The organism is Streptomyces sp. NPDC023157, assembly GCF_055560575.1.
The window spans coordinates 57672-112899 of record NZ_JBVHIL010000014.1; the positions used below are offsets into that span (position 1 = coordinate 57672).

49 protein-coding genes, 1 tRNA gene and 7 pseudogenes (2 of these 57 only partly in view) are annotated in these 55228 nt (G+C 71.2%); 27 read left to right on the forward strand and 30 right to left on the reverse strand.

Going from position 1 to position 55228, the window contains the following annotated elements; genetic code table 11:
* The 3 genes from ACZ3ZE_RS35300 to ACZ3ZE_RS35310 all read right to left on the reverse strand — a co-directional run.
* Positions 1 to 187, reverse strand: partial view of a discoidin domain-containing protein gene (locus ACZ3ZE_RS35300; RefSeq protein ID WP_467261912.1) — the 5' portion only. 3044 nt of this gene lie to the left of the window's left edge; 187 of the gene's 3231 nt are visible here — the first part of the coding sequence; it begins with the start codon at positions 185 to 187; its stop codon lies beyond the left edge, outside the window.
* Between the two features lie 158 nt (positions 188 to 345).
* Positions 346 to 777: a hypothetical protein gene (locus ACZ3ZE_RS35305; RefSeq protein WP_363293184.1), complete on the reverse strand. Its 432-nt coding sequence runs from the start codon at positions 775 to 777 to the stop codon at positions 346 to 348.
* A gap of 247 nt (positions 778 to 1024) precedes the next feature.
* A complete protein-coding gene (locus tag ACZ3ZE_RS35310; RefSeq protein WP_363293183.1) occupies positions 1025 to 1705 on the reverse strand; it encodes a class I SAM-dependent methyltransferase in 681 nt (226 codons plus the stop codon).
* Between the two features lie 907 nt (positions 1706 to 2612).
* Here ACZ3ZE_RS35310 and cseB point away from each other — a divergent pair.
* The 4 genes from cseB (at position 2613) to ACZ3ZE_RS35330 (ending at position 6992) form a co-directional block, all read left to right on the forward strand.
* Complete coding sequence (cseB, locus tag ACZ3ZE_RS35315) at positions 2613 to 3329, forward strand: two-component system response regulator CseB (protein ID WP_442306161.1); 717 nt, start codon at positions 2613 to 2615, stop codon at positions 3327 to 3329.
* A 14-nt stretch (positions 3330 to 3343) separates the two neighbouring features.
* The gene (locus ACZ3ZE_RS35320; RefSeq protein WP_467261914.1) at positions 3344 to 4573 is read left to right on the forward strand and encodes a sensor histidine kinase; all 1230 of its coding nucleotides are present in this window, start codon (positions 3344 to 3346) and stop codon (positions 4571 to 4573) included.
* Positions 4574 to 4967: 394 nt separating this feature from the next.
* The gene (locus ACZ3ZE_RS35325) at positions 4968 to 5915 is read left to right on the forward strand and encodes a D-alanyl-D-alanine carboxypeptidase family protein (RefSeq protein WP_361176323.1); all 948 of its coding nucleotides are present in this window, start codon (positions 4968 to 4970) and stop codon (positions 5913 to 5915) included.
* A gap of 3 nt (positions 5916 to 5918) precedes the next feature.
* A complete protein-coding gene (locus tag ACZ3ZE_RS35330; RefSeq protein WP_467261916.1) occupies positions 5919 to 6992 on the forward strand; it encodes an endonuclease/exonuclease/phosphatase family protein in 1074 nt (357 codons plus the stop codon).
* 564 nt (positions 6993 to 7556) lie between these two features.
* Here the strand turns inward: ACZ3ZE_RS35330 and ACZ3ZE_RS35335 are convergent.
* The 8 genes and pseudogenes from ACZ3ZE_RS35335 to ACZ3ZE_RS35370 form a co-directional block, all read right to left on the reverse strand.
* A complete protein-coding gene (locus tag ACZ3ZE_RS35335) occupies positions 7557 to 8363 on the reverse strand; it encodes a restriction endonuclease (RefSeq protein WP_467261917.1) in 807 nt (268 codons plus the stop codon).
* A gap of 97 nt (positions 8364 to 8460) precedes the next feature.
* Positions 8461 to 8634: a CsbD family protein gene (locus ACZ3ZE_RS35340; protein WP_361630461.1), complete on the reverse strand. Its 174-nt coding sequence runs from the start codon at positions 8632 to 8634 to the stop codon at positions 8461 to 8463.
* 379 nt (positions 8635 to 9013) lie between these two features.
* Positions 9014 to 9340, reverse strand: a pseudogene (locus ACZ3ZE_RS35345) (NHLP bacteriocin export ABC transporter permease/ATPase subunit); the annotation flags it as partial.
* Between the two features lie 277 nt (positions 9341 to 9617).
* The gene (locus ACZ3ZE_RS35350; protein ID WP_467261919.1) at positions 9618 to 9887 is read right to left on the reverse strand and encodes a hypothetical protein; all 270 of its coding nucleotides are present in this window, start codon (positions 9885 to 9887) and stop codon (positions 9618 to 9620) included.
* 55 nt (positions 9888 to 9942) lie between these two features.
* Entirely contained in the window at positions 9943 to 10131 is a 189-nt protein-coding gene (locus tag ACZ3ZE_RS35355; protein WP_467261921.1) for a hypothetical protein, read from the reverse strand.
* A gap of 69 nt (positions 10132 to 10200) precedes the next feature.
* A complete protein-coding gene (locus tag ACZ3ZE_RS35360) occupies positions 10201 to 10572 on the reverse strand; it encodes a carboxylate-amine ligase (RefSeq protein ID WP_467261923.1) in 372 nt (123 codons plus the stop codon).
* Positions 10573 to 10861: 289 nt separating this feature from the next.
* Positions 10862 to 11701 carry a class II glutamine amidotransferase gene (locus ACZ3ZE_RS35365; RefSeq protein ID WP_361630480.1) on the reverse strand — a complete coding sequence of 280 codons (840 nt, stop codon included), beginning with the start codon at positions 11699 to 11701 and terminating at the stop codon, positions 10862 to 10864.
* A gap of 539 nt (positions 11702 to 12240) precedes the next feature.
* The gene (locus ACZ3ZE_RS35370) at positions 12241 to 12945 is read right to left on the reverse strand and encodes a VanZ family protein (protein WP_467261925.1); all 705 of its coding nucleotides are present in this window, start codon (positions 12943 to 12945) and stop codon (positions 12241 to 12243) included.
* Between the two features lie 194 nt (positions 12946 to 13139).
* On the opposite strand from ACZ3ZE_RS35370, the gene ACZ3ZE_RS35375 reads away from it, so the two are divergent.
* Both ACZ3ZE_RS35375 and ACZ3ZE_RS35380 read left to right on the forward strand, forming a co-directional pair.
* Entirely contained in the window at positions 13140 to 13826 is a 687-nt protein-coding gene (locus ACZ3ZE_RS35375) for a DUF4230 domain-containing protein (protein ID WP_467261927.1), read from the forward strand.
* A 734-nt stretch (positions 13827 to 14560) separates the two neighbouring features.
* Positions 14561 to 14696: pseudogene (locus tag ACZ3ZE_RS35380) on the forward strand (transposase); the annotation flags it as partial.
* A 25-nt stretch (positions 14697 to 14721) separates the two neighbouring features.
* Here ACZ3ZE_RS35380 and ACZ3ZE_RS35385 read toward each other — a convergent pair.
* Entirely contained in the window at positions 14722 to 15072 is a 351-nt protein-coding gene (locus ACZ3ZE_RS35385; protein ID WP_361176307.1) for a hypothetical protein, read from the reverse strand.
* A gap of 557 nt (positions 15073 to 15629) precedes the next feature.
* On the opposite strand from ACZ3ZE_RS35385, the gene ACZ3ZE_RS35390 reads away from it, so the two are divergent.
* Positions 15630 to 15717 (forward strand) — tRNA-OTHER (locus tag ACZ3ZE_RS35390).
* Positions 15718 to 16035: 318 nt separating this feature from the next.
* Positions 16036 to 16443 (forward strand): DUF5958 family protein, encoded by a 408-nt coding sequence (locus ACZ3ZE_RS35395; protein ID WP_361176305.1) that lies wholly within the window; start codon positions 16036 to 16038, stop codon positions 16441 to 16443.
* A gap of 69 nt (positions 16444 to 16512) precedes the next feature.
* Here the strand turns inward: ACZ3ZE_RS35395 and ACZ3ZE_RS35400 are convergent, their stop codons facing one another.
* Together ACZ3ZE_RS35400 and ACZ3ZE_RS35405 are read right to left on the reverse strand one after the other, a co-directional pair.
* Complete coding sequence (locus ACZ3ZE_RS35400) at positions 16513 to 16974, reverse strand: hypothetical protein (RefSeq protein ID WP_361176303.1); 462 nt, start codon at positions 16972 to 16974, stop codon at positions 16513 to 16515.
* On the reverse strand, positions 16961 to 17197 hold the full coding sequence (locus ACZ3ZE_RS35405) for a hypothetical protein (protein ID WP_467261929.1): 237 nt from the start codon (positions 17195 to 17197) through the stop codon (positions 16961 to 16963). The genes ACZ3ZE_RS35400 and ACZ3ZE_RS35405 overlap by 14 nt, the downstream gene beginning before the upstream one ends.
* Before the next feature lie 130 nt (positions 17198 to 17327).
* Between ACZ3ZE_RS35405 and ACZ3ZE_RS35410 the strand changes: the two genes are divergently transcribed.
* Positions 17328 to 18569 carry a tyrosine-type recombinase/integrase gene (locus tag ACZ3ZE_RS35410; protein WP_361176551.1) on the forward strand — a complete coding sequence of 414 codons (1242 nt, stop codon included), beginning with the start codon at positions 17328 to 17330 and terminating at the stop codon, positions 18567 to 18569.
* On the forward strand, positions 18566 to 21061 hold the full coding sequence (locus ACZ3ZE_RS35415) for a site-specific integrase (protein ID WP_361176299.1): 2496 nt from the start codon (positions 18566 to 18568) through the stop codon (positions 21059 to 21061). The genes ACZ3ZE_RS35410 and ACZ3ZE_RS35415 overlap by 4 nt, the downstream gene beginning before the upstream one ends.
* Here ACZ3ZE_RS35415 and ACZ3ZE_RS35420 read toward each other — a convergent pair.
* The 3 genes from ACZ3ZE_RS35420 to ACZ3ZE_RS35430 form a co-directional block, all read right to left on the reverse strand.
* The gene (locus ACZ3ZE_RS35420) at positions 21058 to 21969 is read right to left on the reverse strand and encodes a hypothetical protein (protein ID WP_361176297.1); all 912 of its coding nucleotides are present in this window, start codon (positions 21967 to 21969) and stop codon (positions 21058 to 21060) included. The two genes, ACZ3ZE_RS35415 and ACZ3ZE_RS35420, sit on opposite strands and share 4 nt — an antisense overlap.
* The gene (locus ACZ3ZE_RS35425) at positions 21970 to 24135 is read right to left on the reverse strand and encodes a tyrosine-type recombinase/integrase (RefSeq protein ID WP_467261931.1); all 2166 of its coding nucleotides are present in this window, start codon (positions 24133 to 24135) and stop codon (positions 21970 to 21972) included.
* A gap of 295 nt (positions 24136 to 24430) precedes the next feature.
* On the reverse strand, positions 24431 to 25528 hold the full coding sequence (locus ACZ3ZE_RS35430) for a tyrosine-type recombinase/integrase (protein WP_467261933.1): 1098 nt from the start codon (positions 25526 to 25528) through the stop codon (positions 24431 to 24433).
* Positions 25529 to 25602: 74 nt separating this feature from the next.
* Between ACZ3ZE_RS35430 and ACZ3ZE_RS35435 the strand changes: the two are divergent.
* The 4 genes and pseudogenes from ACZ3ZE_RS35435 to ACZ3ZE_RS35450 form a co-directional block, all read left to right on the forward strand.
* Positions 25603 to 25839, forward strand: a pseudogene (locus ACZ3ZE_RS35435) (Ku protein); the annotation flags it as partial.
* Positions 25840 to 25906: 67 nt separating this feature from the next.
* Positions 25907 to 26464, forward strand: coding sequence for a Ku protein (locus ACZ3ZE_RS35440; protein ID WP_361176291.1), 558 nt, complete (start codon positions 25907 to 25909; stop codon positions 26462 to 26464).
* Positions 26465 to 26573: 109 nt separating this feature from the next.
* Positions 26574 to 27176 carry a PH domain-containing protein gene (locus ACZ3ZE_RS35445; RefSeq protein WP_467261979.1) on the forward strand — a complete coding sequence of 201 codons (603 nt, stop codon included), beginning with the start codon at positions 26574 to 26576 and terminating at the stop codon, positions 27174 to 27176.
* 931 nt (positions 27177 to 28107) lie between these two features.
* Complete coding sequence (locus tag ACZ3ZE_RS35450; RefSeq protein ID WP_361176287.1) at positions 28108 to 28539, forward strand: hypothetical protein; 432 nt, start codon at positions 28108 to 28110, stop codon at positions 28537 to 28539.
* 124 nt (positions 28540 to 28663) lie between these two features.
* On the opposite strand, the gene ACZ3ZE_RS35455 is transcribed toward ACZ3ZE_RS35450, so the two are convergent.
* The 5 genes from ACZ3ZE_RS35455 to ACZ3ZE_RS35475 all read right to left on the reverse strand — a co-directional run bounded on the left by ACZ3ZE_RS35455 (position 28664) and on the right by ACZ3ZE_RS35475 (position 34419).
* Positions 28664 to 30061, reverse strand: coding sequence for an FtsW/RodA/SpoVE family cell cycle protein (locus tag ACZ3ZE_RS35455; RefSeq protein ID WP_361630436.1), 1398 nt, complete (start codon positions 30059 to 30061; stop codon positions 28664 to 28666).
* Positions 30049 to 31398, reverse strand: coding sequence for an LCP family protein (locus tag ACZ3ZE_RS35460; protein ID WP_467261935.1), 1350 nt, complete (start codon positions 31396 to 31398; stop codon positions 30049 to 30051). Before ACZ3ZE_RS35460 ends, ACZ3ZE_RS35455 begins: the two co-directional genes overlap by 13 nt.
* Positions 31399 to 31455: 57 nt before the next feature.
* Positions 31456 to 32802 (reverse strand): sensor histidine kinase, encoded by a 1347-nt coding sequence (locus ACZ3ZE_RS35465; protein ID WP_467261936.1) that lies wholly within the window; start codon positions 32800 to 32802, stop codon positions 31456 to 31458.
* 46 nt (positions 32803 to 32848) lie between these two features.
* A complete protein-coding gene (locus tag ACZ3ZE_RS35470) occupies positions 32849 to 33526 on the reverse strand; it encodes a response regulator transcription factor (protein WP_361176279.1) in 678 nt (225 codons plus the stop codon).
* Between the two features lie 449 nt (positions 33527 to 33975).
* The gene (locus tag ACZ3ZE_RS35475; protein ID WP_467261937.1) at positions 33976 to 34419 is read right to left on the reverse strand and encodes a hypothetical protein; all 444 of its coding nucleotides are present in this window, start codon (positions 34417 to 34419) and stop codon (positions 33976 to 33978) included.
* A 172-nt stretch (positions 34420 to 34591) separates the two neighbouring features.
* Between ACZ3ZE_RS35475 and ACZ3ZE_RS35480 the strand changes: the two are divergent.
* From ACZ3ZE_RS35480 to ACZ3ZE_RS35490, 3 genes and pseudogenes are all read left to right on the forward strand, one after another.
* A pseudogene (locus tag ACZ3ZE_RS35480) lies at positions 34592 to 35302 on the forward strand (ABC transporter ATP-binding protein).
* A gap of 62 nt (positions 35303 to 35364) precedes the next feature.
* The gene (locus tag ACZ3ZE_RS35485) at positions 35365 to 35976 is read left to right on the forward strand and encodes a TetR/AcrR family transcriptional regulator (RefSeq protein WP_467261939.1); all 612 of its coding nucleotides are present in this window, start codon (positions 35365 to 35367) and stop codon (positions 35974 to 35976) included.
* Between the two features lie 324 nt (positions 35977 to 36300).
* A complete protein-coding gene (locus ACZ3ZE_RS35490; protein WP_361176273.1) occupies positions 36301 to 36690 on the forward strand; it encodes a hypothetical protein in 390 nt (129 codons plus the stop codon).
* Between the two features lie 612 nt (positions 36691 to 37302).
* Here the strand turns inward: ACZ3ZE_RS35490 and ACZ3ZE_RS35495 are convergent.
* Positions 37303 to 37626, reverse strand: a pseudogene (locus tag ACZ3ZE_RS35495) (SpoIIE family protein phosphatase); the annotation flags it as partial.
* A 1042-nt stretch (positions 37627 to 38668) separates the two neighbouring features.
* Here ACZ3ZE_RS35495 and ACZ3ZE_RS35500 point away from each other — a divergent pair.
* On the forward strand, positions 38669 to 39418 hold the full coding sequence (locus tag ACZ3ZE_RS35500; protein WP_363293164.1) for a hypothetical protein: 750 nt from the start codon (positions 38669 to 38671) through the stop codon (positions 39416 to 39418).
* Positions 39419 to 39830: 412 nt separating this feature from the next.
* Here the strand turns inward: ACZ3ZE_RS35500 and ACZ3ZE_RS35505 are convergent, their stop codons facing one another.
* The 3 genes and pseudogenes from ACZ3ZE_RS35505 to ACZ3ZE_RS35515 form a co-directional block, all read right to left on the reverse strand.
* Positions 39831 to 40271 (reverse strand): WapI family immunity protein, encoded by a 441-nt coding sequence (locus ACZ3ZE_RS35505; RefSeq protein WP_467261975.1) that lies wholly within the window; start codon positions 40269 to 40271, stop codon positions 39831 to 39833.
* A gap of 96 nt (positions 40272 to 40367) precedes the next feature.
* Positions 40368 to 41993 carry an ISL3 family transposase gene (locus tag ACZ3ZE_RS35510; RefSeq protein WP_467261941.1) on the reverse strand — a complete coding sequence of 542 codons (1626 nt, stop codon included), beginning with the start codon at positions 41991 to 41993 and terminating at the stop codon, positions 40368 to 40370.
* Positions 41994 to 42323: 330 nt separating this feature from the next.
* A pseudogene (locus ACZ3ZE_RS35515) lies at positions 42324 to 42686 on the reverse strand (ATP-binding protein); the annotation flags it as partial.
* Between the two features lie 904 nt (positions 42687 to 43590).
* On the opposite strand from ACZ3ZE_RS35515, the gene ACZ3ZE_RS35520 reads away from it, so the two are divergent.
* From ACZ3ZE_RS35520 to ACZ3ZE_RS35530, 3 genes and pseudogenes are all read left to right on the forward strand, one after another.
* Positions 43591 to 43941, forward strand: coding sequence for a helix-turn-helix domain-containing protein (locus tag ACZ3ZE_RS35520; RefSeq protein ID WP_467261943.1), 351 nt, complete (start codon positions 43591 to 43593; stop codon positions 43939 to 43941).
* 243 nt (positions 43942 to 44184) lie between these two features.
* The gene (locus ACZ3ZE_RS35525) at positions 44185 to 44388 is read left to right on the forward strand and encodes a cold-shock protein (RefSeq protein WP_055603386.1); all 204 of its coding nucleotides are present in this window, start codon (positions 44185 to 44187) and stop codon (positions 44386 to 44388) included.
* 473 nt (positions 44389 to 44861) lie between these two features.
* Positions 44862 to 45070, forward strand: a pseudogene (locus ACZ3ZE_RS35530) (fasciclin domain-containing protein); the annotation flags it as partial.
* Positions 45071 to 45137: 67 nt separating this feature from the next.
* Here the strand turns inward: ACZ3ZE_RS35530 and ACZ3ZE_RS35535 are convergent.
* Positions 45138 to 46637 (reverse strand): cryptochrome/photolyase family protein, encoded by a 1500-nt coding sequence (locus ACZ3ZE_RS35535; RefSeq protein WP_467261945.1) that lies wholly within the window; start codon positions 46635 to 46637, stop codon positions 45138 to 45140.
* 270 nt (positions 46638 to 46907) lie between these two features.
* Between ACZ3ZE_RS35535 and ACZ3ZE_RS35540 the strand changes: the two genes are divergently transcribed.
* Entirely contained in the window at positions 46908 to 47825 is a 918-nt protein-coding gene (locus tag ACZ3ZE_RS35540; protein ID WP_361176259.1) for an SDR family oxidoreductase, read from the forward strand.
* Between the two features lie 67 nt (positions 47826 to 47892).
* On the opposite strand, the gene ACZ3ZE_RS35545 is transcribed toward ACZ3ZE_RS35540, so the two are convergent.
* The gene (locus ACZ3ZE_RS35545; protein WP_467261947.1) at positions 47893 to 48780 is read right to left on the reverse strand and encodes an anti-sigma factor; all 888 of its coding nucleotides are present in this window, start codon (positions 48778 to 48780) and stop codon (positions 47893 to 47895) included.
* Positions 48777 to 49301 carry an ECF RNA polymerase sigma factor SigK gene (gene sigK / locus ACZ3ZE_RS35550; protein ID WP_467261949.1) on the reverse strand — a complete coding sequence of 175 codons (525 nt, stop codon included), beginning with the start codon at positions 49299 to 49301 and terminating at the stop codon, positions 48777 to 48779. Before sigK ends, ACZ3ZE_RS35545 begins: the two co-directional genes overlap by 4 nt.
* A gap of 474 nt (positions 49302 to 49775) precedes the next feature.
* Here sigK and ACZ3ZE_RS35555 point away from each other — a divergent pair, with 474 nt between their 5' ends.
* From ACZ3ZE_RS35555 to ACZ3ZE_RS35575, 5 genes are all read left to right on the forward strand, one after another.
* Positions 49776 to 50435 (forward strand): RNA polymerase sigma factor, encoded by a 660-nt coding sequence (locus ACZ3ZE_RS35555; RefSeq protein WP_467261951.1) that lies wholly within the window; start codon positions 49776 to 49778, stop codon positions 50433 to 50435.
* Positions 50436 to 50698: 263 nt separating this feature from the next.
* The gene (locus ACZ3ZE_RS35560) at positions 50699 to 51955 is read left to right on the forward strand and encodes an NAD(P)/FAD-dependent oxidoreductase (RefSeq protein ID WP_361630839.1); all 1257 of its coding nucleotides are present in this window, start codon (positions 50699 to 50701) and stop codon (positions 51953 to 51955) included.
* Positions 51952 to 52707, forward strand: a complete 756-nt coding sequence (locus tag ACZ3ZE_RS35565; RefSeq protein WP_361176251.1) for a DUF1365 domain-containing protein — start codon at positions 51952 to 51954, stop codon at positions 52705 to 52707. Before ACZ3ZE_RS35560 ends, ACZ3ZE_RS35565 begins: the two co-directional genes overlap by 4 nt.
* Complete coding sequence (locus ACZ3ZE_RS35570) at positions 52704 to 54065, forward strand: cyclopropane-fatty-acyl-phospholipid synthase family protein (protein ID WP_363293424.1); 1362 nt, start codon at positions 52704 to 52706, stop codon at positions 54063 to 54065. Before ACZ3ZE_RS35565 ends, ACZ3ZE_RS35570 begins: the two co-directional genes overlap by 4 nt.
* Positions 54062 to 54901: a DUF1295 domain-containing protein gene (locus ACZ3ZE_RS35575; RefSeq protein WP_467261953.1), complete on the forward strand. Its 840-nt coding sequence runs from the start codon at positions 54062 to 54064 to the stop codon at positions 54899 to 54901. Before ACZ3ZE_RS35570 ends, ACZ3ZE_RS35575 begins: the two co-directional genes overlap by 4 nt.
* A 37-nt stretch (positions 54902 to 54938) precedes the next feature.
* Here the strand turns inward: ACZ3ZE_RS35575 and ACZ3ZE_RS35580 are convergent, their stop codons facing one another.
* On the reverse strand, positions 54939 to 55228 hold the 3' end of the coding sequence (locus ACZ3ZE_RS35580; RefSeq protein WP_467261955.1) for a MerR family transcriptional regulator. It continues 817 nt past the right edge of the window; 290 of the gene's 1107 nt are visible here — the last part of the coding sequence; the start codon falls outside the window, past its right edge; the stop codon is at positions 54939 to 54941.

Below are 55228 nucleotides of genomic sequence, written 5' to 3' on the forward strand. Positions count from 1 at the left end.
CCGCGAACAGCGTGACCGCGTTCGTCGGCCGTTGAGGGGCGGGCGACGACGAGAAGACGTGGTCGGCCCCGCTCGCGACCCAAACGGACGGCTGTGTCGCGGCGGCGGCCTGCGTTGGGGCGACGACGGACGTGAGCAGCAGGCAGGCGACTGCCGTGACTGATGCTCTTATGGATATCTGTCTCACAATGTCCTTTTGGGAATTCATCCTGATCTGCGCACGGCGGATCCGTGGCACGGCCAGTCATACCTCACGGCGGCATGAGCATGGCAACTGGCTCGGCGAGTGGGCAGACAGGGATGCCAGACGACACCTGACGTACAGCCAGGCCGTCGGTCAGCAGGTCATTCGTCGAGAGTCGTGGAATCCGACAGGTGTGGCACGACCACGACCTGTACGTCGTCCTCGTAGACGATCCGCCCTGGATCCGCGGAACGCAGCACCCGGCAGTCGACGCCGTGAGCGGCCAGAATCTCCAGATAGCCGGGGACCCGAGCGAGGAGATGTGCGGCCGACGGCTTGAACCAGGCCGCGGCGCCAGGGTTGATCGCGTCGTCGTAGACGGTGGGGTCAACGGTCGAGGGGGCGGTGTAGGCCGCGTCGTACCAGCTGTTGTTGGTGCGGCGGAAGGATTCCTGTCGGTCCGAGAGCCTGCCCTCCCGCGCCAGGTTGTTCACGAGCCCGAAGACGCCGGTGAAGTGGCCCCTGCTGTTCCGGTGAGGCGACTGGAACCGTACGTACTGGACGGTCTCGCCGTCGCTGCCGATCGTCCCCATCGGGCCATCCTCCCACTCTCCCCATGCCGAGATCAGGGGCGCCGTGCCGCGTCCGGCGGCGCGCCGAGCCACTCGCCGACGCCCTCGCCCGTCGCCCGCTCACGGGCCGCCGAGCTGGACATCCCGTCGATCGGTGTGGTCGCCCGCCTCAGCGCCCTGCCCGTTCCAAGGCCGCCCCCGCAGCCCGTTTTCGGTGGCTCGGTCATCCAGTCTTGCCAGATGCCGGACCTGCTGTGAGCGGAGGGGCTCAGCTCAGCCGTCGCGCACGCAGCACCAGGTCGTCGGTATGGTGCGCGCCGGCGCCGCCGTCGGGTGCCACGCGTGGTCGCTGCTCGTTCACCTCCACCTTCCAGTCGGCGGTGAGCAGGGCGGTGACCATCGAGGGCCAGACGTAGTCAGCCGGGTCGAAGCCGCTGTCGTGCGCCGGCTGGGTGTCCATCCCCGCGTGGTGTACGAGCAGCAATACACCGCCGGGCGCGACGGCCGCGAGCAGCGCTCGCTCGGCTGCGGCGTCGGGGGTGCGCAGCAGGGCGGGATACTGCGCGGAGACCAGGTCGAAGGAGGCCGGCGGGAGCGCCGCCTCCGTCAGCGCGGCGTGTACCCAGCGAACGCCGACGCCTGCGTCCCGCGCGTGCCCGGCCGCCCGCTCCAGTGCCACGCCCGAGACCTCGAGCGCGGTCACGTCCCAGCCGCCGCGCGCGAGCCAGACGGCGTCCGCGCCCTCGCCGCAGCCGACGTCGAGCACCCGCCCGGGCGTGAGCCCGGCGACCTCGGCCACGAGCGCACCGTTGGGCTGGCCGCTCCACAGCTGCTGTCGGTCGGCGTATCGGTTGTCCCACTCCGCCCGGACCGCGGGGTCTCCGAGGTATTCGTCACCGGGCAAGGAAGTGTCAGACGCGGGCGATCCCGGCGTGATGTTGTCGGTCATGGCCCCAACGTCACCCGTCATGGCCCGGTCACGCCACTCCTGTTGCCGCTCCGGCAAAACGGCCGTCCAAGGGGCCAAGCAACAGCTGCCCCTTCCCAACGAAGTTTCACGAGACTCAGCGAAGTTTGACCGCAGGCGGATCCGCCGTCAGCGGCGCAGCGTTCGCTGATCGGGCCACGTGCGAGGGTGGCGGCCATGCCACAGCTTGGTCACGGCCTCCGATCCTTCAGATTCGCGTTCTGGCTCGCTCCAACGAGCTTCGCGGCATGCCTGGAAACAGGTGGCTCGGCACTGGAGCACGCTCTGGCGGATGAGGCGACGCTCTGCGGCATTCCTCGACGCCAGGTGAGGGTCTACCGGCATCTGTTCGACGCGAAGAGGTCCGGGACGTGCTCGGACTGCCGGGCGAGAGCAGTCGAGGCCTCGCCCGGGGCCTGAGCTAGGGCTTTCCTGGCGAGCGGAACGAGTGGGACCGGTCCGCAAGGACGACATCGGGTCGCGTTCGTGGACGTCCGCCTGGGCGAGCACGGTTCGGAGGATCCGTTGCCAGGTAGCGTCCACGGCCCACCTGATCAGGCGTTTGTGAGCGGTCTGGAACGAGCCGAGCTCGTCCGGCAGCCCCGGGCGGCGAGAGCGAGCCGGAGAAGCCGGTCGACGTGCGGATGCCCGTGGCGTCCTTCGAGGCCGACGACGGCCAGCGGGTCACCCACTGGGCGGGCACCGAGGATCTGGCGGTGCGTCCGGAGACCCAGTCCTGACGCGTCTGAGGGCGCCCGGGCGCGGGGAACGGCGGGGTCGGGTCCGGTTTGACGCGGACCAGCCCCCCCCGCAGGTGGGGAGGCTCTGGCGTCCGCCGGAGGTGGGGCATGATGGGAGGCCCGCCGATCACCCCCGATGGATGCGACGCATGCTCCTGCCTGAATCCGAGCCCACCCCCGTGACGATCCTGCTCGTCGAGGACGACGAGGTGATCCGTAAGTCCGTCGCGATGGCGCTGGAACGTTACGGCTACCGCATGACCGTCGCCGGCGACGGACTGACCGGACTCGAACTCTTCCGCGAGGGACAGCACGACCTGCTGCTGCTCGACGTCATGCTGCCGGCCCTGGACGGCATCGGGCTCTGCCGCCGGATCAGGGAGACCAGCACCGCCCCGATCCTCATGATGTCCGCGCGCGGCGACGCCCTCGACGTGGTCTCCGGGCTGGAGGCGGGGGCCGACGACTACGTGGTCAAGCCCGTCGACACCGCCGTCCTGGTCGCCCGCATCCGCTCCCTGCTCCGCCGGGCCTCGGCCGCCGCCCCGCCGCCCGCCGGCTCCGGCGCTCCGGACCCGGCCGGACTGCTCGCCTTCGGAGACCTGACCATCGACCCCGCCGCCCTCGAAGTGCGCCGGGACGGGCAGGAGATCGCCCTGGCCCCGACCGAACTGCGGCTGCTCCTGGAGTTCTCCGCCCACCCCGGGATCGTGCTCGACCGCCAGAGCCTGCTGCGCAACGTCTGGGACTACGGCTGGGACGGCGACACGCGGGTCGTCGACCTCTGTGTCCAGCGGCTGCGCCGGAAGATCGGAGCCGACCGCATCGAGACGGTCCGGGGCTTCGGCTACAAGCTGCGGCGCTGAGGGAGGAGCTCCGGATGACCCCCGTACGCGCGCTGCTCAACCTCCGGTCCCTGCGCTGGAAGATCGTTCTCCTCGTCAGCCTCGCCTGCACCGCCATGGCCCTCACGGTCGGCGTGCTCGTCCACGAGTCGACCCTGCGGCGGTCGATGCACGAGGGCGCGGGCAAGGCGCTGGCCGCCCTCGAGCCCGTCGTACGGGAGGGCACCACGACCCAGCCCGGCGCACTCCCCGACGCCCTGCTGCGGCAGGTCGAACGCGACGGCACCGCCACCCTGTACGAGAACCGGCCCCCGGCCCCCGTCTTCTGGGCCGCGCGGACGCAGGACGGGCAGCTCTACGCGACCAAGGTCGACATGACCGCCGACCTGCTCACCCGGCAGGCCCTGGACCGGCACATGTGGAAGTACTCGCTGCTCACCCTCGGCATCGTCGTCCCCGTCACGGCCCTCGCCACCGAACTGCCGGCACGACGGCTGCGCCGGGTGGCCCGCACGGCACGCCGCATCACCGCGGGCGATCTGGACGCCCGTACCGAGACGAGCCGTGGCGGCGTCGACGAGATCGGGGAGATCGGGGCCGTCGTCGACTCCATGGCCGACAGCCTGCAGCAGCGCATCGCGACCGAACAGCGCTTCACCGCAGACGTCGCCCACGAACTGCGCACCCCGCTGATGGGCCTGGTCACCTCGGCCGGACTGTTGCCCGAGGGCGAGGTCACCGACATGGTCAGGAACCGGATCGGGGTGCTGCGGGACCTGATCGAGGACCTGCTGGAGATCTCCCGGCTCGACGCCGGGGCCGAGGAGCCCCGGTTCCGGCCGGTGGTCCTCGCCGAGCTCGTCCGGGAGTCGGTGGCGCGGACCGGGACGACGGCCCGGGTGACCGCCGACGACTCGGCGGTGGCCGCCACCGATCCGCGGCGGCTGGACCGGATCATCGCCAACCTCGCCGTCAACGCCCACCGCCACGGCGCGGGCCCCGTGGAGATCACCGTTTCCGGCCGGACGATCACGGTCCGGGACCACGGCCCAGGCTTCCCGGCGGACCTCCTGGCCGACGGTCCCCAGCGGTTCCGGACGGGCAGCGCCGAACGTGGCCGCGGGCACGGCCTGGGCCTGACGATCGCGAGCGGCCAGGCGGCCGTGATCGGCGCGGCGCTGTCCTTCGCGAACCATCCCGAGGACGGGGGAGCGGTGGCGACGCTGCGCCTGCCGGCGGAAGGCACCGGCACGTCCGGCACGTAGGCGTCGTGCGGGGAGCCCGGCCGGCCCGTTGCCGTGGCGGGTGGCGGCGGCTGGTGACCGGAGACGGGTGGTCTGCAGGGCCATGGCCGCGAGGAGCCCGCCACCGAAGCACCGGTCGAGGAGCCGACCGCCGCGGCCCAGGGCCCCGCCCGAGCTGCGCCCGAGCCCCGAGCCCCGACCCGGGGCCCGACCCGGGCCCCGACCCGGGCCCTGGCCCCCGCCCGCGGCCCCGGCCCTGGCCCCGAGCCTCTGGCCTCGCCCACCGATACACGCTCGATACACGACCGACGCGTTCCCGAGCCCCCGTGAAGGCCTCGCCTCCGCCGTCCGGACACACCGGACCCGCAGCCTGACTGCCATACCGATTCCGTACGGCAGCCCCGGAGGTAGCCCGATGTCCCTTACCCCCTCGCACCGCAACCGCGTCGCGGGCGGCGCGCTGGCCCTGCTCCTCCTGACCGGCCTGGGCGTCGCCGTGGCCGGGACGGGGGACGGTTCGGCCACGGTGCCGTACCCAGACGGCGGGCGGGCCCGGGTCGTCGTCGACGACGGGGCGCTCCCGTGGCCGAAGGGCGGGCAGACCGCGGTCGCCCTCGAAGGGTCCGGCCCGGTCGGCACCCGGGGCGACGGGCGACCCGTGCCCATCGCGAGCCTGACGAAGGTGATGACCGCGCACGTCATCCTGGAGGGGCACCCGCTGAAGCCGGGCGAGTCGGGACCGATGATCGAGGTGGACCGCCAGGCCGCGTACGAGGTGGGCGTCGGCGGCGAGTCCACGGTGCCGCTCCAGGCCGGCCGACGGTACTCCCAACGCCAGCTGCTGGAGATGCTGTTGATCCCGTCGGGGAACAACGTCGCGCGGCTGCTGGCCCGGTGGGACTCCGGGACCCAGGAGGCCTTCGCGGAGAAGATGCAGCGCGCCGCCGGCAGGCTGGGCATGAAGGACTCGACGTACACCGGGGCGAGCGGCATCGAGGTCACCACCACGAGCACCGCGGCGGACCAGCTCGCCCTGGCCCGGAAGGCGATGAGGAACGCCGTCTTCCGGGAGATCGTGGGCACCCGGTCCGTGACCGTTCCCGGCGTCGGCCCGATCACCAACACCAACCCGCTCCTGGACACCCCGGGCGTCGTCGGTATCAAGACCGGCTCCAGCACCCCGGCGGGCGGCAATCTGCTGTGGGCCTGCGAGGTGCGCGTCGGCGGCGCGACCCGCCTGCTCGTCGGCGCGGTGCTGCACCAGCGGGCGGACACCACGCCCGCCGAGGGCCTCCGGGAGGCCGTCGACGGCAGCCGCCGCCTGATCACGGGGCTCCGCGACAGCCTGACCCGGGAGGGCTGAACCATGACGGCCACCATCCGTCCGGCGGACGCCCCGGAAGCAGCGAGGGACCAGGAGGCGCCGCGGGACGCGGAGACTCGCCCGCCACGCACGGCACAGGAAGGACACCGGGGGCACCGGGGACGCCGGGGCAGGGGCCCCGCGCTCTCCGCCGCCCTGCTCGCCCTCGGCATCGCACTCGCCGGCCACGGGGGTCTGCCCGACCTCCCCGGCCATCTCAGCAGCCTGGCCGAGACCGTGTTGCCGTGGTCGGCTCTCGCGATCCCCGTGCTCGCGGCCCCGGCGCTGCTGCGCCGATCACGGACGGCGACGGCGGCCCTGATCCTGCCGGTGGGCGCCTGGCTGACGGTCTTCGCGGGCACCCTCGCCGACAAGTCGGCGCCCGGCGGGGACCTCACCGTCGTCAGCCACAACGTCAACCAGGACAACCCGGACCCGCAAGGCACCGCGCGGAGCCTGATCGCCTCCGGGGCCGACATCGTCGCGCTCCAGGAACTCTCCCCGGACACCGCGCCCGCCTACGAACGTGCGCTGGCCGCCTCGTACCCCCACCATTTCTACGAGGGCACGGTCGGTCTGTGGAGCACCCGCCCGCTGCGGGACGCGCGGGCCGTGCCGATCATGCCGTGGACCCGGGCCCTGCGCGCCACGGCCGACACCCCCGGGGGCCCGGTGGCCGTGTATGTCGCCCACCTCCCGTCCGTCCGGGTCGGAGCGACCGGTTTCACCTCGGGCACGCGTGATGAGGCCGCCGGGCTCCTGGCGGGATTCCTGCGGGCCGAGCGCTCCCCGCGCGTCCTCGTCATGGGCGATTTCAACGGTTCCACCGACGACCGGGGCCTGCGCCCGCTCACCGCCGGCATGGCGTCGGCCCAGTCGACGTCCGGCGAGGGCTTCGGCCTCACCTGGCCGGCGGGCCTCCCGCTCGTGCGGATCGACCAGATCCTCCTCAAGGGAGCGCGGGCCACCGGGTCGTGGATCCTGCCCGCGACGGCGAGCGACCACCTCCCCGTCGCGGCCCGAGTCGACCTCGGGCCCGGCCCGGCCGATCCGCAAGGCTCCGGCCCTGCCGGCTGACCGGGCCGGGTGCCGCGCGGCTGGCGCGGAAAGTGCTACGGCGAGGGGACGGCGACCGACGGCTTCCCGGCGGCCGCCTCGGCCTTCGGGGCCCGTTGCCGCTGGTGTCGGGCAGCTCGCGCCGGACGATGTCCTCGCCGGAGGGCTTGTCGACATCACTGTCGAGCTCGGCGTCGGGCCGGTGCTCGCCATCGAGTACGACGGCGCTTACTGGCATGCGGACAGGCATGAGGTCGACGTCGAGAAGTCCCAGGACCTGCTCGCCGCCGGATACATCGTTGCCGCCTGCGTGAACACCCCCTGGCCGGACTGCCGATCGATGATCGGCCTATGCGGAGTTCACCGTCCACGCGATAGCCCCCACGCCCGACGCGACGATCGGGCGCGCGTCAGGCAGTGGGCCATGAGTCGCCTGTTCGACGCTCCGTGAGCCGGCTCCGTTGCGGTGCACAACCGCCCATGACGGCCACTGATCCGGCTGTCCTACTGCCGCCCCTCGCCTCCGTCACGGTGCGACCTGGCTCGCCTCCTTGCTGCCTTGGGGCGCACTCGCCGCGGCCGACGTCACCCGGTGGCTGCTTCCGTCTCCGGCTCTGCTCGCTCTCCCGGCTCGGGGGAGAGGGCGTACCAGGGGGCTGGCGCCTCGGATGCGGTCCACGCGGACAGGGCGGGCCCGTCGACGCAGAGGATCCCGCTCGAGGCCGCGTAGTCGAGGGCGGGTTCGGTGAACGAACTGGTCGTCACCAGGACCGCCACATCCGCCTCGTGCACGCTCCAGCAGGTGCCGCCGAAGCGCTGGAGGTCCGGCGAACCGACGCGGTGGTCCGGCGCGTACCGCTTGCACTGGATCACGACCCGCAGGCCGTCGGCCGTGGTCGCCAACACGTCGGCACCCAGATCGCCCGCACCGCCGACCACCTTCACCGATGCGCAGCCGTCCCGGGCGCAGAGCGCCGCCACGGTGTGCTCGAACTCGTACGGGTCGGCGGCGGCGTGGTCCAACGCCTCCTCGTCCACGACGGGTGCTGCGGCCGGTGCGCCTTTCGCGACCGGCTCGAGAACCTCCACGCCCATGGCCCCCGTGGCCGCCGCGTGCCTGCGGCCCCGGCCCCGCAGACCGGGGCCTCGCCGCGACCCGCCCCGCACGGGCGTGATGCCCCACCGGGCCATCGCCACCCCGGCACCGAGCACCAGGAGCAGCACGATCAGCATGACGGGCGGGTGGACACCCGCGGCCCGCACCGTTCTGAGGAACAGTGCCGCCCCGCCGGCGACCACTCCCGCGAGTCCCACGGCGAGCACCACGTCCCGCCCGAAGGTCGTCCGACCCCCCTGGGCCGTGCCCCTCTCCCTGCCACCGCTCGCGGTCATGCGTGGCCCCCCTTCCCCGGTTCGTGTGACGTCTCGACCGAAGCGCGGTCCCGACCCCGGACACGGGGCGGGACCGCGCCATAGCGCGCGTCTCGGGTCAGCTCTTGAAGACGTCCTTGACCTTCTCCACGGCCTCCCGCGTGTGACCGCGCCTCTTCTCGGTGCGCCCCCGCTCCGTCAGACGCTCCTCGCCCGTGGCGCGACCGGCCCACTCCTTCAGTGCACCCTTGACCTGCTCACCCTTGGCACGCGCCTTCTCACTGCTGGACATGAGGAAATCCCTTCGAGTGAACGACAACGGTTGCAAAGCCGCCTGACCACGAACGCGCCGCCGAAACATCCCCTTCCTGGGGCTGCTGTGTGAGGAGGCGGGTGAGTCCTTCCGGGACAGCCTGTCGGCTCCATCGGCTCTCCCGGGACTGGACCGCCCCCCGACCAGGACCATCGCCTACGTGGCCACGGCCCGCGCCGGGCTTGCGTACGATCCGGACCCGAACACGCCCGTGGCCGTGCCCTTCGGCTATGTCATCGGTGACTACGATCCCCGGCGTCCTGAAACGTTGAGCGAGGACCCCGTGACGGGGATCTTCGGTGGATTCCCTAATACTGGCCTTCTCCGCCCCCGCAGCGGGTGCCGGCCTGTGGACGTTCCGCCGGCCCACCAGGGGGCCGCGGTTCTCCCGCCACCAGCGGCCGCGCAGGCCGACGGCGCGGGTGCGCACGCGGGAGGCGAGCGCGATCCGCTCCACGTGATCGGACTCGTCCTGACCCGAGGCCTGTCCGGTGGCCTCGACCGGCTCCGCGGATTCCGGCCCCTGGGCGCGCTCGCGCTCCTCGATCCAGTCGTCGAGGGCATACAGGAGCCGGTCCTGCTGCTCGACCATGCCCTGCCACAGCACCGCCTCGACGAGCAGGTCGTACGCGGGGCCGTAGCCGACGCTGCCGGGCGCGACGTGCATCCACACGATGTCGTCATCCGCCGCGTACTACGCGTCCGGCCCGCCGGGCCCGGTGCCGACAGATACTTGCGGACCGTCTTCCGGTCCAGACCGGTCTCCCGGGTCACCTCCGACAGGCTGATCGCTCCGGATTCCAACAGACTCCGGAAGCACCGCAGTTCCAACCAGCGTCGCGGGTCCAGGACCACCGTCGACCGCCTTCCGCCGCCTCTCACCGACCAAGCAGCAGAGTGCCGAGCAGTAGGTCTCAGCGCATCAACAACTGTCCCTTTCATCCTTACGCGGGTGGGGACGTTCACGTGTACGCCGACAGCACGGTAGGAAGGGTGGGCGCGTACGGCGGGTCGACCGTCACGAGGTCGAGCCGTTCCCCGGCGGCCGGCGTCGTGAGGTCGCCGCGGAAGACCCTGATCCGGCAGCCGTGCAGCACCGCGTTGAACCGTGCCGTCGCCGCGGAGGCGCGGGATATGGCGACCGCGGTCGCCTCGGCTCCCCCACGGGCGGCGGCGAGGGGAGGGCCCCGTCCCGGTGCACAGCCGGCCGGTCCCCCTTCTGCACGGATCATTCCTGTCGTCCCTACGCCGAACGGGAGGCCAGGGACGGCGCCCCTGGCCGCTGCCTCATGGGAACGTGCCGGCCCCGGTCACCAGGTCGATCAGCCCCGCCAACCCCGCCTCAGCGAGAGCACGGCGCTGGCGGTCCGCCGGGATGCCGGCCTGCAGGAGCCGGTGGACGAGACCGCTGACGTCCCGAAGGTCGCCCGCTTCCTCCAGGGCCGGTGTGATGTGCCGCAGGAGGGCGTACAGCACGTCGCCGCTGCGCTGCGGGCAGCCGAGCGGGTCCAGGAGTGTCCCGTTCAGTCCGTGCCGTGCCGCGTGTCAGTTCGCCGCCTGCGTCAACTCCGGCGCCGCGACCGGAAGGGGCGTGCCCGCCTTCTCCTCGGCTATCGCCGTGGCCACCAGCGCCCGGACGATGCCGGCGAGCATGACGGCCCCGTCGGCCCGCAGCTGGACGTCGAGGCATCGCACCTCGACGGTGGGGTAGTGGTCGGACAGCCGTGCCTGCCAGTAGACCTGCCGCCGGTCGGCGATCACCCCCGACGTGACCAGCTCCCCGAGGCGGTCCTCGTAGTCGCGCGGTCCGTCGAAGTGGGGCGGCGGGCCGCTCACGGGCCAACGGCCGAACACGATGGTGCGCCAGCTCGCGAACCCGGTGTCCCGTCCGTCCCACAGGGGCGAGTTCGCGGACATGGCCAGCAGCGCCGGGAGCCACCCTCTGATCCGGTTGAGCACCGCGACGCGTGGGATCGTCCACCCCGACGTGCACGTGCATGCCCCTCCGCGAACGGTCCGAGGCCCGGCGCACGGCGCACCTCCGACACCGCGGGAGCCGGGACGGCCGTCACCGGATCCACCAGCAGATACTCTTCCTCAACGCCTACGGTGAGCACGTCCATGCGGCTACCCGCACATGTCGCGGTCATCCGCGCTCGATCGTCCTTGCCGTCGTCGGTCCGCTACGAGGGCGGGCCCCCGGTCCTCACGGGTGGACGGGGAGGAACGGAAGGTAGTCGGCTTCCGACGGGGAGGGGATCACCGCGTAGCTGGCCTCGGGCAGTTCGTTCCACACACCGGGCAGGTCGCCGAGGGGCTCGGAGACCACGAGGCGGGTGTCGTCGGAGATCTTCTTGAGGTAGTCCAACTCGGGGTGGAGGCGCCGGACGGTGTCGGCCCTGGTGCTGTAGAAGAGCGATCGGGCCCTTCCCCCGCTGGAGTAGCGGAAGGCCCACACCCGCTCGCCGTCGCTCACGGCCACCGTCATCTGGAGGGGGTCCAGGACGCCGTGCTCCTTGCCGAGCCGCTCGACGAGTCCCGCCATGCGCGCCACCGCGCCCGGGACGTCCTGGTCGAGACCGAGGGTGATGGCCAGGTAGAACATCACCTCGGAGTCCGTCGACCCCTCGATGGAGGAGAAGAGCGCCGGGTCGACGGCCATGCAGAGGTCGCGTTGCAGTCGGGGGAAGTCCGCGATGGCTCCGTTGTGCATCCACAGCCAGCGGCCGTGGCGGAACGGATGGCAGTTCGTCTGCTGGATCGCGGAGCCGGTGGAGGCGCGGACGTGCGCGAAGAACAGGCGGGAGCGGACGTGCGCGGCGAGCTCGCGCAGGTTGCGGTTGTTCCATGCCGGTCCCACGTCACGGAAGACCGCCGGCGTTCCGTCGCCGTCCGGGCTGTACCAGCCGACCCCGAAGCCGTCGCCGTTGGTCGACTCGACGCCCATCCTCGCGTGGAGGCTCTGGTTGATCAGCGAGTGCTCGGGGCGGTAGAGCACGGCGTCGAGCAGGAGCGGTGAACCCGAGTACGCCAGCCAGCGACACATGCGCACCATCCCTTTCGAGGACTCCTCCGAGTCTGCGGCGGTGGGGCTTCGCCTCGTTCGGGGCTGGCCCGTCCGACCGGCCCCGACCCGACCGACCGCCGCCTCGGCCGCCCCGCTGAGCGGCGCTTCTGCCGTGTCACGCCGCTCGACAGGCGCCTGCCCGTGCCGCCGCGCGCCAATCACCCCTCCTTCGGCCGCGCCGTGTGGCGCACGACGGTGCCGGACGTCACATGAGCCGGTGCTCGCAGGTATGACCGCCCTGGCCCCGGGTGCCCGCCACCCGCCATGAAGGCGACCATCAGTCTTTGTATGCGCAATCCACATAAATGAGGATGCGGGTCATGGAATCGGGGGCGGCGGTGTAACCGGCCCGGGTGGTGGTCGACGACGGTGTCCGGGCGTGCTCAGAGGCCCGCGACGCGGACGGCGAAGAAGAGGGCGACCAGGACGGCGCCCGCGGCGATGAGGGCCACCCAGGTCATGGGGTGGCCCCAGACGTCCCCGACTTCACGAGTGCCGCGGTGGGCCCGGGGCCCGGCTCAGGGACGGGCGTACGCGTCCGGGGGCCGGCGCCGCCACCACCTGCGGCGGGTACGCGGATGGACGGCCCGGCCGAGGCGGCGCCCCACCAGGAGGTAGGCGAGGAGCGCCCCCGTAGTGTTGAGCAGGACGTCGTCGACGTCGAAGGCGCGTCCCGTGACGAGGGCGCCCTGGATCAGCTCCACGAGCAGCATGGTGCCGACGGTGACCAGCGCCACCCGGACCAAGCCGCGGGCCTTCCGGGACAGCAGCGGCAGGAGCACGCCGAACGGCATCCCCAGGGCCACGTTGCCGCCGAGCTGTTTGACGGTGTCGACGAAGGCCGGCTGCCGGAGGTATGCCTCGATGGACCGGCCCGGGGTCAGGTTGTCGTGGACCAGGGTGACCGAAGCGGCCGACTCTCCCAGGGTGAGCTTCGCCAGTACCACGGCGAAGGCGACCATGCCCGCGAGGGCGACGAGTGCGACCAGCGCGCGGACCACTCGGCCGGGACCGGTGCGGGCCGGCCCGCGAACCGCGGGGTCCGTGACGGCCGGCACCTCCTCGACGCCCCTTCGCTCCCGTCGCGGCGGCCGTGCGGTCGGGGCCGCCCCGGGGCCGCTCCCGCCCTTCGCGGTGAGGACGATCTTGCGCACCGCCACGGCGGCGACGTTCCTGCGGGTCTTCGCGGTGGCCGGTCTTCGCATCGCTCTCCAACTGATCATGTGGCACTCCCTGTCTCCGACCGGGCGGCTCCGGTCGGCTCTGCTGACGAAGCCCGCTTACCCGGACCCGCCACCCCCATGCCCATCCGCCCCGCAGCCCCGTCACAGCCGCCCCCGCTCTTCATGGATCACAACAGGCCTCACTTCAATGGGAGTTGGGAATAGGGCGCGGTCGGCCGGGGCACCAGCGGCCCATGGGAGAAGACACCGCGAAGAGACACCCGTCCCTCGGGAGCCGGCCGGAGGGCTCGTCCCGGCGCCGATGGCCGGACGCCGCCGTCGTGCTGCTCGTGATCGCCGTCGCCCTGATGCTGGTGGGGCAGCTCCTGAGGCTGCCGGGACTGGACGTGTTCGGCACCGACGTCAAGGACCGCTCCGGGCCCGCCGTCCTGAAGTCCGTCCAGGACATGAGCCGTTACGAAGGAGCGGCCGGCACCTACCAGGTCGTGGTCGACCTGGAGCAGGACGCCCGCTTCCTGCCCGACGCCATCCGCGGCACCCGCACGCTGTACGTGGCGACCGGCGGCGTCACCGCCTACGTGGACCTCGGCGGAGTCGGGAAGGACGCCGTCACCGTCGACGCGAAGCGGACCGAGGCGACCCTGCGCCTGCCCCACGCCCGGCTGGCCTCCCCCTCGCTCTACCCGGAACGGTCGTACGCCGTGTCCAAGCAGCGCGGCCTGCTGGACCGGCTCGGCGACCTGTTCTCCGACAACCCGGCGAGCGAGCACGCGGTCAACGTCCTCGCCGCCCGTCGCATCGGCGACGCCGCCCGCCAGTCGGACCTGACCTCACGGGCGGAACGCAACACGACCGCCATGCTCCAGGGCCTGCTGCGCGCGCTGGGCTTCGAGCGGGTGACGGTCACCTACGTCTCGTAAGGCGGCCAGGGACGCCGAACGGTCGACGCCCGTGGTGGGGGCGCCGGCCGTCGTGTGAACGTGAGGAAAGCGGCCAGGTGGTCACTCCCCGGCGCAGGGGACGTGGTGGCCCTGGTCGAGGGCCTCGGTGGCACCGTACGCGCGGCAGCAGGCGCTGGCGAAGGTGGCGTCACTGACGGACAGCGCCGGTGTGCGGCGTCGAGGACGTCGACCAGGCTCCGGCCCGAGGCGGTAGCCGGTGTGCCGAGTTCCCGCCGGGTTCGTGCCGGACGAGGGCTGAACTGCCCGATTTGGCTGCCGCCGAGTCTGGCCCACGCAGTACGGGCTCGTGCTCGCCGCCGCCCTCGCGTTCCGCCCGGTGCCGCATCAGTGCTGTCAGCGGGCTGTTGGCGGGAGGAGCCGTTGCGGAGGGGTGCCTCGTCGACCGAAGCGGCAGCGTAGGGTTCTTGCCTCGCCCGTCACGCAGTTCCTGGCAGCGGCCATCCAGATATCTCCCGTGAGCCGCAGCCGGCCGTGCTGCTGTCCTCGCCGTGTCCAGGCAGGCACGGACGAGCGGCAGGCACGGACGAGCGGCAGGCACGGACGAGCGGCAGGTATCGGCCGTCACCTACAGCGAGAAGGCCGCCGAGACGTACGGGAAGCGCGAGGCTGCCGAGGAAGGCGTCACGGACGTCCAGGTCATCGAGTCAAGCCCGGCAAGTGCTTGCCGCCCCGGGGCTGGGCGTCAGACCTGAAAGCACCCCCGGCGGGAGATCGTCGACGCGATCCGATACGTCGTCGACACCGGCTGCAAAAGGAGCGCTCTGCCTGCGGAGTTCCCCCCCATGGCGCACGGTCTGGGGGATCATGGCCCGCTGGGCCGCCGCCGGAGCGAGCGAGCTGAACAGCGCCGAGGTCAGTGCAGGCGCCGTACCTGGGCGAGCAGCCGCCCCTGTTCGAGTTTCAGTGACTCGAAGGAGCTCCGTAGGTAGGCCTCCAACTCCACATGCGGGAAATCGCCAGCGATCGAGATGTGATCGTCGGGCTGCACGGAGTCGAAGCCGTCTTCCTGCCAGCGGGCGACGATGGGCTCATAGCGAGCCACATGCGCGCACAGCTCCTTCAGAGGCTCGGGGATGGTGTCCTCAAGCAGCAGGTCAGCATGAGAGACGACCGTCTCGACCATGCGCCGATTGAGCGGCATGAAGACTGTTGACATCCACAAACGCCAGGTGGCGGCCTGCTCCGCGATGGTGACGGCCGACACTGTTCCGGGGGCCCGATATCGGGCAGCAAACTTGCGCCAGGGCTCGGTCCACGGCCTCCGACTGCGCATAGAGCGGACCATAGAGCTCGCTGAGTTGGCGGTTGATCCGATCCAGGTGATCCTTGCGGCGCGCTAGGCGCAGATTCGTTAGATAGGTCGCCACGTACCCAGTGGCCGCCACCAACACTGTGACCATTAAGGGGACTACGACACTTAGCTCCACGAGCCGCAACGCTACCCAAGGCTCAACATCTGCGTACACGAAACCTCATCCTTCGATGGCCCTCGCGCCTCAAGACTCAGCGTCGAGGATCACCACGCACTTACCAGCGGGCGTACGCGGAGCTCGCCGCCGAGCTCACCGCGGCCGGCCCGCCGCCGAGATCGTGCCGCTGCTGCGCGCGGCCGCCGACCGGGCCCTGCTCGGCATCACCGCGGCCGACCTGGCCGAGGCGATCAGCACAGGCGCCCGCTACGGGCTCCGGGTCCGCGTCACCCGCCCGTAGTCGCCGGAATCTCGGGTGCATCGGGTCGAGGCGGCGCCGTACGGTGCCCCGGCAGCCGTCTTCGTCTCAGCGGCCCAGGACGTCGGACACCGGTATGCCGGATCTGGAAACCCCGGTTCGAATCCGGGCGGCGGCTGCATCCGGGTATGGCGATGACGCGCGGACCGTGCCTAGCCTGTGGACACAGCCTCAGGGGTCGTCCTGGAGGGCACCACGGTGCCTGCTCGACCGATCTGGAAGGGTGCGATCTCGTTTGGTCTGGTCACTTCTCTGAACCAGTAGTTGCGGTCCGTTGAGGCATCGCAAACCTGTAGCACATGCGTGCCATCGCGAGCCAGGATGCGGCTATGCGTCATTCTCAGAGCGATTACGAGTTGCCGGATCTTGTTCGGTGGTACGTCACGCCTGATCGGCGCGTGACCACTGCGGCCATCGCCCCGCTGGACAGTGAGAGCTGATGATGACCGAGCGAGACACCATCCTCAACGAACTCGCCCAGGGCTTGCGCTCGATGTCACAGGGCATCGAGTGGTTCAACTCCTACGGCCAGGAGGAACAGGCTGAGATACTCCGGTTCCTGCGCCATCACTGCATGCAAGCCCGCGCCGTCACTGAAGACGGACCAGAGAGCATCCGGCGTGCCGGGCTACGCCCGACGCACACGCCTGCCGTTCTGATCACTCGCGGCCCGATCGACCAGCAACTGGGGGAAATCGCCGGCCTCACCCCAGTCGATGAACGCCGAACGGCGTTCCGGCTGCTGGTCGCGGTGCTCGCGGTCGCGGACGAAAGGCGCCGCGAACGCTTCTGCTCTGACGGGTGCGCTCACTGGTGGCACAATCTGCCCGTCTCCGACGGGCGATGACGCGTCCTCGCGCTGCTGTTGTCGAGCCCATGCACTCCGTCTGCGGCACGGCGGGCTAACGGCAGTGCTTCATGTGCGCGTGCCGTCGGCATCGGAGCTGATCATCGAGCTCAGGGCCCGGAGGGCGTCATCGTATTGGTGACGGTCGAACTGAAACGGGCCGAATGCCACGTAGTCGCGGCTCTTGCGGTACGGCTGCTCAAACGCGTCCCAGGCTACGAGGTCTATCGTCGCGGTGATGCGGGCCATGAGCGGCCAGCACCCCCACTCTCCGCATTCACAACCGAGAACGGGTGTCTTCGGCCCCATCGCGCTGGTGGACAGTCCTAGGAAATGGTCCTGCATCGGGCCGAACCGGAAGAACTCCGGGATCAGCCCCCCGTAGGCATTGCCTGCAGGCTGCATCCCAGCCGCGATCTCGAACCCGTCGATCAGTTCGGTGAGTGGTGCCCCATCGATGTGGGGGACGACCACGAGCGGACCGCCGTCGCCACGGTGCTGGCAGTCGAAAAGGATCTCATTGCTGGTCATCCCGTGATTGTCTCAGCGACGCTGCTCCCTCCTGCCGGGCAGGTTGAGCCGGGATTGTGCGCGGCATACCGAGGTTGATCGTCGTGCCGCCTGATGCGGAGTCGATCTGGTCGATTTTGGATTCGGCTCCGGCAAGGCTGACGCGGAGTCCGTCGATCTCGCCGAGCCAGCCTTCTCGCTCGGCCTCTGCGATCCGGTCCCGGAGGTTGTCCCGGATCTCCACAAGCCGGCCTCGCTGCGCTGGTTCAGGGCGCAGGAGGGAGCAGCGGACGCCCCGTTGACTGAACGAACCAGGTCGTTTGTGCAGTTCAGGGCACAGGTGAGGTTGCGGCCCAGTACGGTCTGCGGTCGTGATGAACGATCGTGTGCCCGAGCGGGATCTGTCGAGGTTGGCCGTTCCTCGGTGGGGTCGGCTGGTGGAGACCGGCGACCGGTACGAGCCCTACCGGCTCGTCGACGCCGACGGCGCGGTCGTGGCGCCAGTCGCGGTGTTCTTTCAGGAACTGCTCGCAGCCGGGAAGGCGGCGGCGACCGTCCGCTCCTACGGCATGGACCTGCTGCGCTGGTGGCGGTTCCTGCACGCGGTCGAAGTGCCGTGGGATCGAGCGACACGCGTGGACGCGCGGGATTTCAGCTGCTGGATCCAGCTGACGGTTAAGCCGCGAGCGACCGCGGGCAAGCGGCGGCTGGCCCGCACCGTCGGCGCCCCGAACCCCGTGACCGGGAAGACGAGCCCTGGGCTCGGCTATGCCCCGTCGACCGTCGCCCACAGCGAGACGGTGCTGCGCAGGTTCTACGACCTGCACCGTGATGCCGGATCCGGGCCGTTGCTCAACCCGTTCCCGCTGGACCTGGCTCGTCGTTCCGGCCGCGCGCACGCACACCACAACCCGATGGACGCCTGGGCGCCGGAGCGGGCTGGCCGTTACCGGCCCACGGTTCCGCGCCGGATTCCGCGCTCGATCCCGGACGAGTGGTTCAACTCGCTGTTCGCGGCGCTGAGGTCGAACCGGGACCGGGCAATGATCGCGTTTTGGATCTCCAGCGGAGTCCGGGCCTCGGAGCTGATCGGCGTCCGGCAGTGCGACGTCGACCCTGGGCAGCAGCTGATCAGCGTTGTGCGGAAGGGCTCCCGAGCACGGCAGCAGGTGCCGGCCTCGGCGGATGCGTTCGTATGGCTGCGGCTCTACCAGCAGGAGCTGCACGGGCTGGTGCCGAGGGGCCGGACGCAGCCAACGTGGTGGACGCTACGGCGTCCGTTTCAGCCGCTGACCTACCACGGCGCCCACCGCATGTTCGAGCGGGTAAACGCAACCTTCGGCGCGGACTGGACCCTTCACGACCTTCGCCACAGCGCCGCCGCCCGAATGGTGCGCGACCCGGTGCTGACGCTGACCGACGTGCAGTGGGTCCTCGGGCACGCGCATCTGACCACGACCGAGATCTACCTCGCGCCGCGCCAGGACGAGGTCGTGGCCGAGGTACTGGCCCACTACGCCCGGCGGCCAGACCGGTTTGCCGAGCCGGTACCGCCGCCTCCCGCACCCGGCTACAACCCGGAAGCCTTGGACGTGCTGTTCAGGCGGTCTTCATGACCAGCACCACCAAGCACTCGGCGCGCCGCCAGCTGCAGACTGCGAATGCAACAGTCGAACAGGCCCGTGCGCGGAACAACGTACTGCGGGAAGGGTTCCCGCCCCGCTCTGTGGAGGCGTGGTGGCCGGCGACAGAGCAGTCAGCGGATGAGGTGCTGCGTCGGCTGACGGCGCCACCCTTCTTGGCTGCCGCGAACGCCACCCGGGCCGGGCGGCGGCGCGGGGTCGCCAAGCTTTTGCGCTGGCTGTCCAGCCTCCCTGGGGATACCTGGCAGCAGCGGTGGAAGGCTGGCCGCGCCGAGAAGATTCCCGGCGCGGAGTGGACAGATCTCCCGCTGCGTTTCTTGCGCGAGAGTGGGCCGTCGCCGTCGTATGAGCGCGGTGACCTGACTTCCGGGCTGCTGATGCTGGTCTGCGGCGATGTCATCCGTCCTGACCTGGCCTGGATGCTCACCCGCACCCACAAGCACCTTGCTCCGGTCATGGCCGAGGTCCGCGACCCCGAGGGGTTCGCAAGGCTGGCACAGCTGGCCGAGTCCGGGCCGGCCAGCGCCCGAGGCGAGGCCACCCTCGCCGCGACCCGGATCGCGATGATTCTGGCTTGCAAGGGCGGGTCAATCGCTGACATCGCCGTCGGCGACTGCGTTGAGCTGGTCGACGCGTTGCGTCGGGTCCATGTCCGCGGGGGTCAGCGCAAAGTCGACTTCTACCTTCGACTGCGTGCCTTGGGTGTCTTCCCTGAAGACGCCCCGGCCACGATCCGGGCGTTCGGGCTTGCCGCCGGCCGGCGGAGCATCGAAGAACTCGTGGATCGCTATCCGATCCGGTGCCGCCCGGTCCGCGACCTGATCGTGGACTACCTGCGCGAACGGCAACCGTCGTTGGATTACACCAGCCTGGACGCGGTGTCGCGGACGCTGGCCGGGCTGTTCTGGACCCGGATCGAAGCGCTCTCACCGGGCATCGGCTCCCTGCGCCTGCCACCGGCACTGGCCCGGGCCTGGAAGACGGACATCGCCACCAAGAAGCGCACCACGATCGGTCCGGACGGCACCGCCGTCGAGGCAGCCAGCCCCAGGCTGAACGCCAAGGACGAGCTCATCCGCGTCCGCGCCTTCTATCTCGACATCGCCCATTGGGCTGCGGAAGAGCCGGCCCGCTGGGCGCCGTGGGTGGTGCCCTGCCCGATCAGCGACGAAGAGATCAGCAAGGCCAAGGACCGCAAACACCGCAAGGCCCGGATGGACCAACGCACCCGCGAACGGCTTCCCGTCCTGCCGGTGTTGACCAGCACCATCGACCGCAGGCGACGCGCCGCAGCCGACCTACTTGCCGCCGCCGAGCACACCCCGCCCGGTGACCTGATCCCCGACACCGCCGGGGCCTTGCGCAGAGCCGTCGCGCCCAAAGCCGCCGGGCACCTGACCTGGGCAGAGGAAACCTCGACCGGGCGGCGGCGGAACCTCACCTACGAGGAGACCGAAGCCTTCTGGGCTTTCGCTGCGATCGAGGTCCTACGCCTGACCGGCATCCGCAATGAGGAGCTCCTGGAGCTGACCCACCACAGCATCACCGAATACCGGCTCCCCAGCACCGGCGAAGTCGTTCCCCTGCTGCAGGTCGCCCCGTCCAAGACCGACAGCGAACGGCTCCTGCTGGTCAGCCCGGAACTGGCGGATATCCTTTCCACCATCATCCGCCGCCTGCGCGGAAGCAGCCGCGCGATCCCGCTGGTGACCTCCTATGACGTCAACGAGCGGGTCTGGAACCCGCCGATGCCGCTGCTGTTCCAACGCGATATCGGCACCGAACACCGCGCATTCACCCCCACCGCGCTCCGCAAGCTTCTGATCAACGCGCTGGCCGCCACGGGCCTGACCGACGCAGGCGGCGAACCGTTCGTCTTCTCCCCGCACGACTTCCGCAGGATCTTCGTGACCGAAGCCATCATGAACGGCCTGCCCCCGCACATCGCGCAAGTGCTCTGCGGGCATCGGAGCCTTGATACGACGATGGGCTACAAGGCGATCTACCCGGCCGAGACCATCGAGGCTCACCGCGCCTTCATCGCCCGCCGCAGGGCTGCCCGGCCCAGCGAAGAGTATCGGACCCCCACCGAGGAGGAATGGGACGCTTTCCTTGCGCACTTCGAGAAGCGCAAGGTCTCCATCGGCACCTGCGGTCGCGCCTTTTCAAGCCCTTGTGTTCATGAACACGCTTGCGTTCGTTGCTCGCTTCTCCGGCCGGACCCGGGCCAGCGCGGCCGGTTGGAGGAGATCCGCGACAACCTCATCGCCCGCATCGCCGAAGCCGAGCGCGAAGGCTGGCTTGGCGAGGTTGAAGGACTCCGGGTCAGTCTGGCTGGCGCCGAAGACAAGCTCGCTCAGCTCGACGCCGGCCTGACCCGCCACAGCACAGCTGTCGACCTCGGAGTTCCCCGCCTTCGCCCAGATCGCCACGTCCACCAACCGAGGCGGGGTGATCAGCCTTAGGGATGGGGCGACTCAATTGTCCGGATGTCTCCAAGCCACTCGACCAAGTCGGCCAATTTCAGCAACCAGTTCCTCGCCTGCTGGGCGGACTCCTCCAGCGCCGCACGGGCGTCAGCCAAGATAGGGACATACTTATCTTGATAATTCCACACGTAATTTTCTCCAGAGTCGATTGCTTCTTTGATATGACGAATGGTCGCCTGAAGATTCTTCTGCACTGTTATCCAAGACGCCTGCTGAACCACCGCCACCGAATGTCCGATCCGGAAGGATTTCTCAGAGGGAAGCCACGACAGTCCCACGTCTGTCGCGCGCGGCCGAATCTCGGAGTCAAGGACGCGCCACTGACTTGCCACTAGCACTGACCAGATTGTTTCATCCGTCTCACCCGAGAATTCGAGGGAATCTTCGCATGCGCTGCAAAATGCAACTAGCGATTCCAAGGCGTCTCGAATGAGCGCTTTATCTGATTCCTCTCTTCCACGTTTGCTGCTACCCGGAGCTAGTGCATCCCTTAGTTCTTGCGCTTTAAGCTCAAGGCGTCTTGCCTTCTCAGCTAGCGAACGAAGGGAACTCTCCGGGTTCTGCACCGATGAAGAGAAGGGAGATCGAACCATCCGTTGAAAATCCGCAGCGGCGAGGCTGGCTTGGCGTCTCACTGCGCGGCGCTCAATGGCCTCTGCCTGGGTGCTGCCAAGGTGGCTGATGACTGCCAGAGCCACCGGAATGCCGAACAGCAAGCCTGTGAAGCTGGACATCAAATTGGTGAGAAAGCCTCGCTCATACCACCATCCGTTCCAGTCGCCATAAATGCCCACCGTCCCGCATGCGACCCCCAAAGGAATAAGCGTGTAACAAATGATGCGAATGGACTTTGGCGTGTCCTGCCAAGTTGTCTTGAGGTGCACCTAGTGCATATACCAGAGAACCACCGTCCCACGCGGTCGCACCCGGCGCAGCCACCCGTTGAGCCCAGTCTTCCGATGCCTGCTTCGTTCAGAGAAGCAGGCGTGTTCGTGGATGCAGGCGGTGCCGTAGGCGCGGGCGCAGGTGCCGACGGAGAGTTTGCGGCGTTCGAAGTGGCCGAGGAAGTCCTCCCACTCGGCGTCGGTGGGGGTGCGGTACTCCTCGGCGGGGCGCAGGGCGCGGCGGCGGGAGAGAAAGGCGCGGTGGGCTTCGATGGTCTCGGTGGGGTAGACGGCGTTGTAGCCCATGGTGGTGTTGATGTTGTTGTGGCCGACGATGACCTGGGCGATGTGGGGTGGGAGTCCGGAGCGGATGGCGTCGGTGATAAACATCCGCCGGAAGTCGTGCGGTGCGAAGTCGAGCGGCCTGCCGGTGGTGTCTGTGAGCCCGATGAAGGCGAGAACTTCGCCCAGAGCGTGTCGGATGAACTCGCCGCTCATGCGGGAGCGCTCGCCGCCGCGGTCCCACTGGAACAGAAGTGGAGCGGGCGGGTTCCAGGTGCGTTCTTCGTAGTCGTAGGCGGCCAGCAGCGGGACGGCGCCCGTACGGGGGTCGCGGACGCGGCGGATGATGGCGGACAGGACGTCGGCGAGCTCAGGACTGACGAGCAGGACGCGCTCCTGGTCGGTCTTGGACGGGGCGATCTGGAGCAGGGGGACGATCTCACCGGTGGTCGGCAGGCGGTACTGGACCAGGGCGGGGTGGCTGGTCTCCAGCATCTCCTCGATACGGGCGCCGGTGTGCCGCAGGAACTCCACTGCCGCCCAGGCCCAGAACGCGCGGCGCTCGGCGACGTCGAAGTAGATGAGTTTCCCGGACGCGTCGCGGGCGCTGGCGGCCGCAGGATTTTTCGTGCGGGTGAAGACAGTGCCGCCGGCGGTGAACGTGCCGCCCGGCGGGACGGTGTGGAGGGTCTGAAGGCGGGCCAGGTGGTGGCGGTGGTGGTCGGCTGCGGCTCGGGCGAAGGTCTCCAGGGCGGGGAGGCGCTCGCGGGTGCGCTGGTCCATGCGGGCCTTGACCCGCTTGGTGCGCTTGGCGTTCAGCGTCTCCGCTTCCTTGATCGGGCACGGCGCCGCCCACGGGCCCCATCGGGCCGGTTCCTCCACCGCCCAGCGCGCGATGTCCAGGTAGAACGCGCGGACGGTCATCATGACCAGCGGCAGGTCGGCCCGCTCGACCACCGTCTCCTCAATGCTGCCGTCCGGGCGCCGGCGCCGCTGGACGCGGGTTCGCAGTCGCTCCTTCCAGTCGCAAACCACAGCGGGCGGAAGGTCCAGGGAGTCGATCTCGGGGTGGTGCCGTTCGAGGTCGGACCAGAAGTTCCTGGTCAGATTCCGGGCCACGTTATCCAGCGTGCTGTAGTCGAGCCGGGGCCGACGTTCTTCCAGGTAGTCGATCAGCAGTGCCCGGATCGGCGCGTTCTCCACCCCGTGCCGGTCCACGAGCTGTTCGCAGGTGAGCTGACCGGTGACCCTGCTCAGGAATCGCAGGGTCACCGGCGCGTCGTAGGGCAGGTGACCGAGTTCGCGCAGCCAGGAGTAGAACAAGGTGTTCGCGGTCCCTTGCCCGCTCCTCGCTGACACCGCAGCGGTGTACTCGATCGCGTCGCCGACCGTGATGTCCGCCAGCCTGCCGCCCTTGGCCAGGATGATCCTCGCCAGGGCCAGGCGGGCGCTGCCGGCCCCGACCGTCGCCCACCGGCGCGGGTCGACGTGCGTCTTCAGTCGGGCGAAGCCGACCGGATCACGGGCCTGTTCGACGAAGTCCCGCAGATGGCTGCTGCGGTGGCCGACGAGCCAGTGCAGCGGCAGACGCAACACATCCGCGCCGGCCAAGGCCAGCAGCCCGGACTGCACGGTGCCGCGGCGCGTCACGTTGGTGAGCTCGGCGATCCACAGGTATCCCTCCTCGCCCCACCGGCGCGGGCAAGCCGCTGCAGGGGATGCCTCCCACCGTTCCTGCCAGCTCGAACCAGGAAACCCGGACAGCCAAAGAAGAATGGCGCGAGCCCCGGCGACCCGGTAGTAGAGGGTGCTCCTGTCGGCTGTGCCGAACGCCGGCGGCCGCTCGAGGGCGGCGAGAATCTCGTTGAGGGGTCTGCATGTCATCGGCCACTGTGTGCCGGCCTCGCGGGCGGGAAATCGGGCGCGAGCCTGTTCCATCGGTCCACCCGCGGCCTGGGGAACACGCGGGCGTTCGCCGGGGCCAGCCGGCAGGGTGCCGGTCAGGTGGCGGATGCGGGCATTCACCAGGCGCCTCCGAACAGGTCGTCCAGGGCCTCAGGCCGGTATCCGGGTGCGGGCACGACCGGAAGGCGCTCCAGCCGTTCCTGCCGGATGTGATGCGCACGTACAGCCTCGACGATCTCGTCGCGACCAGCGGGGACATAGATCTGGGTGGTGGTCAGGTGGGCGTGTGGCCGAGGATCCACTGCACATCGGTCAAGGCCAGCTGTGGGTCCCGGGCCATCCGGTACGCGGCCGTGTGCCGCAGGTCGTGGAGCGTCCAGTTGGCGCCGAGCAGCGCGTTTGCCCGGTTTAGCATCGCCCTGGCCGCGTGGTAGGTCAGCGGCCTAAATGGCTGCCGCAACGTCCACCACAACGACGCCTCCGGATCCCGCGGCACTCCCGCCCGCCACGCCTCCTCCTGGTAGAGCCGCAGCCACACGAAGGCATCGAGTGACGAGGGAAGCTGCTGGTAGGCCCGCGTGCCCTTGCGCATCACACCCAGCAGCTGTTCGCCCGGCAGTTGGTCACGCTGGCGGCTCGTCAGCAGCTCTTCGGCCCGGGCGCCGTTGGATACCCAGAACGCCAGCAGCGCGCGGTCCCGGTGGTGCCGCAGCGCCGCGAACAGATCGTTGAACAGGCCGTCGGGGATCCGGCGTGGCAACGTCGAAGGAACCTTCGGCCGGTAGCGGCCGCCGACCGTCGCCCGCGGGGGCCCGTCGGCGGAGGCGGGACGGCGGCGTTCCCGCCCGGCGGGGAACGGGTTGATGATCGGGCCCGTGCCCTCCTCCAGGTGGAAGGCGTAGAACGCGCGCAGCACGGCCTCGGCATGCACGCGCGTCCTGGCCGAGTACATCGGCCCCGGCGCTGCCTTGCCCGTCATCGGATTCGGCACCCCCACCAACCGGCTTGCCAGCCTCGGGAGCGAGTCGCCCTGTGCGCGCCGACGCCAGTGGACGCGGACCGGCTTGGGAGCGACCTGCATCCAGCGGGCGAAGTCCCGGGCATCCCTTCGCGTCACCCTGTCCCATGCCAGTCCCCAGCCCTCCAGGAACCGCCACCAGCGCAGCAGGTCCATCCCGTACGAACGGACCGTCGACGGCGGGCGCCCGCACGCCTGCAGCTCGGCGAAGAAGGCGTTCACTGGTTCCACGACGGCCCCGTTTCTGTCCAGCAGCACGTACGGCCTCGCCGGATCATCCGTCTCCACCAGCGCACCGGATTCCGGCAGCATGAAGCTAGCCAGATCCCGGGCAGAATCACCCGTCTCAAGCATGGCCGGGAAGCTAGCAGAAACTACCTCTGACCTGCGAATACATCGCTCTTAGTTCAGTCAACGGGACGGTGCCCGTGGCCCTGGAGCCGTCGACCGAGTCGCACAGCGTCGCCTTCCGCCAGGTCCATCTCACTGACGGCGGCCGCGTCCGCAACCGCAAGACCTGCGAGATCGACGGCCAGGAGCTGCGCGAGGACCAGATCGGCAAGGGCTACGAGGTCGCCAAGGACCACATCGTGCCGATCACCGACGAGGGCCTGGACGGGATGCCACTGCCGACCGCGCGCGCCGTCGAGATCGTCGCCTTCGCCGACTCCTCCTCGGTGGACGCCACCCAGTACGGCGCCGGCGCCTACTACCTCGCCGCCGACGGCCCCGTTGGCCGCCAAGCCGTACGCCCTGCTCCGCAAGGCCCTGGAGCGCACGGAGAAGGCGGCCGCGGCGAAGTTCGCGCTCCGAGGCCGCGAGCGCCTCGGCATCCTGCGCCCGGTCGGCGACGCGCTCCTGCTGCAGGGCCTGCACTGGGGCGACGAGATCCGCTCCCCGGCCGAGCCCGTCCCGCCTGACACCGACCTCACCGAGGAGGAGGTCGACAGGGCGCTCGCGCTGATGGAGACGATGAGCACCGACCACCTCAAGGACCTCGGCGAGCAGCTCACCGACCAATACACCGACGCCCTGATCGAGGTCATCAACGCGAAGGCCGAGCACCGGCCCCCGGCTTTGGCCGAGGCCGAGGAGGCTCCGGCGGCGCAGGTTGTCGACCTGATGGCGGCGCTGGAGGCCAGCGTGGCCAAGGCCCGCGAGCACCGCGGTGAGGCCCCGGCGACCGTTCAGGCAATGCCGAAGAAGAAGACCGGCCCCCAGAAGGCGGCCGCGAAGAAGACCGAGACGAAGAAGTCGGCGGCCCCCGCGCGGCGCCGGAAATCTGCCTAGATCACGCGACCGCAGCCCCGTAGGGTCGCGGATCACGGACTCTGCTGCGCCTGCCCCGATACCTGCCCGCACGCTCTACAGCCCGTGGCAGCGCCTCGCGCTCATCGCCGTGGGAGGCCTCTTCGCCCTCATCTGCGGTCTGGCATGGTTCACGGATCTGGATGTCGCCGGGATGGTGATCTATGCGGTCGGCGGCGGTTTCGGTCTCTGGATCGCGGTGCGCGGCGGCATGGCCGGTGTCCGTATCGACGAGAAGGGCATCACCGAGCGCGGTCTGGGCCGTTCCCGCGCTGTCGGATGGTGCTCGATCCGCGCTGTCGCCCCCGCCGACCAGGGGGCAGGGCCGCTGAAGACGGTCTTCACCGAGCTCGTCCTCACCGACGGCACCACACGCCCGCTGCAGGTGGTCGCCTCCTACTTCCCCCGCGCCGCCGAGGCTGACCTGCATGTGATCACCACCGCGCACGCGGCCACCGGGCCACCTGCCAGACCTGCACCACCTGACCCGCATGGGCGGCAGGGCGTGCATGGTGGTCCGGTTTCGGGGCAGGTGATGGTCGAGCAGGTGGGACTGCTCTCCGGCCCCGCGGTCCTTTCCCCTGCCGCAGGGTCCGGCCGGGTGGATGACCGGCCCGCGCTCGTGCTGTTGCCCGGGCCGGTCACCCGCCGCGTCGCGAGCCAGTTGCTAGCCGAGGATGGGCACGTACCCTGACGTGGGCAGATGTGGATCCGGCTCAGCATCCGTTCGAGATGGACGACGATGCAGCGGAGAAGTGGGCGGGCCTTGTCGCGTCCTTGCTGCCCAACGCTGACGTCGCTCGCGAGGATCGCTGGCGTTCGCTGCATCCCGTCACCGAGTTCCTGGCGGGTCGGTACGGCCGATGGGCCTGCGGATGGAACTGGTCGGTCGGCGAGCGTGACGTCGACGGAGGCGTCGTCGAGGTGCCCAGACACCCGTCCCGGCCCGGGGCCGCACGCCTGTCCGCGCGGTCCTGGGCGGATGCAGGGCGCAGGCGGGGTCCTTGCACGCCTAACCCGTACCTGCCTCACGGTCCAACCAACCCACCCCTGGATTGGAGCTGCACGAGGGAAGAACCGACCACCCCTAAAGGGCATCCGGCACCGGCACCCGCCGGCGGAGTCCGCCCCGCCGTCCACCACGCACAGGACGCCGAACGCACCCGCGCCCGACTCGGAGCCTTCCGGGAAGGCCTCAGCACGGACCTGCCTACGGCCTGGAGCTCCTGCGGACCATGTCGTCCTCCAGGTGCTCGCGAACTCGCGGAGGGCGTCCGCCATGTCGCGGTACGCGTCCTCGTCGACGTTCGGCCAGGCCACTCCGATGACGTCGAGCAGCGTGTCGCCCAGCCCCCCCCGGAACATTGGCAGTCACGTCTCATTCCCCCGCCGCGTGGTCTTTGTAGGCCCGGCGAGCGGGGGCCGGCCGGCTTCCGGGGAGCGGCGGCCAGGGATCCGGCACTGGCACCTGAGGACCATGGGAAATCATCCGCTAGTACCACGAAGGTCACGTTTTGCCCTTTCTAGGGTTGAGGAGACAGAACCCGCTCGGCCGCCCCGTCTCGCGGCGACGCGATCGCTCCGCGACCGACCACCAGAGGAAAACCGTGCCCCGCTCTCGCCGCTTGTCCTGCTCCGCATTCGCCATCGGCGGCCTCGTCGTCCTGCTGGTCGGCGGCCTCGCCGTCGTGGCGAACAGCAACTGGTTCGCCAAGAAGATCGGCGGTTCCTGGGACATCACCTACGAGGGGACCGGGGGCCGGGCCGGTACGGGACAGGCGTCGGATGTGCGCTACGCCTACAGCCCGGACCGCACCGGTTCCGAGCCCCGGGAGGAGACGACTGGGCCGGTGGGCCTGCCCTGGAGCCGGGCGGTCTTCGTCGGGGTGGGGGATCGGGCGCGGGTGGAGGTGCATCCCGCCGGAAACGGAACAGCCGCTTGCCGCATCCTCCTGGACGGTGTCCGGGTGGTCGCGGAAGGCACGTCACCCGCCCCGGGCAAGCCGGCCGTCTGCGAAGTCACCACCAGCAGCACGCCCGGCAAGTGGCCGCGCTGACGGCACGGGCGGCGGCTGCGCGGCCCTCACGCGGAAGACGACCCGGACGCGCGGAGCGATGAAACGGAAAGGACCCGGCCGCCCGGCCGGGTCCTTTCCGGCGGAGCGGCCCGCCGGCCTTCCCTCACACCATGACGGTCGGCCGCTCCCGCTCCTCTGTCTCCCGAGGCGACCCCGTCGGCGGCAGGGGCTCGGGCGCCCGGTCGCTCACCCTCAGCAGCAGCGCGATCAGTACCCAGCTGGCGACCAGTGACGAGCCGCCCTTGGCGAGGAAGGGCAGCGCCTTGCCGGTCATCGGGATCAGGCCGAGAACCCCGCCCGCGACGACGAACACCTGGAGGGCGAGGGCGGCGGACAGCCCGACGGCCAGGAGCTTGCCGAAGGGATCGCTGACCACGAGGGCCGCCTTCATGCCGCGCTGCACCAGCAGTCCGTACAGCACCAGGACCGCCATGGTGCCGGCCAGCCCCAGTTCCTCGCCGATGGTGGTGAGGATGAAGTCGCTGCGGCCCGCGAAGCCGATGAGCTCGGGGTGCCCCAGGCCCAGGCCGGTGCCGGTGACGCCGCCGCTGCCGAAGCCGAAGAGCGCTTGGGCGGCCTGGTCGGAGACGAGGCCCGCGGGTCGCTGTTCGACCGGCAGGTAGATGTCCATGGGGTGCAGCCAGGCCATCACACGGCCCTTGACGTGCGGTTCGGTGGCGCCGACGGCGAATGCGCCGACGGCCGCCATCAGCAGGCCGCACACGATCCAGCTGGTGCGCTCGGTGGCGACGTAGAGCATTACCACGAACATGCCGAAGAAGATCAGCGAGGTGCCCAGGTCGCGTTCGAAGATCAGCACCAGCAGGCTGATCAGCCAGACCGTGACGATCGGCCCGAACTGCCGTCCGGGCGGCAGGCGGACGCCGAGGACCTTGCGGCCGGTGAGGGCGAGCGCGTCGCGGTTGAGGACGAGGTGCCCGGCGAAGAACACCGCGATCATGATCTTGACGTACTCGCCGGGCTGGAAGGACAGCGGCCCCAGGAAGACCCACCGCTTGGCGCCGTAGGTGTCGCCGGGGAAGAACGCGGGCGCGAGCAGCAGCACCAGCGCCACCGCCATCGTCAGGTACAGGTAGCGGCGCAGGCGGCGGTGGTCGCGCACCACGGCCAGGACAGCCAGGCACACCGCTACCCCGACGACCGTCCACAGCAGCTGCCCGGTCGCGGTCGGGTCCGCGCCGAACCTCTTCGCGTACGTGATGTCCAGGCGGCGCAGCAGGACGAGCCCGATGCCGGTCAGCAGCAACGCGATGGGCAGGATCAGCGGGTCGGCGCGCGGCGCCCAGCGGCGTACGGCGAGGTGGGTGGTGAGCGCGAGGAGCAGCAGGCTGACGGCGAACCCGGCGAGCCCTTCGGTGGGCGACGCGGTCATCGTGACGCCGGTGTACACGTACCCGTACACCGGGATCGCGACGGCGAGCAGCAGCAGGACGGCCTCGGCGCGGCGGCGCGTGCCGAGCGCGGCGGTCAGTCCACGCACGGGATGCCCCCGCCGTCCAGGGTGCGTACGCCGTCGTCCTTCTCGCCGCCCGGGGGTTTCGCGGCGGGCTCCCTGGACGGTTTCGCGCCCGGCGCGGCCGGCGGGTCCGGTGCGCCCGAGGGGGCCTTCGCCAGCTTGGTGCGCACCACGTCCCGTACCTGTGCCGTGTCGACGATGTTGACGTCCTCGCCCTTGTGCTTGTCGAAGCCCGCGATGGGCAGGGTGGCGAACTCGACGTGCCCGCCGGAGAGGTTCTTGGCCTGCTCGACGAACGACAGCAGGTCCCAGCCCTTGTCCGTGACGAGGTCCTTCTTGGCGGTGTCGAGGAGCTTGACGAGTTTTCCGGGGTCGGTGAAGGTGCCCACGGAGTTCAGCTGGTGCGCGGCGGAGGCGAGGAACGCCTGCTGGCGGCGGGTGCGGTCGAGGTCGCCGCGCGGCAGCCCGTGGCGCTGCCGGACGAAGGCGAGCGCCTGCTGCCCGTCGAGGGTCTGGCGTCCGGCGTGGAAGTCGGCGCCGGAGTAGCGGTCCTTGACCGGCTTGTTGAGGCAGACGGGGACGCCGCCGAGGGCGTCGGCGATGTGGAAGAAACCGGCCAGGTTGACCTCGGCGAAATGGTCGATCGGCACGCCGAGGAAGTCGCGGACGGTACGGATCTCGGCCTTGCGGCCCGCCTCTCGGCCCTCGTGCTCCAGCGTGCGCCGGTCGGTGACGCCCTGCCGGGCGAGCCGCCGCTCGGCCTCGTGCTTGGCGATGCCGTACGCCTTCTTGATCTTGTCCTTGCCGTGTCCGGGTACTCCGGTGAGCTCGACGAGGTCGTCGCGCGGCACGGACAGCGCGGTGGCCCGGGAGCCGTCGCCGGGCACGTGCAGCAGGATCAGCGTGTTGGTGTTGTAGCCGCCGATCTCGGAGCTGCCGGCGTGGAGCTTGTCGAGGACCGCGTCGGGCAGTTCCCCGCCGTTGTTGTCCTTGCGGCTGTCCAGGCCCATCAGCAGGATGTTGGTGTCGCCGTGCTTCGAGCGGGGCGCGCCGTCGTCCAGGGCCGTGGAGACGCCGATGCTCCGGGAGAGGTCCCGGTAGAGGTACCAGCCCCCGCCGGCGGCGCAGACGGCGGCGGTCAGGCCCGTGCACAGCAGCGCGCGGACGATCCGGGACCTTCTCGACCGGGACCTCCTCGACCGGGGCCGCTCGCGCGCGCGCCTCCTCGCGCCGGTCGCCCCGGCCCTGGTGACGGTGGCGGTGGCGGCCCTCGGGTCGGCGAGCCGGTCGGCCCTCCGCTCGCCCCTCCGGTCGGCCTTCCGGCCCGCCTTCTCGGTGTTCTTCGCCCGACGGTGCTTCATACCGCTCGATCCTCGGAGCACGGCCCTGAAGGATTCCTGAAGGTCCTGAAATCCCGTTCAGGAACGCCGCGGCTCCTGGGCGGCGCACCCCGGCAGCGTCGCCACCAGCCGCGCGCCGCGCGGGCTGTCGGCGACGACCAGGTCGCCGCCGTGGGCGCGGGCGATGTCGCGGGCGATGGCGAGACCAAGGCCGGTGCCGCCGCTGCCCCGGGTGCGGGCGGCGTCGAGGCGGGCGAAGCGCTCGAAGACGTATGCGCGGGCGGCGGGCGGGATGCCGGGGCCGTCGTCCGTGACCTCGAGGACGGGGGTGGCGTGCTCCAGGGCGGCCCGTACCCGTACTTCGCCGGCGGCGTGCCGCAGCGCGTTGTCGACCAGGTTGGCGAGGAGCCGCTCCAGCTGGGCGGGGTCGCCGCGCACCGGTACGGGCGTGTCCGCGTCGACCACGAGCCGGGCGCGCGCGGCGCCGCGCCGGGCCGCGTCCTCGGCGGCGAGCAGGGCGAGGTCGACGGGCTCGTCCCGTACGACGGGCCGGGCGTCGAGGCGGGCGAGGAGCAGCAGGTCGGCGGCGACCTGCTGGAGCCGCTCGGTGTCGGCGAGGGCGGCGCGCACGGCGGCCTCGCCGGGATCGGCGAGGGCGACCTCCAGGCGGGAGCGGACGGCGGCGATGGGGCCGCGCAGCTCGTGCGAGGCGTCGGCGACGAAGCGGCGCTGCTGACCGACGGACTGCTCCAGGCGGTCCAGGGTGGTGTTGACGGTCCGGGCGAGCAGGGCGATCTCGTCGCCGCCGGGCGGCTCGGGGACCCGCCGGTCCAGATCGCGGGCGGTGACGGCGTCGAGTTCGGTGCGGATCGCGCCGACCGGGCGCATCGCGGCTCCGGTGACGGCCCAGGCGAGGGCGGCGGCGAGCACGATGAGCGGCGGGGTGGTGGCGAGCAGGACCCAGCCGATGGCTCCGGTGGCGGCGTCGACGTCGCTGAGGACGGTCATGCCGTAGACGTAACGGGCCTCGCCGCCGGGGGTGGTGGCGCGGATGACGACGAGGTCGCTGCGTTCGCCGCCGGGCAGGATGCGCGTGGCGCTGTCCTCACCTGGCGGCGGGCGGAAGCCGGTCAGGGCGGGGACGTCGTCGGGCGCGGGGTCGCGGGTGGCGGCGACGACGTGGCCGCGGGCGTCGACGACGACGACCAGGTCGACGCCGCCCTCGGGGGCGGGCAGCCGAGCGGGCAGGGTGCCGGTGTCGGCCTGGGCGGCGACTTTGCGGGCGGCGAGTTCGGTGCGGCCGTTGGCGTTCTCGAGGAGGTTGGCGCGCAGCAGGGTGTACAGCCAGACGCCGCCGACGGTGAGGAGGAGCGCCATGGCGAGGGCCGCCGCCGCGGCGCTGCGGCCGCGCACGGTCCGGGGCACGAGCCGGGACGGCCCGACGCGGCGTGGGCGAGTGGTGCGCGGGGTGTCAGCCACCGTCGGTGGCCATGCGGTATCCGGTGCCGTGGACGGTGAGCAGGGAGCGCCGCCCGAACGGGACGTCGATCTTCTTGCGCAGCGAGGAGACGTACACCTCGACGATGTTGGGGTCGACGGTGGTGGGGGTGTCCCAGACCTCGTCGAGGATGTCCTGTTTGGCGACGGCGCGGCCGGGCTGGACGAGCAGGCAGGCGAGGACGCCCATCTCGCGGGCGGTGAGTTCGATCTCCGTACCGCCCCGGCGGCAGCGGCGGCCGGCGACGTCGAGGGTGAGGTCCCCGGCCTGCAGGGTGCGGTCGTCGCGGGCGCCGCCACGGCGGCCGAGCGCGCGCAGCCGGGCGAGGAGCACGACGAAGGAGAAGGGCTTCGTGAGGTAGTCGTCGGCCCCGGTGTCCAGGCCCTCGGCCTCGTCGTACTCGCCGTCCTTGGCGGTGAGCATGAGCACGGGCGTGGCGTCGCCGAGGCGGCGCAGCCTGCCGCACACCTGGTAGCCGTTGAGCCCGGGCAGCATCAGGTCGAGGACCACCGCGTCGTAGCCTCCGCCGAGGGCGAGCTCCAGGCCGCGGTGCCCGTCGTGGGCGAGGTCGACCCAGTGCCCCTCGGCGGACAGGCCACGCCGCAGCGAGTCGGCCAGGCTCTCGTCGTCCTCCACAACCAGGATGCGCATCGGTCCAGCTTCACATAATAGGACGGGCAGTCGTCAAACACGCGGAACGGATCAATTCACCCGTACGTCGACGGGGCGGGCGTGGCGGACGGTGTTCCTGTCGCGGCCCTCACCATGAAGGAGCGGGACGTCCAGCCACGGGACCGGTCTGCCGAGGCTGATCGTCCACGGCCTCAGCTTGAGCTGGGGATGATGGGCATCGGCGCGCCCCAGGCATGGGCGTTCGAGTTCATCCGGGGGTGACAGCCGTGTGACACCCGGGTGGAGACACCGTCGGTCACGCGGTCGGCGCGTGTGCCGCCGGACGAGGACGTCGTGGGGATCCCCCAGCACACCGTCCTCGGCGCCAAAAGGACCGGTCGCAGCGGCAAGAACAAGCGCGGCAGCCGGGCGCGGAACAAGGGCCAAGTTCCAGAAGCGCTGCCCCAACCTGCACCAGCACCGCGCGATCATCGAAGCAGGCGGAAACGTGCCCACCCGTACGCGTTCCCGTACGCGCCCACCCCGAGCTCGGTGGCGCGTTCGTGCAGGGCGCGGATGTCCTTGGGGACGCAGGAGCCGCCGAAGCCGAGGCCGGCGTCGAGCATGGCGGGCCCGATGTGGGGGTCGAGGCTCATGAAGCGGGCCAGCGCGCGGTCGTCGGCGCCGGTCTTCTCGCAGAGGGCGGCGATGAAGTTGATGTAGGAGATCTTGGTGGCGAGGAAGCCGTTCGCCGCGGACTTCGCGAGCTCGGCCGTCTCCGGTCTGGTCACGGTCAGGTCGACCCCGGCCTCGATGCACGGGCTCCAGATGGTGTGCAGGTGGGTCTCGTGCTGGGGCTGGTTGTCGGGGATGCCGACGATGACGCGGCTGGGGTGGGCGGCGTCTTCCATGGAGGTGGACTCGCGCAGCAAGTCGGGCGAGTAGGCGACGGTTACGGTGACGCCGGGCTGGGCGGCGCTCCGTGCTTGGTCGCCCAGGCGTCGGGCGGTGCCGGCGGGGACGGAGGGCTTGGCCCGTGGGTGCAGTCGTCGCCGTCCGCCGCATCACCGCCGTCGACCCCCTGACCGCTCTGGGAGCCACCCGATGACCACCCCCACCACTGGCCACCAGGCCGCCGCGGACACCGACCGCTCCGGCGGGCTGCGCCTGGACGACGTCACCCTCACCCTCGGTGACGGCGATACCGCCGTCACCGCCCTCGACCACGTCGGCCTGACCGTCGCCCCCGGTGAGTTCGTCGCCGTCGTCGGCCCCTCCGGGTCCGGCAAGTCCAGCCTCCTCGCCGTCGCCGGCGGCCCCCAGCGGCCCACCTAGGGCAGCGTGCACATCGCCGGCACCGAGCTGACCGCTCTGTCGGACAAGGAACGCACCGCCGCCCGTCTTCGCGACATAGGCTTCGTCTTCCAGCAGTCGAACCTGCTGGCCTCCCTCACCGTGAGGGAGCAGCTTCTGCTGCCGCTGCACATCGACGGGCGCCTGGACGCCGCAGCCCGCTCCCGGGCCGACGAACTCATCGAGGCGGTCGGGCTCACGCAGCGCGCCGGTTCCCGTCCGCACCACCTGTCGGGCGGCGAGCGCCAGCCCGCCGGCCTCGCCCGCGCGCTGATGACCTCCCCCGCCGTCCTGCTCGTGGACGAACCCACCTCGGCGCTGGACCGGGTGCGTTCGGCCGAGGCGGTGCGGCTGATCGCCGAGCAGACCCATGAGCGCGGCACGGCCACGGTCATGGTCACCCACGACACGGCAGACGCTGCCGACCGGGTGTACGAGATGGTCGACGGCCGCCTGTCCTGACGGGGGCCGCCAACCGGCACCGCATTCCCGGCCCTGTCCACACCTCCAGGAGCCCGCCCCGCATGCCGAAGATCAACGCCTCCACCGTCGCCGAGCACCGTGCCCAGCAACGCGAGGCGCTGATCGGGGCGGCGATCGACATCCCGGTAAACGAGGGCGCCGCCGCCGTCACACCGGCGGCGGTCGGCGCCCGCGCGGGCCTGGCCCGCTCCAGCGTCTACCAGTACTTCGACTCCTCGGCAGCCCTCCTGGCCACCATCACGGAGGAAGCCTTCCGACGCTCCAACGAGGCACTCACCCGCGCCATGGCCACCGCGAACGGCCCACTGGAACGCGTCGAGGCGTTCTTCAGGGAAAGCCTCCGCCTGGGCGCCGAAGGCGCACACCGGCCCGCCGTCGCCCTCATGAACGCCGGCCTTCCTCCGGCCTGCCAGCGGCGGCTGATGGAACTCCACCTGGATCAGGTCGAACCGTTCCGAGCCGCCGTCCGGGAGCTCGGCGCTCCCGAGCCCGCGCTCACGGCCGACCTGATCGCCGGAATGCTGCACACCGCCTTGGCCGCCGTCGAGAACGGCTCCCCCCTCGATACGGTCACACAGCGCACCCTCGCACTCGTGCGCCGCTGCCTCACCCCGGCCGGCAGCACCGCCCGCGCACCGGAGGAAGGGGCCTGAAGCCTCGACGTCCTCACCGAGGTCGATGTCGGCAGCTTCACCAGGAAGCAGTAGCTGCCTGGGCCACCAGCCCCACGCCAGTCTCACCGGGAACGGTCATCACCTCACGAACCGCCCTCTCAGGCCCGGACCGTCATACCTGAGCGCTACCGGCACGGGTTGCGCCAGGTCCGGGACCAGCTCACCGCCTGGCCTCACCGCCTGGTGTGCCAGCGCTTCCACCTGAACAGTGGTCGTAGCCGGCCCGGCTCCCGCCTCGGATACCGTGTTCCTCTACGGGGTGCCACAACGGATGTGACGCCCCCCAGCGGAGGTAGTCAGCGTATGAGTTCAAAGCGCAGCAAGAGTCCAGCCCTGCCCGTACTTGACGACGCGTACCGACTCACGTCGGTCAAGGACGCTGAAGAGTCCACCCGTGACTTGGCCGCGCGGCTGGCCACCACCGAGCTGCGCCGTGTTTCCCACCCGGGCCGGGTCACCTGGGAGCCCACCGATCAGGCCGAGCCCGTACCGGTCCCGCCGACTGTGGTCGACGGTGACGGGGACCTGTGGCTGCGGGACCGGGGCACTGGCGCCTGGACCATGCCCGAGTTCAACGCGAAGGAGTTCCCGGCGCGCTGTGGCGAGGTTCTTACGTGGAACGAGCTTGCCTGCGAGTTCGGCCCGCTGACCGCTCTGGCCGACGACCGCCGCATGGGCGGCGGCCGGCGCTGACCGCGCAGCCTTCTGCGATGACCGCGCCCTGAGTGCCCGTTACAGGTAGCTGGGAGCTCCAGCTCACCGCCGAGCTCGACGATGACGGCGGGCAGGTGAGCGTGGTGGCGTGCTACGGCCTCGAGCAGCGTGGTGCGGGCCTGGCGGCACCCGATGTCCTCGGTGCGGCCGGCGTCGGTGGACCAGCCGGGGTGGCGGTCCGCCCTCGGTCGCCGTGGTGAGCGCGCGGCCCAGCTCGCCGATCGACTGCTGCCAGTCGGCCAAATGCCCGAGCAGGCCGCCCACCAGCTCGTCGACGGCGGCCGCCGGGCCGGCGCCGAAGGCCCGCGCTTCGGGGGCCTCGGCGAGGACGTCCTCGTCCAGGTGGATATGCGGGCGCCAGAGGAGGCTCTGACGCGGCGGCCGGGCCCAGAGCGGAGCGACGTGCCGACGCCGCGTCACGCGAGGAGCCGGGCGCCGATCTTCACGGCGTCCGTGCGGGGCAGGCCCGCGTCGACAACGCACCGTGCCCGTCATGACCGTCGGGCGCCGCGGTTTGGACGTCGGGATTCTCCGGCGATCACCACGTGTGGGCCATCAGGGGGCTGGTTCAAGGCTTCGGGGGAGAGGCAGTCATCGCTGGGAGGCGGGTGGTTCCGCCGTCGCGGCCGGTGAGGCGTCAGTGAGGTCGGCGCCGGTGGCGGCGTCCCGTTCGGAGTGGTGGATGCCGTGCCAGTCCAGGCACATGACGGTGGCGTCGCCGTCGAGGTGACCACCTGCGGTGTCGACGATCGCTTTGATGAGGGTGCGGGCGGCCTCGCGGGGATGCAGTGTGCGGGTGTGGATGATCAGGTCGTGCAGGTCGAGTTTCTCGGCGTGGCGTTCCAGCATGCCGTCGGTCAGCATGGCCAGCCGGTCGCCGGGCCGCAGGTCCAGTGTCTGTAGCCGGTAGGTGTTGGCTTCCTGCGCGGTGAACTCGCGGACGAACCAGCCGTCACCTTCGTCGGCATCACGACGACGGGCCCGAACCCCGGCCGGCACATCGCCGCCTGGTCCGCATGGATGAACCAGCGAGGCGAAGGTGGCAGGCCCGTACGGGGCATCGGCGAAACCGCCTGGCGCCAAGCGCGCAGCGCCGCGCACTTCTCCGAGCTCTGCTACCACGAATGGCTGAGAGCCAGGCCTGCGCAGGCAGCTCCACCTGGTCGATGATGTGCCTCTACGACGCGGCCGACGAGGACCAGGTCGCGCTGCCACCCGCAGATCCGCCGCGACGGCCGGTACGCGCCCAACGAGGACTGCCTTTCCGGCAACGAGTACAGCTTCGACGCCCTGGCCGACCCGTGCGATCCATTCCAGGAGCTGAGCTACACGCCCAGCGACCTCGCCGCGATCCGCTCCGCCCTCGGCTGATGACGCTCGTTGAAAACGACCACCCTGTGCTCAAGAGTGGCCCCACACCTGCTCAGTGGATCTCCCCACCCATCGGGTGCCGGGCCTGCGGACGGGCGCCACAAAGGGAGAGGCCGCCCGCTAGCCGGGCCGGGTCCGGGGGCGGGGTGGACTGTCCGGGTAGCAAAGCCAGCGCGTGCCGCAAAGCCGTGGCGAAGCCCCTAGAGGTCAGTGGTCAGCAACCCTGATCGTGTGGGGCACCCTCCTCGGGCACACCTGCTGTCCGACGTCTACGGGAGGTCCACGAGGTGGTTCCTGGGTGAGCTGTGTGTGGGTGGCTGTTTTGTGCAGACCTGCCGCGGGTGGCCCGAGGGCTGTTCTGCCTTCGGGCTCTCGTGAACCCAGAAGGACGTCGTGCCGTCAGTGTCTGGGGACGCCAACCCTCGGCGAGAGCACGGCGAATCGGTCCATGGGCCGGGACGGCCCGGTACCGATGAACTGGGGCGGGAGCGTTGGCCGTACGCTCTCGGCCATGTCGAATACGTCTTCCATACCCGTCCTGCGGGGGCGCGGGACCGCCGTCCTGCGTTCGGAGCAGGATGGGCTGGTGCTGGAACGCCCCAGCGAGAAGTTGACGATCCCCGTCAGGGCGATCGCCCGCGTCTACGCCGAGGAGCGGAGCGTCACGGTTGAACTGCGGACCCTTGTCGGGGCGACGCCGGCCGTCCACCGGATCGAGGACGTGAGCGCGGCGGCAGCGGTCGCCTTCACCGACGCCGTGAACGCGCTGTTGCCCCAACGGGTCGAGGAAGTCGACGGACCGGCCCTCGTCGAGCTGCGCACCTTCACCAAGACCTGGGTCGAGACGTACCGCGGCAAGGTCGGGCGGGTCCTGCTCGGCTGTCTGGGCGGGACCCTTGTCCTGGCTGTGATCACCGCCATCGTGGGCGACGAGAGGACCGCCATCGCCGGGGCTGTCTTCATGGTGCCGTTCGGTGGCATGGCTGTCGTGGGCTTGTGGTTTGGCGCGGTGTCCATAGGGCCTTGGTGGCACGAGACTCGCCTGCGCAGGCACGGTGTGACCGTGGTCGCGGCGCAGGCGGCGGACGGGCCGTGGAAGTACGAGTACATGGACAGCACCGGCACCACGCGTGTCTTCACCCACCCGAGTACTGTCCCGTCCGTCCAGGTCAGTTACGACCCGCAGGACCCGTCGGACGTGCTCGTACTTCAGGATTCGTCGACGCGGGTCCTCGACATCACCCTGGGTCCCTGCTTCTTTCTCGCCGGGCTTGCCGCGCTGGCAGCCACGATCGGGCTGTCCGTCGTGACCATCCTCGGCATCCCCCTCTCGTAGTCCAGACCGGCCCGCATCGATCCCCCCTGACCCCAGACGGCCCCTGCGGGTGCCTCGTGGGCTGGGATGCCGACGGGGCTCTGGCTCCCCCTGGGCGTTCGCCTTCGAATGGGCGGCCGTCGTCCATGACGGTCAAGGGCCGGCCGGTCCTGACAGCCTGACGCGGGCAACGGGACCTCGGCGCGGGTGAGTTCCGCCTCACCCGGCATTGCGTAGCGCAGCCGCAGGCGCCAATGACCGGCTGGCACGGCCGGCACACTTCACGAGCGGGCGGCCCCGGCCGACATGCGCGCGGCGCTCGCTGGAAGGCCCCACTCCGTTGAACACCAGACCGAGTGGGGCGCCGAGTACTTCCGGCCGAATTCAGGGCTGTGGCGGATATTTCGTGACGGCCGCTGTCGCACGATGCTGGTTAGCGGGGCGGGAAGGAAGCCAGAGCAAGATCCCACTGCTCAGCGGCGTTAAGCAGCGCATCCGTATCCGCCCGTACCTCCACCGCGTACTGGTAAATGCCCGTGCTCTCAGCACCCTGCTGCCATGGGGGTGCAGCCTCCAAGGACAGGTGAACGCGAATCACCGCCACGCCCTCGCTCCGATCGGCGAGGCTGAAGCCCAGGACCGGCTCGACGAACCAAATGTCCGGAGACAACTCGCCTTCGGCATCCCGACCGGTCGCGGGCACTGTCTCAGCGGCCACCGCGCGCAGCCAGGCGGTCACCTCACGGGCCTCGTCGGTCAGCAGACATGGATCAGAGAACGACCAACTGCCCTCAGGAGTCGTCACCTTTCCACCGATGACCAGCCAGTTGTCGTCGTTTGAGTCTCCCGGGGCGGCGGGGAACTGGTAGCGCAGGGGTCAGAGCTCGACGCTGCTCGCATGATCACTCAAAAGCACGACCGCAGGATGTCACATCTAGCCCGGTAACCCCAGGTCAGGAGTCTGCTCCGGTCATGGAGGCTGGGCGAGGACGAGGGTCCGCAGGAGCGCGAAGGAGGCCCGGCCGTATGACCGGCGCTTGATCAGCTTGATGCGTGTGACCTGGCCCTCGACGGCGCCGGAGCTCCAGGGCAGGGTGAGGCCGTTGACGATGGCGTCCCAGTCGTTCTGGAGGAAGGCGGCGAAGCCCTGGACCGGCTGTGGTCCTTGGTCGAGGGCTCGGGTCATCCAGCCGGTGAGGTCCTGACCTCGGCGTTCGCGGGCGATGACGCTGGACTCGTGGGCAAGGTCGCAGGCAGTGGCCAGGTCGGGGCAGGCGTCCAGGATTCGGTCGAGTTGTTCGCGCTGGCTGTCGGTCAGGGTGTCGGGGCGGCGCATGATCCAGGTGGTGATCCGGCGTGGGCTCGGAATCGGCCGTGCGGGTTCGGGGGCGGCGGTGCCGGCGCGGAGGGTCGCGATGTACTTGGTGACCACGACGCGGCTGCCGCGGTAGCCGCGTTCCCGGATCTCACGGAAGAGGGCAGCGGCGTTGGTCGCGCCGCCGCGGAAGCGGTGTTGCAGGTAGGGCTTGAAGCGGTTGATGTGGCCGTTGGGGCGGCGCTCGCGAGCCGAGGCGAGGATCTGGTCGAGGTCGGTGGTGAGGTAGTGGCGGACGGTCTTGCGGTCCCGGCCCAGGCGGTCGGCGATTCGACTGATCGTCCAGCCGCGTTCGCGCAGTTGGTGGATGTCGCTGTGCCATTGGCGGACGCGGGCCAGGAGCTGGCCGTCCGGTGGGTCGCTCGGATCGGGTGGTCCAATCAGCGCGGCCAGGGACGCCGGGTCTGAAGGCTCCTGCGGCTGGTCCGTCTCGGCTTCTTTACGCAGGCAGACGCGGTGTTGGTGGGCGGTTCGTTCGACGGCACGGGCCAGCGAGTGCAGCGGGTGCCACCTGTCTGCGACCTGGATCGCGTCGGGTGCTGCGCGGGCGGCGGCCTGGCTGAAGACGCTGCACCGGTCCCGGCAGATGACCTCGATCTCGGGGTGGTCGGCGAGCCAGGAGATGACGGTGTCCGCGGTGCGGTCGGGCAGGAGGTCGATGGGCCGCCGGGTTTCGACGTCGATGAGGACGGTGCCGTAGGTGGCGCCCTTGCGGAACGCGAACTCGTCGATCCCCAGCACCCTGACCTGGGCGGACGCTGGGTCCGGAAGTCGCCGGAGTCCGCCGAGGATCACGTCCCGGCTCGTCCGCACCGGCAGGTTGCCGGCGAGCCGTGCACCGGCCCGGCCGCCGACGGCCAGCCCAATTGCCTGCACCATCCGGGCCAGGGCCGTGGTCCGGCGCCGGTACCGCGCGGTCAGGCTCGGCACCTGTTCCGCCATCGTCCGGCGGGAGCACACTCCGTTGTCGCAGAAGAACCGGCGGACCCGCAGGCGCAGCAGCACCCGCCGACCGCCCAGCGGACGGTCGGTCAGGCGCCGCATGTACGTGCTGTGCGCGCGTGAGGCGGTCACACCGCACGAGGGACATGCCACCGTCGGCTGCCGAGCATGCAGATCAATCCGTACCGCATCCCCAACGACGCCCACCGCGTCGATGACCAGCCCCTCAACGTCAGGCCACACCAGATCCCAGAACTGTTCGTCCCCCACGAACACCATGCTGATGAAAGGACATTGCCGGGCATGACGGATGTTTGGAACTGGCCTTCACGAAATATCCGCCACAGCCGAATTCAGAGATCCCCATCACGGCCGGGGAACAACCTGCACATGGACGCCCCACAGCGGTAGAAGCCGCCATCCTGCCCCGGCATACACGGGGCGGGGGCATCAGGTACGGGGAAACCCGCCCTCTGGATATGTGAGCCGGAAGCAAGGCTGGGCGGTTGCCTTCAGCGGGGAGACCGCGGGCCACCGGAAGGGCGTACCTCCGAAACCGCACCGCCGCTCGTCCGCCCCGCGCACGGCCAGACCTGGTGGGCAAGCCCCTTTGCCGCCGTACGGGCCGGGGGTGACGGCGGTGGTGCGGGCAAGGCCGTCGGCCATGGGTCAGTCGACGCCTCCGGTGCCCTCGATCAGGTCGGGGGTGCGCATGCGGGGTGGCTGCGGGCTGGGGTCGTGGACGGCGACCTCGATGTCTTCCGTGTGCGCGGTCGGCTCCGCAACGCATGTGCCGCCGCCGTGGAGGAGGGCGTTGGTGACGAGCTCGGATACGACCAGGACGACGGTGTCGGCGGCTTCGGCCGTGGCCGGAGGTACGAGGGCGGCGAGGAAGAGCCAGGCTCTCCGACGTGCGCCGGCCACGGATAAGGCGGCGCGGGCGGGTGCGGCGTTGATGTTCATTGCGCCCATCAGGTCACCCTGGTCTCTGGATCGCCACGGCCCGGCCTTGCTTGCTCGTTTCCCGGGCTGCGGGCCTCAACCCGGAGCCGAGGGGGCCGCGCGTCTGTATTGTCCCGGACAGAACTGATTACCTGCTCGCCGGTTACATGAAAATCTATGACGGACAGAGTAGACATCCGCCGGTGATGTGAGTACGGTTTCTCTCGTAGCCCAGAGAGAACGAAGGGCCCGGCAGAGATGAACTGCCGTGCAGCAGTACCCGCAGTCGCAGGACGGTGCGGTGGTGGAGTGTCGAAGCCAGAGTGGTTGCAGGACGGCGACGGGACTGATCACCGGACTGGGTGGCCCGCAGTCATCAGGGGCCGCCGCAGGCAGTACCGCAGTTGATGCAGTGGTTGCAGTACCCAGCAGTGAAGTGAGCAGCACCCTCGGTGAAGGCGTCGGCTGCGGACGCGCGCACCGGGAAGTCCGGCAGTGGGGTTCTAAGCCAGAGCAGATGCAGGATGGGCAACGGGGCTGGCTGCCGGAGTGTGGTGCTTGGTCAGGCCACGAGCATGACAGGCAGTACGCAGTACCAGTAGTACCGAGTGGAGTAATACCCGCAGTTCGCAGTATCAGCAGTACAGCAGTTCCCTGCAGGTAAGCAGTTGATCACCAGAGGGAAGAAACGGAGGAGTTGGGACGCCATCAGGATCGCCCGGACGCCACGCGAGTCCGGGTACCGCAGGACATCGATAGTGAGGTGGTCTCCGGTCAAGCACCGCGATCCCCGCAACCCCGGCGAAACTCAGGTCGGGTAGGCGGAAACAGAAGGCCGGCGCAGTATCAGGGCCGGCAGATGGTGTAGCAGTTCCTTCGGGGCCCTGGCGCGATAGGCGCCAGGGCCCCTCCATGCGCTGCAGAAAGAGGTGCGATGACAGCAGACAACCCGATGAGCCCGCTCGGCGGCCGTCTGGACGACGACAACTTCCCCGCCTACACCATGGGCCGGGCCGCCGAAATGCTCGGCACCACCCAGGGCTTCCTCCGTGCGATCGGCGAGGCCCGCCTCATCACCCCGCTGCGTTCCGCCGGCGGCCACCGCCGCTACTCCCGCTACCAGCTGCGGATCGCCGCCCGCGCCCGGGAGATCGTCGACCAGGGCACCCCGATCGAGGCGGCCTGCCGCATCGTCATCCTCGAGGACCAGCTCGAAGAGGCCCAGCGCCTCAACGCCGAACACCGCCGCGCCGCCGGTACCCCCCATCCGGAAGCCGCGGCCTGACACCGTTCCCGTCCCCGCAACACCGGTGGTCCTGGTCTCCAAGCTGCCTGGGTGTATCGGCTGGTTTCCCCTGGTGACAGCGTGTGCGGACGGGTATCGTCTGCGTCAGCTGTCGTGGTTCGGATTTTCCCTTTGCCCACGCCTTGGCGTGGGCGCTTTGCTGTGCTGTGCCGCAGGAACCAGGGCGATCACCTCCGTCTCCCGCATGGTGTGCGAGGCGTCCGTCGACTGGAAGGCATGGATATGGCTACGGGAACTGTGAAGTGGTTCAACGCGGAGAAGGGCTTCGGCTTCATCGCCCAGGACGGCGGCGGCCCGGACGTCTTCGCCCACTACTCCGCGATCAACTCCACCGGGTTTCGTGAGCTCCAGGAGGGCCAGACCGTGACGTTCGACGTCACCCAGGGTCAGAAGGGCCCCCAGGCCGAGAACATCAACCTGGCCTGACCTCCCGGCCGGCCCGCGGGCACCGCGGTGGACGCGGGCTCCCTCCCGCGGCCACCGCGGTGCCTCGAACGACGCGGGCCGGCCCGGACACCTGATCGGATTTCGCCTGGTGGGGGCCGGGCACCTGTGACCGGCCCCCACCGAGCAGCAGCGCGTCGGGCCTCCCCGCTCGCCACCCCGAGCGCTCCTGGACACGATCGCATTGCGCTGCGCACCTCCCACCAGGCGTATCGGCGGCATGGGTTTCCCGACCGAGGGCAGGCGATCACCCTATGGACCTGCCCGCAGCCGACGGCACCCCCGGCTCCGGTCGTCGCCCGGACAGCGGCACGGCCATCGACGTGACACCGGCCTCCGCCCGCCGCAGCGTCGGTGAGCTGCTGTAACGCGCCGGTATCAGCCTCGACAGCGTGACCGCCGCGGATGCGCTGATGGTCACGACAGAGCTCGTCACGAACGCGCTGCGGTCCAAGATCCTCACCTACCACGTCGTGGGCCAGCGGCTCACCCCGGAGCAGCTCGAGAACGGCTCCTTCGAGAGACCCTCCAGAAGGGCATGATCACCACGAAGGGCTCCGGCGAGGACTACACCGTCAACGACACCGCGAAGGTGGTCCGCGGCAACGTGAAGACCTCCAACGCCAACGTCTACGTCATCGACACCGTCCTCATGCCGAAGTAGTCCTGAGCACGAGGCGTGGGAGCTCCAAGGGCCCCGGGGACGTGACCGTTCCGGGCGGGCCGCCCCGTCAGGGCGGCCCCGCCCCCCGCCCCCGCTCCTGCTCCAGAAGGGCGGGAAGATCCCGCAGCCGGTCGAGGCCCCGTACCGGCTGCGCCATGCGGTGGTTGCGGCCGAGCCGGTCGCGGTGCCGGTGGAGGAAGGCCCAGTACCCGGCCGTGAACGGGCACGCCTCCTCGCCGACCCGACGGTCCGGGCGGTAGGGGCAGGGCCCGCAGAGGTCGCTCATGCGGTCGATGTAGGCGCCCCCTGAGGTGTACGGCTTGGTCGTCATCCGGCCCCCGTCCGCGTACTGCGACATGCCGACGACGTTGGGCAGCATGACCCAGTCGTAGCCGTCGACGAAGCTGCGGTGGAACCAGTCGGTGACGGCGGCCGGGTCCCAGCCGCGCTGGAGCGCGTAGCTGCCCAGGACCATGAGTCGCGGGATGTGGTGGGTCCAGCCCGTGTCCCGGACCTGGCGCAGGGCCGTGGCCACGCACCGGGCCGACACCGCGTCCGCGTCCAGCTCCTGCCACCAGCGGGGGAGCGCGCCGGTGTGCCCGAGGGCGTTGCTCGTGCGGTACTCCTCGCCGAAGTACCAGTAGAGGTGCCACACGTACTCGCGCCATCCGGCGACCTGCCGGACGAACCCCTCCACCGAGTTCAGCGGGGCGCCGCCCGCCCGCCAGACGGCCTGCGCCCCCTCGACGCACTCGGCCGGGTCGAGCAGGCCCAGGTTGAGGGAGGTCGACAGAAGGCTGTGGCTCATGGTGCCGTCGGCGGCGAGCACGGCGTCCTCGTACGCGCCGAAACCGGCGAGCCGGTGGTCCAGGAAGCGCCGCAGGGCGGCGAGCGCCTGCCGCCGGTCGGCGGGGAACATCCGTGGGCCGTCCCGGCCCACGAAGGAGACGTCTCCGTCGCGTTCCCAGCGGTCGAGGTCGTGCCGGACCTCCTCGTCGATGGCGTCCTCACGGGGGCGGTACGGCGCGGGGGCGCCCAGCGTGTCGGCTCCGCGTGGTGGTGGGCGGCGGTTCTCGTGGTCGAGGTTCCATGTGCCGCCGGCCGGTTCGCCGCCCTCCATCAGGAAGTCGTGGTCCCGCCGGACGTGCCGGTAGAAGTTCTCCATGCGGAGCGTGCGCTGCCCGTCCGCCCACGCGGCGAACTGCTCGGGGCTCACCAGGAAGCCGCGCGGCGGCAGCACGGTGACGTTGCCGAGTGAGCGGACGAGACGCAGCGCGGCCCGCGAGGTCGGGTGGTGCACTGTCACCCGGCCGTCGCCCACGGCCTTCCGCAGTCCCTCTGTGTAGGTGTCCGCCCGTACGTACGTCACCCGGTCACCGAGTTCGGCGGCGCGGTGCCGCATGGCCGAGAGGACCAGGTGGGCCTTGGCCCGGTGGAAGCGGCGGCGCCGGAAGACGGACCGGGCCTCGATCAGCACCACGGGCGCGTCGCGGGCCGGGCCGCGGTCGCCGGGTTCCAGGAAGGAGGGGCCGAGCTGGTCGCCGAAGAGCCAGTGCGTGTCGGTCATCCGTGGTCCGTCCTCATCCCTCGTCCGTCCCTCTCCTTCATCCCTCGTCCGTGCCTTTCCCTCGTCGGGCGCGGGGCGGGGCGGTCGCCCGGGCCCCGCGCTCAACCGGGGGTTCGATCCCGGCGCCTCGGCCGGATGCGGTCCGATCGGGTGGGACGGCCGCGAGGCCAGCGCCCCCGCATCCGCCGTGCAGGTGTCCCGCGAAGTACTCAGGGCACGTGGCGAGACGTCGGTCCCGTCACCGCCCCCCTCTCCTCATCGGAGGCCCTCATGCATCGTTCCCCGGAACCCCGAGGCCGTGTCGTGGTCATCACCGGCGCCGCCCGAGGGCTCGGCGCCGGCCTGGCGCGACTGCTGGCCGCGCGCGGCATGCGCGTGGCCCTCCTGGGGCGGGAGTACTCCAGGCTCGCCGCCGTGGCCGAGACGCTCGGCACCGAGAGCCACATCGTGGAGGTCGACGTCACCGACGACTCGGGCATGGAGCGGGCCGCCGAGGAGGTGACGCGGATTCTCGGCCCGCCGTCGGTCGTCATCGCCAACGCGGGCGTCGCGGAGGGCGGTCCCTTCGAGAGCTCCGACCCCGACACCTGGCGCCGGGTCGTGGAGGTCAACCTGGTCGGCAGCGCGATCACCGCGCGCGCCTTCCTGCCGGGGCTGCGGGCCACCCGGGGGTACTTCCTCCAGGTCGCCTCCACCGCCGCCTTCGGCGCGGCCCCGATGATGAGCGCGTACTGCGCGTCCAAGGCGGGCGCCGAGGCATTCGCCCGCTCCCTGCGGGCCGAGGTGGCACACCTGGGCGTCGGCGTGGGCGTGGCCTACCTGCACTGGACCGATACGGACATGGTCCGCGACGTCGACCGTCACACGGTCCTGCGCGAACTCCGCGGGCACATGCCCGCCCCCGCCCGCCGCGTGTATCCGGTGGACCAGGTCGCGTCCTGGCTGGTGCGGGGGATCGAACGGCGCCGCGCCTCCGTCTACGCCCCTCCCTGGCTCCGGCTCGCCCAGGCCGGGCGGGCCTTCTTCCCCATAGCGGTGGACCTGCTCTCCCGCCGCGAGCTTCCCCGGCTCCTGAGGGAGAACTCGTTCGAGCAGACCGGTCTGCTCGGCACGGGCGGCCACATCGAGGAGAAGCTGATCGACCGCTCCGCCGCCCGGGCGGCGAGCCGTCCCGGCCGCGGCGGGTGACCAGGACCGGAGCGACCGGCCCGGTTCCCGCGGCTGCGACAGGTCCTCGTGGTGAGGGTGCCCGGCGTCAGCGTGCCGCGTGGATCCTGCCGGAAGAGGTCGGTCGGCCGACGCTCCGGCTCGGCCCTTGCAGGCCGGGGCGGAGCGTCGGTTCGTGCGTCCTCAGGGCCCGGGGGTCCGACCCAACGGGGGAGAGGTCAGGCCGGAAGGGCCAGCAGGAGCAGGGGCCGGGTCGTGGGCCGCGCCGACCCCCCTGCCGGTTCGAGGGTGAGCCCCACTCCCGTCGCGTCGTGCGGGAGCCGTCGAGGAGGACCGTGCCGTCGGCGTGGATGAACCCGGCGGGCCGCATCGTTCCCTCGTGGTCGAGCCACAGCTGGTACGTGTGGCCCTCCGCCGGGACCGGAAGCCCGGTGGCCGTGAAAACTGCCCGGTTCTGCCGGCCCGACGAGACGACCGTGGTCACCGCGCCGTTGGTGGCCCGCCCGTGCACGGTCCGCGCGTCGGGCGCGGCCAGCACCCCGCTCACGGCCTCCAGTCGTTCCTGGGCCTGCCGGGCCTGCTGCCGGGCGTCCTCGTTCTGCTGGTGCCGCCAGGCGGCGAGGCCGGCGAAGGACGCGGCGGCGGCCAGGCTCGCGGCGAGCGCGAGCGGGACCGCCCTGCGCCTGACCGACCGGGTCAGGCCCGCCGTCGGGCCGACGGCCCGCACGCGGGGCGGCAGCTGGCGTGCGCCCTCGACGGCGGCGAGCGTCCGCCGCCGCTTGAGGGCCTCCGGCGGCGTCCGGCCGACGGAGGCCGCGAGCCGCGCGGCGGTCGCCTCGAATCCGCTCACCTCCCTGCGGCAGTCCTCGCAGTGCGTGAGGTGGGCGGCGAACTCGTCCCGTTCCACGGGGTCGAGGGCGTGCAGAGCGTACGCGGCCGTGAGCGCGTGGAGGTCGGAGTGGTGCTGCCGGGTCACGAGGTCACGCCCATGCAGTCGCGGAGGCGGATCAGTCCGTCGCGCATGCGTGTCGTGATGGTCGGAAGCGGGGTCCGCAGGCTCTGGGTGACCTCGCGATAGGTCAGGCCCTGGTAGTAGGCGAGGATCACGGCCTCGCGCTGGAGTTCGGTCAGACCGCGCAGACAACGGCGTACCCGCTCGCGCTCCAGCCGGGTCTCCACCTGCTCGGCGACCTCGTCGAAGGCGGTGGTGTGCTCTCGTGCCGCCTGGGCCTGCTCCCGGTCGTACGCGGCCCGGGCCGAGCGCACGCGGTCGACGGCCCGCCGGTGGGCGATCGTCGCCGCCCAGGTCGTCACGCTTCCGGCCGTCGGCTCGCACCGGGCGGCCTGGCGCCACAGCTCGATCATGACCTCCTGGGTGACCTCCTCGGACTGGGCCCGGTCGCGCACCACGCGCAGTACGGTGCCGAAGACCAGCGGGGCGAGGGTGTCGTAGAGCGTGGAGAACGCCTCCCTGTCGCCCCTGGCGACCTCCCGCATCACGTCGACCGGACCGCCCCGCGCGTCGGTGCCGGCGGCACCGGAGGGGAGCGGGCCGGGTCACCTTGCCGGCCCCGGAAGTCGGGATGGGACGGAGCCGCCCGGAGGGGTCGTCCTCGGAGTGGGGAGCCATCGCATGCTGGTCCTTCGCGGTTCGGCGGGCCTGCGGCCGCCCGTTCGGCAGCCCGCGGAGAGCGTGCGGGAAGCTCCCGGGGGTACTTCGGCGCGGGTGCCCCGCCGGATGGGCCCCGAAGGTCACGATCTCGTCGCGGTGACATCACCTGAGCTGCGACGTTCCTCGCGTGCATCGATTTGCGAGAAATTCCGATGCGTAAACGATGCGAGTTGTGGGCGGGAGCCGCCGGGCGGAACGTGATGCCCACGGGGTCATCGAGGTCCCGGACCGGCCGCTCGCGAAGCGCACGCGGCATACCCGGGGGGACGCCCACGCCACCACCTGGAGGAGGAAGTGCCATGACCGCACCACGGCCGACCGGAGCCCCCGCCCCCGCCTCTCCCACGACAGTCGTCCACACGGACACCACCAGCGACGCCACCACCCCGGTCGGCGCCGACGACACCGCCACCGACGACCGGATCGCCCGGGGCCTGGTCGACGGCGACGACCAGTGCCTGGCCGTCGCCTACCAGCGCTGGGGCCGCCTGGTGCAGACCCTCGCGGCCCGCGCCCTCGGGGACCCCCGGGAGGCGGAGGACGTCACCCAGCAGGTGTTCGTCGCCGCCTGGCGCGGCCGGGCCAACTTCCGTCCCGAACGGGGCAGTCTGCCCGCCTGGATCACCGGCATCGCCCGACGCAAGATCGCCGACGCCCTGACCGCCCGCACACGGCGGATCGAACTCGCGGCGAGCCTCGGCGCGTCCCTGGAGCGGGAAAGCCCGGTGCACGACGAGCCCGAGCGGGTCCTGGACCGGCTGGTCGTCACCGAGGAGCTGTCCCGGCTGCCGCACGTGCAGCGGGACGTCCTGGAGCTCGCCTTCTTCACCGACCTGACCCAGACCCAGATCGCCGACCGGACCGGCATGCCGCTCGGCACGGTCAAGAGCCACGCCCGCCGCGGTCTCCAGCGCATGAGGCGCAACCTCGAACTGGCCGGCGCCGGCGGGCGCCGCTGACCGACCGCTCACGCCCGACCGGTCACATCCGACCCGTGACGGCCGAGCCGCCGGAGCGCCCGGTCGAGCTCCCGGCCGAACCGGGCACCGACGCGCCGCCGCCGCGGTCCGGGAACCGGCCCCGGATCCGCTCAGGATCCGACCCATCCAGGCGGCCGACGGCTCCGAACCACTTCACGGCCCGACCGCCCTGCGAGCGGGCACAGCACACGACACGGCGTCGCCTCCGCACGGGAGCGCCGCACACAAGGGGATGGGACACGATGAACGGACGCAGCGTCGCCGTGGTGGGGGCGGGGGTGGCGGGCCTCACCGCCGCCCATTACCTCTCCCGGACACACGACGTGGTGCTGTACGAGTCGGACGACCGGCTCGGCGGCCACGCGCACACCCACGAACTGCCCGCCGCCGAGGGCAGGACGCTCCACGTGGACACCGGCTTCATCGTCCACAACGAACGCACCTACCCCCACCTCCTGCGCCTCTTCCGCGAGTTGGACGTCGCCACGCAGGACGCCGAGATGAGCATGTCCGTGCGCTGCGACGGCTGCGGCCTGGAGTACGCGGGCGCGCGCGGTCTCCGCGGCATGCTCGGCGGGGGCAACGTCCGGCGGCGCGAGCACCTGCTGACGCTCGCCCACGTGCCCCGGTTCCACCGTGCCGCCCGCGGTCTGCTCGCCGCCGACGACATGACCCTCACGCTCGGCGGTTTCCTCCGCGCCCACCGCTTCTCCGCCCACTTCGTCAGCCACTTCGCGATCCCCCTCGTCTCCTCCGTCTGGTCCTGCGCCCCCGACACGGCGCTGCGCTACCCGGCCGTGTACCTCTTCCGCTTCCTCGACCACCACGGGCTCCTCTCCGTGACCGGATCCCCCCAGTGGAAGACCGTCACCGGCGGATCCGCCGCGTACGTCGAACGCCTCGCCAAGTCGATCCCCTCCGTGCGGGTCGACACCGCGGTGCGCGCCGTGATCCGGGGGGACGGCCGGGCCACGGTCGTCACCGCGGACGGCGCGTCGGCCGAGCACGCTGCCGTCGTGCTCGCGGTCCACCCCGACCAGGCCCTGCGGCTGCTCGCCGACCCCACCGAGCAGGAACGGCGGGTCCTCGGCGCGTTCACGTACTCCCGCAATCCGACCGTCCTGCACCGCGACACGAGCCTGCTGCCGCGCTCGCCCCACGCCCGCGCCTCCTGGAACTACCTCCTGCCGTCCTGCACCGCCCGCCCGGGCTCCGTGCAGGTCAGCTACGACATGAACCGGCTCCAGCGGCTCCGCACCCGCGAGCCGCACGTCGTCACCCTCAACCCCGGAGACCGCGTCGACGCCTCGACGGTGCTGGCCCGCATGACGTACGAACACCCCGTCTACACCCCGGAATCGGTGGCCGCCCAGCGGCTCCTGCCGACCCTGCGCACGCCCGTCACCGCCTACGCCGGCGCGTACCACGGCTGGGGCTTCCACGAGGACGGCTGCCGCTCGGGCGTCGAGGCCGCCCGTCACCTGGGAGCCCGGACATGAAGACGACCGCCCCGATACCGCCCCTCGTACCGGCCCTGTACGAGACGGAGATCACGCACACCCGCGTCACCCCGTTCCGGTACGGGATCCGGCATCGCACCTACATGTGGCTGGTCGACCTGGACGACCCGCCGCTCCTGCCGCGGCCGCTCCGCCCGCTCGCCCGCTTCGACCCGGCCGACCACTTCGACGGGGACGCCCCCTCCCTCCGGGCCGGGCTCGACGCCCGGCTGGCCGCGCACGGCGTCCACGACGCGGACGGCCAAGTGCTGATGCTCGCCCACGCGCGAGTGCTCGGACACGTCTTCAACCCGCTCAGCCTCTACTGGTGCCACGACCGGGCCGGCCGGCCCGTCTGCGTCGTGGCCGAGGTGCACAACACGTACGGCGGGCGGCACACCTACCTGCTGCGCACCGACGCGCGAGGCCGCGCCGAGACGGCCAAGGGCTTCTACGTCTCGCCGTTCCTGGACGTCGCGGGCACCTACCGGATGCGGCTGCCGCTCCCCGGCGACCGCCTCGACCTGACCGTCCAGCTCCGCGACACCGACGGCAGCCGCCCCCTGACCGCCACCGTCCGCGGCGCCCGGCGGCCCGCCGGCCCCGGTGGCCTCCTGGCGGCCACGCTCCGCCACCCGTGGTCGACCGCGGCCGTCTCCCTCGGCATCCGCCGCCACGGCGTCCGCCTCTACCTCAAGGGGCTCCGCGTCCGGCCCCGCACCACCCCCACCCCGCAGGAAGGCACCCCGTGACCCTCTCGACTCCACCGCCCGCCACCCACGACGTCCACGGGGGCCGCGTCGAGGTCGACCCCGACCGCTGGCCGGACGTCGCCCGCGCCCCGCATGCCTCCGCCGTGCGCACCGCCGTGGCGCGCCGCATCATCGGACGCGCGTTCACCCGGCTGCCCCTGCGGACGGTGACGACCGGCGGGACCACCATCCCGGCGCCGCGGTACGGCGACGCCGGCGCCGTACCGACGCTCACGCTGCACGACCCCGAGGCCTTCCACCGGCGGATCGCCTCCGACGGGCTGATCGGCTTCGGGGAGTCGTACATGGCCGGCGAATGGGACGCCGACGACCTCGTGGGCGTCCTCACCGTCCTCGCCCGCCACGTCGACGACCTCGTCCCCGCACCGCTGCACCGGTTCAGGGGAGCCTGGGTGCGGCGCAGGCCGCGCGCCGACCTCAACACCCCCGACGGGTCCCGCGAGAACATCCGCCGTCACTACGACCTCTCCAACGAGCTCTTCGCCCTCTTCCTCGACCCCGGACTCAGCTACTCGTCCGCCGTCTTCGATCCCCTCCCCGGCGCCCCCGGCACCTCAGGGGTACTCTCCGACGCGGCCTTCACCACCGCCCAGCACCGCAAGATCGACCGGCTCCTCGACCTGGCGGAGACCGGCCCGGGCACCGAGCTCCTGGAGATCGGCACCGGCTGGGGCGAACTCGCGATCCGCGCCGCGGCCCGCGGCGCCCGCGTCCGCACCGTCACCCTCTCCGAGGAGCAGCTCGCCCTCGCGCGGGAGCGCATCGCCCGGGCCGGCGTCGCCGACCGCGTCACCATCGAACTCCTGGACTACCGGGCCGTACGCGGCCGGTACGACGCCGTCGTGAGCGTCGAGATGATCGAGGCCGTCGGCGCCGAGTTCTGGCCTGACTACTTCGCCGCCCTCCGGCGCCTCCTCGCCCCCGGCGGCCGGGTCGCGCTCCAGGCCATCACGATGCCGCACGAACGGATGCTCGCGACCGCCCGCACCCACACCTGGATCAGCAAGTACGTCTTCCCCGGCGGCCTCATCCCCTCACCGGAGGCCATCGCCCGTGAGTCCGCCGCCGCCGGACTGAGCATCACCCACGACACCGGCTTCGGCGGTCACTACGCGGAGACCCTCCACGAGTGGCGCGCCCGATTCCAGCACGAGGAGGCGGCCGTCGAGGCCCTCGGCTTCGACCGCGTCTTCCGCCGCATGTGGGAGTTCTACCTCGCCTGGTCCGAGGCCGGGTTCCGCGCCCACTACCTCGACGTCCGCCAGCTCCGGCTCGTCGCCGACGACACGGGCACGGCGTCCTCCTCCCCGGCCGACCGGTACGGGGAGACGCCGTGAGCTCCGTCGACACCACGGCGCTCGGCTCCGTCCTGGCCGCCTCGGCCGCCGCCGCCCTCGCCGTCATGCTGGTGGCCTTCGCCGTCGGCACCGCCCGGCGGCTGCACCGGATCGTCGACGTCGCCTGGGGCATCGCCTTCGCGGCCGTCGCGTCGGTGTCCTGGTTCCTGGCGGACGGCCACGGCCACGGCGACGGCGTCCGGCGGAGCATCGTCGCGCTCGCGACCGTCGTCTGGGGACTGCGGCTCGCCGTCCACATCGCCCGCCGGGGGCGCGGCCACGGGGAGGACCCCCGGTACGCGCGCATGCTCGCCCGCGCCCGCGGCAACCCCGCCCTCTACGCCCTGGGGAAGGTGTACCTGCTCCAGGGCGCCCTCGTCTGGCTGGTCTCGCTGCCCGTCCAGTTCGCGGTCCTGCTGCCCGGACCACCGGGCGCGACCCTGTATCTCGGGCTCGCCGTCTGGGCGGCCGGACTCGCCTGCGAGGCGGTGGGGGACCACCAGCTCGCCCGCTTCAAGTCGGACCCGGCCAACCGGGGGCGCGTCATGGACCGGGGCCTGTGGAGCTGGACCCGCCACCCGAACTACTTCGGTGACTTCGTGGTGTGGTGGGGCCTCTACCTGACGGCCTGCGCCACCTGGCAGACCGCCCTGCTCACCCTGGTCTCCCCGCTCGTCATGAGCGGCCTCCTCATCTGGGGCAGCGGCAAACGGCTCCTGGAGGCCCACATGCGGGACCGTCCGGGCTACGCGGAGTACCGGGCCCGGACGAGCGGCTTCGTCCCCCTGCCGCCCCGCCCGCGCTGGCCGGGGACGCCCGGCCTGCCCCGTCCCTGAACAGCCCGGGGCCGGCGTCAGCAGCCCGGGGCCGACCTCAGCCGCCGGCCCCGAAGGCCCCGGAGGCCCCCTCCTGCCGCCCGGTCGGCTCCTCGACGCCCTCGCCCTCCCCGTACAGCCGGGAGATCAGGGCGAGGGCCTCGCGCAGGCCGGCGGGACGCACCATGCCGGGCACGGGCGTCCGGCCGGGCCAGCCGGGGCCCGCGAGGAGGACCTGGGGCGAGGTGCGCGCTCCCCGCACCCCGAACGTGGCCCGCGCGACCCGCTGGGCCAGGGCGGGGTCGGCGGTGGCCCGGGACTGGGACCAGAGGACGACGGCGGCGGGCC

Bases quoted from the DNA above. Each gene is read 5' to 3' on its own strand.
- ACZ3ZE_RS35510 (WP_467261941.1), bottom strand. From the start codon at position 41,993: ATGGTGTTCGTGGGGGACGAACAGTTCTGGGATCTGGTGTGGCCTGAC.
- ACZ3ZE_RS35330 (WP_467261916.1), top strand. From the start codon at position 5,919: ATGACGGCCACCATCCGTCCGGCGGACGCCCCGGAAGCAGCGAGGGAC.
- ACZ3ZE_RS35470 (WP_361176279.1), bottom strand. From the start codon at position 33,526: ATGCGCATCCTGGTTGTGGAGGACGACGAGAGCCTGGCCGACTCGCTG.
- ACZ3ZE_RS35320 (WP_467261914.1), top strand. From the start codon at position 3,344: ATGACCCCCGTACGCGCGCTGCTCAACCTCCGGTCCCTGCGCTGGAAG.
- ACZ3ZE_RS35520 (WP_467261943.1), top strand. From the start codon at position 43,591: ATGACAGCAGACAACCCGATGAGCCCGCTCGGCGGCCGTCTGGACGAC.
- ACZ3ZE_RS35430 (WP_467261933.1), bottom strand. From the start codon at position 25,528: ATGCTTGAGACGGGTGATTCTGCCCGGGATCTGGCTAGCTTCATGCTG.
- ACZ3ZE_RS35540 (WP_361176259.1), top strand. From the start codon at position 46,908: ATGCATCGTTCCCCGGAACCCCGAGGCCGTGTCGTGGTCATCACCGGC.
- ACZ3ZE_RS35535 (WP_467261945.1), bottom strand. From the start codon at position 46,637: ATGACCGACACGCACTGGCTCTTCGGCGACCAGCTCGGCCCCTCCTTC.
- ACZ3ZE_RS35400 (WP_361176303.1), bottom strand. From the start codon at position 16,974: ATGACCAGCAATGAGATCCTTTTCGACTGCCAGCACCGTGGCGACGGC.
- ACZ3ZE_RS35410 (WP_361176551.1), top strand. From the start codon at position 17,328: ATGAACGATCGTGTGCCCGAGCGGGATCTGTCGAGGTTGGCCGTTCCT.
- ACZ3ZE_RS35350 (WP_467261919.1), bottom strand. From the start codon at position 9,887: ATGATCCGTGCAGAAGGGGGACCGGCCGGCTGTGCACCGGGACGGGGC.
- ACZ3ZE_RS35375 (WP_467261927.1), top strand. From the start codon at position 13,140: ATGGGAGAAGACACCGCGAAGAGACACCCGTCCCTCGGGAGCCGGCCG.
- ACZ3ZE_RS35305 (WP_363293184.1), bottom strand. From the start codon at position 777: ATGGGGACGATCGGCAGCGACGGCGAGACCGTCCAGTACGTACGGTTC.
- ACZ3ZE_RS35340 (WP_361630461.1), bottom strand. From the start codon at position 8,634: ATGTCCAGCAGTGAGAAGGCGCGTGCCAAGGGTGAGCAGGTCAAGGGT.
- ACZ3ZE_RS35560 (WP_361630839.1), top strand. From the start codon at position 50,699: ATGAACGGACGCAGCGTCGCCGTGGTGGGGGCGGGGGTGGCGGGCCTC.
- ACZ3ZE_RS35370 (WP_467261925.1), bottom strand. From the start codon at position 12,945: ATGATCAGTTGGAGAGCGATGCGAAGACCGGCCACCGCGAAGACCCGC.
- ACZ3ZE_RS35555 (WP_467261951.1), top strand. From the start codon at position 49,776: ATGACCGCACCACGGCCGACCGGAGCCCCCGCCCCCGCCTCTCCCACG.
- ACZ3ZE_RS35415 (WP_361176299.1), top strand. From the start codon at position 18,566: ATGACCAGCACCACCAAGCACTCGGCGCGCCGCCAGCTGCAGACTGCG.
- ACZ3ZE_RS35395 (WP_361176305.1), top strand. From the start codon at position 16,036: ATGATGACCGAGCGAGACACCATCCTCAACGAACTCGCCCAGGGCTTG.
- cseB (WP_442306161.1), top strand. From the start codon at position 2,613: ATGCTCCTGCCTGAATCCGAGCCCACCCCCGTGACGATCCTGCTCGTC.
- sigK (WP_467261949.1), bottom strand. From the start codon at position 49,301: ATGCGGGAGGTCGCCAGGGGCGACAGGGAGGCGTTCTCCACGCTCTAC.
- ACZ3ZE_RS35565 (WP_361176251.1), top strand. From the start codon at position 51,952: ATGAAGACGACCGCCCCGATACCGCCCCTCGTACCGGCCCTGTACGAG.
- ACZ3ZE_RS35425 (WP_467261931.1), bottom strand. From the start codon at position 24,135: ATGACATGCAGACCCCTCAACGAGATTCTCGCCGCCCTCGAGCGGCCG.
- ACZ3ZE_RS35490 (WP_361176273.1), top strand. From the start codon at position 36,301: ATGAGTTCAAAGCGCAGCAAGAGTCCAGCCCTGCCCGTACTTGACGAC.
- ACZ3ZE_RS35485 (WP_467261939.1), top strand. From the start codon at position 35,365: ATGCCGAAGATCAACGCCTCCACCGTCGCCGAGCACCGTGCCCAGCAA.
- ACZ3ZE_RS35360 (WP_467261923.1), bottom strand. From the start codon at position 10,572: ATGTCCGCGAACTCGCCCCTGTGGGACGGACGGGACACCGGGTTCGCG.
- ACZ3ZE_RS35310 (WP_363293183.1), bottom strand. From the start codon at position 1,705: ATGACCGACAACATCACGCCGGGATCGCCCGCGTCTGACACTTCCTTG.
- ACZ3ZE_RS35335 (WP_467261917.1), bottom strand. From the start codon at position 8,363: ATGACCGCGAGCGGTGGCAGGGAGAGGGGCACGGCCCAGGGGGGTCGG.
- ACZ3ZE_RS35325 (WP_361176323.1), top strand. From the start codon at position 4,968: ATGTCCCTTACCCCCTCGCACCGCAACCGCGTCGCGGGCGGCGCGCTG.
- ACZ3ZE_RS35365 (WP_361630480.1), bottom strand. From the start codon at position 11,701: ATGTGTCGCTGGCTGGCGTACTCGGGTTCACCGCTCCTGCTCGACGCC.
- ACZ3ZE_RS35460 (WP_467261935.1), bottom strand. From the start codon at position 31,398: ATGAAGCACCGTCGGGCGAAGAACACCGAGAAGGCGGGCCGGAAGGCC.
- ACZ3ZE_RS35525 (WP_055603386.1), top strand. From the start codon at position 44,185: ATGGCTACGGGAACTGTGAAGTGGTTCAACGCGGAGAAGGGCTTCGGC.